This is a genomic window from Kitasatospora sp. NPDC058243, assembly GCF_042882025.1.
In the GTDB taxonomy this organism is placed as follows: domain Bacteria; phylum Actinomycetota; class Actinomycetes; order Streptomycetales; family Streptomycetaceae; genus Kitasatospora.
The window spans coordinates 121,688-179,358 of sequence record NZ_JBHVWW010000005.1; the positions used below are offsets into that span (position 1 = coordinate 121,688).

42 protein-coding genes and 1 riboswitch (2 of these 43 running past the window's edge) are annotated in these 57,671 nt (G+C 75.6%); of the genes, 17 read left to right on the forward strand and 25 right to left on the reverse strand.

Annotated features, from left to right (window positions below; translation table 11 throughout):
* Positions 1–323 carry the 5' end (the start) of a lipase maturation factor family protein gene (locus ACFVX9_RS05875; RefSeq protein ID WP_387980702.1) on the reverse strand. 1,267 nt of this gene lie to the left of the window's left edge, so only the first 323 of its 1,590 coding nucleotides appear in the window; the start codon lies at positions 321–323; its stop codon lies beyond the left edge, outside the window.
* Positions 324–550: 227 nt separating this feature from the next.
* A complete protein-coding gene (locus ACFVX9_RS05880) occupies positions 551–1,624 on the reverse strand; it encodes a GAF domain-containing protein (protein ID WP_380336013.1) in 1,074 nt (357 codons plus the stop codon).
* 426 nt (positions 1,625–2,050) lie between these two features.
* Between ACFVX9_RS05880 and ACFVX9_RS05885 the strand changes: the two genes are divergently transcribed.
* The 5 genes from ACFVX9_RS05885 to ACFVX9_RS05905 all read left to right on the forward strand — a co-directional run bounded on the left by ACFVX9_RS05885 (position 2,051) and on the right by ACFVX9_RS05905 (position 7,391).
* Positions 2,051–3,319 (forward strand): acyl-CoA dehydrogenase family protein, encoded by a 1,269-nt coding sequence (locus ACFVX9_RS05885; RefSeq protein ID WP_380369123.1) that lies wholly within the window; start codon positions 2,051–2,053, stop codon positions 3,317–3,319.
* A 475-nt stretch (positions 3,320–3,794) separates the two neighbouring features.
* A complete protein-coding gene (locus ACFVX9_RS05890) occupies positions 3,795–5,957 on the forward strand; it encodes an ATP-binding protein (RefSeq protein ID WP_387980586.1) in 2,163 nt (720 codons plus the stop codon).
* Positions 5,954–6,385, forward strand: a complete 432-nt coding sequence (locus ACFVX9_RS05895) for a roadblock/LC7 domain-containing protein (RefSeq protein ID WP_350874986.1) — start codon at positions 5,954–5,956, stop codon at positions 6,383–6,385. Before ACFVX9_RS05890 ends, ACFVX9_RS05895 begins: the two co-directional genes overlap by 4 nt.
* Positions 6,382–6,762 carry a DUF742 domain-containing protein gene (locus ACFVX9_RS05900; protein ID WP_063349858.1) on the forward strand — a complete coding sequence of 127 codons (381 nt, stop codon included), beginning with the start codon at positions 6,382–6,384 and terminating at the stop codon, positions 6,760–6,762. Before ACFVX9_RS05895 ends, ACFVX9_RS05900 begins: the two co-directional genes overlap by 4 nt.
* Before the next feature lie 53 nt (positions 6,763–6,815).
* Positions 6,816–7,391, forward strand: a complete 576-nt coding sequence (locus ACFVX9_RS05905) for an ATP/GTP-binding protein (RefSeq protein ID WP_063349857.1) — start codon at positions 6,816–6,818, stop codon at positions 7,389–7,391.
* Positions 7,392–7,474: 83 nt separating this feature from the next.
* Here the strand turns inward: ACFVX9_RS05905 and ACFVX9_RS05910 are convergent, their stop codons facing one another.
* From ACFVX9_RS05910 to ACFVX9_RS05945, 8 genes are all read right to left on the reverse strand, one after another.
* On the reverse strand, positions 7,475–7,954 hold the full coding sequence (locus ACFVX9_RS05910; RefSeq protein WP_387980589.1) for a MarR family winged helix-turn-helix transcriptional regulator: 480 nt from the start codon (positions 7,952–7,954) through the stop codon (positions 7,475–7,477).
* Between the two features lie 100 nt (positions 7,955–8,054).
* Entirely contained in the window at positions 8,055–10,061 is a 2,007-nt protein-coding gene (locus tag ACFVX9_RS05915) for a hypothetical protein (RefSeq protein ID WP_387980591.1), read from the reverse strand.
* Positions 10,058–13,906, reverse strand: a complete 3,849-nt coding sequence (locus tag ACFVX9_RS05920; protein WP_387980593.1) for a DUF5682 family protein — start codon at positions 13,904–13,906, stop codon at positions 10,058–10,060. Before ACFVX9_RS05920 ends, ACFVX9_RS05915 begins: the two co-directional genes overlap by 4 nt.
* Positions 13,907–13,910: 4 nt before the next feature.
* Positions 13,911–15,125 carry an AAA family ATPase gene (locus ACFVX9_RS05925; RefSeq protein WP_387980595.1) on the reverse strand — a complete coding sequence of 405 codons (1,215 nt, stop codon included), beginning with the start codon at positions 15,123–15,125 and terminating at the stop codon, positions 13,911–13,913.
* Positions 15,122–20,275: a hypothetical protein gene (locus ACFVX9_RS05930; RefSeq protein WP_387980597.1), complete on the reverse strand. Its 5,154-nt coding sequence runs from the start codon at positions 20,273–20,275 to the stop codon at positions 15,122–15,124. The genes ACFVX9_RS05925 and ACFVX9_RS05930 overlap by 4 nt, the downstream gene beginning before the upstream one ends.
* A complete protein-coding gene (locus ACFVX9_RS05935) occupies positions 20,272–21,129 on the reverse strand; it encodes a DUF4132 domain-containing protein (protein WP_387980599.1) in 858 nt (285 codons plus the stop codon). The genes ACFVX9_RS05930 and ACFVX9_RS05935 overlap by 4 nt, the downstream gene beginning before the upstream one ends.
* A gap of 191 nt (positions 21,130–21,320) precedes the next feature.
* Complete coding sequence (locus ACFVX9_RS05940) at positions 21,321–22,106, reverse strand: ABC transporter ATP-binding protein (protein WP_380489714.1); 786 nt, start codon at positions 22,104–22,106, stop codon at positions 21,321–21,323.
* A 135-nt stretch (positions 22,107–22,241) separates the two neighbouring features.
* The gene (locus ACFVX9_RS05945) at positions 22,242–23,267 is read right to left on the reverse strand and encodes an ABC transporter substrate-binding protein (protein ID WP_387980601.1); all 1,026 of its coding nucleotides are present in this window, start codon (positions 23,265–23,267) and stop codon (positions 22,242–22,244) included.
* Positions 23,268–23,372: 105 nt separating this feature from the next.
* Between ACFVX9_RS05945 and fhuB the strand changes: the two genes are divergently transcribed.
* The 3 genes from fhuB (at position 23,373) to ACFVX9_RS05960 (ending at position 27,683) form a co-directional block, all read left to right on the forward strand.
* Positions 23,373–25,538, forward strand: a complete 2,166-nt coding sequence (gene fhuB / locus ACFVX9_RS05950; RefSeq protein WP_387980603.1) for a Fe(3+)-hydroxamate ABC transporter permease FhuB — start codon at positions 23,373–23,375, stop codon at positions 25,536–25,538.
* Positions 25,539–25,559: 21 nt separating this feature from the next.
* Entirely contained in the window at positions 25,560–26,675 is a 1,116-nt protein-coding gene (fes, locus tag ACFVX9_RS05955) for an enterochelin esterase (RefSeq protein ID WP_380489718.1), read from the forward strand.
* 73 nt (positions 26,676–26,748) lie between these two features.
* Positions 26,749–26,816: riboswitch (guanidine-III (ykkC-III) riboswitch) on the forward strand.
* 12 nt (positions 26,817–26,828) lie between these two features.
* Complete coding sequence (locus tag ACFVX9_RS05960; protein ID WP_387980606.1) at positions 26,829–27,683, forward strand: MBL fold metallo-hydrolase; 855 nt, start codon at positions 26,829–26,831, stop codon at positions 27,681–27,683.
* 24 nt (positions 27,684–27,707) lie between these two features.
* Here the strand turns inward: ACFVX9_RS05960 and ACFVX9_RS05965 are convergent, their stop codons facing one another.
* Genes ACFVX9_RS05965 through ACFVX9_RS05980 form a run of 4 tightly spaced genes read right to left on the reverse strand, consistent with a single transcriptional unit; the run spans position 27,708 to position 37,225 of the window.
* Positions 27,708–28,259, reverse strand: a complete 552-nt coding sequence (locus tag ACFVX9_RS05965) for a Uma2 family endonuclease (protein ID WP_380335984.1) — start codon at positions 28,257–28,259, stop codon at positions 27,708–27,710.
* A gap of 47 nt (positions 28,260–28,306) precedes the next feature.
* The gene (locus ACFVX9_RS05970) at positions 28,307–29,695 is read right to left on the reverse strand and encodes a DHA2 family efflux MFS transporter permease subunit (RefSeq protein ID WP_387980609.1); all 1,389 of its coding nucleotides are present in this window, start codon (positions 29,693–29,695) and stop codon (positions 28,307–28,309) included.
* Positions 29,692–29,877 (reverse strand): MbtH family protein, encoded by a 186-nt coding sequence (locus ACFVX9_RS05975; RefSeq protein ID WP_063349847.1) that lies wholly within the window; start codon positions 29,875–29,877, stop codon positions 29,692–29,694. The genes ACFVX9_RS05970 and ACFVX9_RS05975 overlap by 4 nt, the downstream gene beginning before the upstream one ends.
* A complete protein-coding gene (locus tag ACFVX9_RS05980) occupies positions 29,870–37,225 on the reverse strand; it encodes an amino acid adenylation domain-containing protein (protein ID WP_387980611.1) in 7,356 nt (2,451 codons plus the stop codon). Before ACFVX9_RS05980 ends, ACFVX9_RS05975 begins: the two co-directional genes overlap by 8 nt.
* A gap of 124 nt (positions 37,226–37,349) precedes the next feature.
* Between ACFVX9_RS05980 and ACFVX9_RS05985 the strand changes: the two genes are divergently transcribed.
* Positions 37,350–38,474 (forward strand): amidohydrolase, encoded by a 1,125-nt coding sequence (locus ACFVX9_RS05985; RefSeq protein ID WP_387980613.1) that lies wholly within the window; start codon positions 37,350–37,352, stop codon positions 38,472–38,474.
* A gap of 168 nt (positions 38,475–38,642) precedes the next feature.
* Here the strand turns inward: ACFVX9_RS05985 and ACFVX9_RS05990 are convergent, their stop codons facing one another.
* The 7 genes from ACFVX9_RS05990 to ACFVX9_RS06020 all read right to left on the reverse strand — a co-directional run bounded on the left by ACFVX9_RS05990 (position 38,643) and on the right by ACFVX9_RS06020 (position 45,703).
* A complete protein-coding gene (locus ACFVX9_RS05990) occupies positions 38,643–39,404 on the reverse strand; it encodes an AMP-binding protein (RefSeq protein WP_387980615.1) in 762 nt (253 codons plus the stop codon).
* Complete coding sequence (locus tag ACFVX9_RS05995; RefSeq protein ID WP_063349844.1) at positions 39,404–39,628, reverse strand: phosphopantetheine-binding protein; 225 nt, start codon at positions 39,626–39,628, stop codon at positions 39,404–39,406. Before ACFVX9_RS05995 ends, ACFVX9_RS05990 begins: the two co-directional genes overlap by 1 nt.
* A gap of 5 nt (positions 39,629–39,633) precedes the next feature.
* Entirely contained in the window at positions 39,634–40,275 is a 642-nt protein-coding gene (locus tag ACFVX9_RS06000; RefSeq protein WP_363366835.1) for an isochorismatase family protein, read from the reverse strand.
* 13 nt (positions 40,276–40,288) lie between these two features.
* Positions 40,289–41,980 (reverse strand): (2,3-dihydroxybenzoyl)adenylate synthase, encoded by a 1,692-nt coding sequence (locus ACFVX9_RS06005; RefSeq protein ID WP_387980617.1) that lies wholly within the window; start codon positions 41,978–41,980, stop codon positions 40,289–40,291.
* Positions 41,981–42,000: 20 nt separating this feature from the next.
* A complete protein-coding gene (gene dhbC / locus ACFVX9_RS06010; protein WP_380369120.1) occupies positions 42,001–43,152 on the reverse strand; it encodes an isochorismate synthase DhbC in 1,152 nt (383 codons plus the stop codon).
* A 300-nt stretch (positions 43,153–43,452) separates the two neighbouring features.
* Positions 43,453–44,238, reverse strand: a complete 786-nt coding sequence (locus ACFVX9_RS06015) for a 2,3-dihydro-2,3-dihydroxybenzoate dehydrogenase (RefSeq protein ID WP_063349841.1) — start codon at positions 44,236–44,238, stop codon at positions 43,453–43,455.
* A 286-nt stretch (positions 44,239–44,524) separates the two neighbouring features.
* On the reverse strand, positions 44,525–45,703 hold the full coding sequence (locus ACFVX9_RS06020; protein ID WP_380335966.1) for a CapA family protein: 1,179 nt from the start codon (positions 45,701–45,703) through the stop codon (positions 44,525–44,527).
* Between the two features lie 299 nt (positions 45,704–46,002).
* Between ACFVX9_RS06020 and ACFVX9_RS06025 the strand changes: the two genes are divergently transcribed.
* From ACFVX9_RS06025 to ACFVX9_RS06035, 3 genes are all read left to right on the forward strand, one after another.
* Positions 46,003–47,235: a M48 family metalloprotease gene (locus tag ACFVX9_RS06025; RefSeq protein ID WP_387980620.1), complete on the forward strand. Its 1,233-nt coding sequence runs from the start codon at positions 46,003–46,005 to the stop codon at positions 47,233–47,235.
* A 31-nt stretch (positions 47,236–47,266) separates the two neighbouring features.
* Entirely contained in the window at positions 47,267–47,689 is a 423-nt protein-coding gene (locus tag ACFVX9_RS06030) for a MarR family winged helix-turn-helix transcriptional regulator (protein ID WP_063349838.1), read from the forward strand.
* A gap of 139 nt (positions 47,690–47,828) precedes the next feature.
* The gene (locus ACFVX9_RS06035; RefSeq protein ID WP_387980623.1) at positions 47,829–49,019 is read left to right on the forward strand and encodes a PP2C family protein-serine/threonine phosphatase; all 1,191 of its coding nucleotides are present in this window, start codon (positions 47,829–47,831) and stop codon (positions 49,017–49,019) included.
* Between the two features lie 14 nt (positions 49,020–49,033).
* On the opposite strand, the gene ACFVX9_RS06040 is transcribed toward ACFVX9_RS06035, so the two are convergent.
* On the reverse strand, positions 49,034–49,894 hold the full coding sequence (locus ACFVX9_RS06040; RefSeq protein WP_387980625.1) for a GNAT family N-acetyltransferase: 861 nt from the start codon (positions 49,892–49,894) through the stop codon (positions 49,034–49,036).
* Between the two features lie 96 nt (positions 49,895–49,990).
* Positions 49,991–50,410 (reverse strand): MerR family transcriptional regulator, encoded by a 420-nt coding sequence (locus tag ACFVX9_RS06045; protein ID WP_387980627.1) that lies wholly within the window; start codon positions 50,408–50,410, stop codon positions 49,991–49,993.
* Positions 50,411–50,542: 132 nt separating this feature from the next.
* Here ACFVX9_RS06045 and ACFVX9_RS06050 point away from each other — a divergent pair, with 132 nt between their 5' ends.
* Positions 50,543–51,496, forward strand: a complete 954-nt coding sequence (locus ACFVX9_RS06050) for an NAD(P)-binding domain-containing protein (protein ID WP_387980629.1) — start codon at positions 50,543–50,545, stop codon at positions 51,494–51,496.
* A gap of 3 nt (positions 51,497–51,499) precedes the next feature.
* Here the strand turns inward: ACFVX9_RS06050 and ACFVX9_RS06055 are convergent, their stop codons facing one another.
* Both ACFVX9_RS06055 and ACFVX9_RS06060 read right to left on the reverse strand, forming a co-directional pair.
* Positions 51,500–52,288, reverse strand: a complete 789-nt coding sequence (locus ACFVX9_RS06055) for an SDR family NAD(P)-dependent oxidoreductase (RefSeq protein WP_387980631.1) — start codon at positions 52,286–52,288, stop codon at positions 51,500–51,502.
* Between the two features lie 115 nt (positions 52,289–52,403).
* The gene (locus ACFVX9_RS06060) at positions 52,404–53,333 is read right to left on the reverse strand and encodes an NADP-dependent oxidoreductase (protein ID WP_380478358.1); all 930 of its coding nucleotides are present in this window, start codon (positions 53,331–53,333) and stop codon (positions 52,404–52,406) included.
* Positions 53,334–53,499: 166 nt separating this feature from the next.
* Between ACFVX9_RS06060 and ACFVX9_RS06065 the strand changes: the two genes are divergently transcribed.
* The 4 genes from ACFVX9_RS06065 to ACFVX9_RS06080 form a co-directional block, all read left to right on the forward strand.
* Positions 53,500–54,930, forward strand: a complete 1,431-nt coding sequence (locus ACFVX9_RS06065) for a LuxR C-terminal-related transcriptional regulator (protein ID WP_387980634.1) — start codon at positions 53,500–53,502, stop codon at positions 54,928–54,930.
* 13 nt (positions 54,931–54,943) lie between these two features.
* Positions 54,944–55,417, forward strand: coding sequence for a protein-tyrosine phosphatase family protein (locus tag ACFVX9_RS06070; RefSeq protein WP_387980636.1), 474 nt, complete (start codon positions 54,944–54,946; stop codon positions 55,415–55,417).
* Positions 55,418–55,669: 252 nt separating this feature from the next.
* A complete protein-coding gene (locus ACFVX9_RS06075) occupies positions 55,670–56,425 on the forward strand; it encodes a (5-formylfuran-3-yl)methyl phosphate synthase (protein ID WP_063349831.1) in 756 nt (251 codons plus the stop codon).
* Between the two features lie 8 nt (positions 56,426–56,433).
* Positions 56,434–57,671: the 5' portion of an aldehyde dehydrogenase family protein gene (locus ACFVX9_RS06080; RefSeq protein WP_387980638.1), read on the forward strand. Its footprint extends 166 nt past the window's final position; the window shows 1,238 of its 1,404 coding nt (coding positions 1–1,238); its start codon is at positions 56,434–56,436; its stop codon lies beyond the right edge, outside the window.

Genomic DNA, 57,671 nt, shown 5'->3' on the forward strand with positions numbered 1-57,671 from the left:
CCCCAGAGCACCGCCCACAGCAGGACGGACGCCCAGAGCGGGACGGCGTCACCGAGTCCGGCGGTCACGGCGGCGGCGAGCGCGGCGCCGCTCCAGGCGACGGCGGCGAAGAAGCGGTCGCTGTAGTGGAGGTGGAACAGTCCGGGCGAGTGGCGGAACGGGACCCGGGCGGTGAAGCGGGGCACCGGCAGCATGCCGTCGCTGCCGATGAGGGCGCGGAACTGTGCGGCGGCGGCGAGGAATCCGATCAGGTAGAGGCCTGCGAGCAGGCGTTGGACGAGCAGTCGGCTCAACCAGTAGTCGGGGGCGGCGAACCAGTCCATGCGGCCCATGCCTACCATCGGCGGCCGCCGGGCGGGACGCGGCCGGGGCGCGGGCGGGGACGGTTCACCCGCTCGGGCCCGCCCCCGGACGGCACCGTGGCGGGGAGCCTCTCCTCGGGGGTGAGAGGCGCCCCGCCACGGTGGTGGGTGGTGCGCGGTGGTACGGATCGACGAGCAGTGGTGCGGAGGGGGACGGCGACGCCGCACGCGGACGGCGGGTCGGCGGCTCAGCTCGGCAGGACGAGACCGGACTCCCCGGCGATGCCCGGGCGGCCGACGGGGGTGGCACCGTTCTGTTGGAGCCGGTCGACCAGCAGGGCGGCCAGCGTGCCGAGTTCCTCCTCCGTGCGGGACTGCGCGGTGACGTCCATGCCGACGGTGAGGACACCGTTGACCTGGCCGGTGCGTGCGGCCCGCAGCGGGGTGCAGGTGAAACTGAAGATCTGCTGGCCGCGCTGGACGTCGGGGCGGCCTGACTGGATCCGGACGTCGTTGAGGACGGTGCTGCGCCCGGTGTGGTAGGCCTCGACGATGACCTGCTGGAGGCCGGCGGCGCCGAGCTGCGGGTAGGCCAGGCCGATCGCGCCGTACGCCACCGGGGCGCCGAAGGTGTCGGCGTGCTGGGCGTTGGCGTAGCGGATCTCCTGACCGGGGCCGTCGGTCAGCATGATGGGGAACGGGGAGCCGTCGAAGGCGGCGAACATCTCCTGCTGCTGGGCGAGCAGGTTGTCGCGCAGCCGGATCTCGGAGAGCAGTGCCTCGGCGAGGTGCTGGATGTCGCGCAGCCGCTCGCGCCCCCACTGCCGGGGTTCCCGGTCGAGGACGCAGACGGTGCCGATGACGGTGTTGGTGTCGTCGACGAGCGGGGCGCCGAGGTAGGCGCGCACGCCCAGTTCGTCGACGACCGGGTTTCCGGAGAACCGGGGGTAGGCGAGGATGTCGTCGAGCGCGAGGGGGGACCGCTGGGCGACGACATGCGGGCAGAAGCCGTGACTCAGCGGCATCTGACGGGTGGGAAGGTCGAAGGCGATGCCCCGATCGGCCCAGGAAGCGCCTTCATCGACCGCGACGTCGTTCGAGTTTGGCGGAATGTAGAGCCCCCGGAACATCTGGCGCTCGTCGTTGATGAAGTTGACCATCGCGATGGGAGCGCGGGTGATGCTGGCGGCCAGGTGGGCGAAGCGGTCGAAGGCCTCGTCCGCGGACGGTTCGTTGAGACCAAGGCTGCGCAGCCTGCGGGTCCGCTCGGACTCCCCGGCGGCACCCGGGAACTGGCCTTGAGTGCTCATCACATCAGTCATGGCGCACATGTAATCAGACATCCGGGCGGTTCGGTGCTCCCGGTCCGGCTCATCACCGTTGCTGATGGACAGTCAAAGCCGCATGTGAGCGGCCGCTCAGCAGGTTGCCACGGCGGGGCAAGATCACTTCCCACTCAGAGCCATGGCAAAACTCCTCAGCGTAAGGACGGGCCGATTTCCGCCAATCCAAGATCGACTCTGGGTCAGCACAGGAGGCCCATACGACAATGAGCCCTGCCGAAGACACGGGCGGCGTTCCCAACCCCGGGGAGGACGCCCCGAGTTCCGCATGCACCGATTGCAAAGGGGCAGTCGGCCGCCACCACCTCGAACCCCCACTCATTCCCGGGGAGCGGCTGGAGCGACTTCGACAGCACGGACGGAGGCACGGCACATCCACTGACAAGAGAGGACCCCAGCATGGCGATGGACTACTTCACCGACGAGCGCCACGAGAGTCTCCGAGCGGAGGTCCGGGAGTTCGCGGAGAAGGAGGTACGCCCGCACGTGGCCCGAATGGAGGCCGAACGGACCGTCGAGTTCGAACTGTCGCGGGAGATCGCCCGGCGGGGCTGGATCGGGGTGACCATTCCGCGCGAATTCGGCGGACTGGGACTGGGGCACCTCGCCAAGACCATCATCGTGGAGGAACTCGCCCGGATCAGCGGCGCCATGGGTGCGATGGCGCAGGCCTCACAGCTCGGAGTCGCCAAGGTCATCCACTTCGGCTCGGACGCCCAACGGCGCAAGTGGCTGCCGAGGTTCGCCTCCGGCGAGTCGCTGCCGACCATCGCCGTCACGGAACCGGAGTGCGGCGGCCACGTGCTCGGCATGTCCGGCACCGCCCGCCGCGAGGGCGACCAGTACGTGCTCAACGGCCGCAAGTGGTTCGTCGGCAACTCCCACATCGGCGACGTGCACGGCGTGGTCTTCCGCACCGGCGAGGGCAGCAGGGGCCTGTCCGCGTTCCTGGTCGAGAGCGAGCGCCCCGGCTTCCGCGTCGGCGAACTCGGCTCGCAGAGCGGCCTGCACGGCTTCAGCTTCGGCGAGATCGTCTTCGAGGACTGCCGCATCCCCGTCGGCAACCGGCTGGGCCTGGAGGGCCAGGGCCTGGACGTCGCCTACTCCTCCTCCACCCTCTACGGCCGGCTCAACCTCGCCGCCGTCGCGCTCGGGATCCACACCGCGATCGTCCAGGACACCGCGCGCTTCGCCGAGGAGCGGGTGCTCTACGGCAAGCCGATCAACCGACTGCCCAACATCGCGCTGAAGCTCGGCGAGATGCAGTCCAGGCTGATGACGGCCAAGTTGGCCGCCTACCACGCCTCGCACCTGCTCGACCACGGCAAGGCCTGCGACGCCGAGCTGATGAACGCCAAACTCATCAACACCGAGTACGCGCTGGACTCCGCGCGCAACGCCATGGAGATCCACGCCGCCCGGGGCCTGCAAGCCGAGTTCAGCATCGAGCGCTACCTGCGCGACGCCACCCACGTCTACCCGCCGGCCGGGACCTCGGACGTCCAGCGGCTGCGGCTCGGGCAGGTCGCCTCCGGCACCTACGGCAAGCAGTGGTCGGCGGAGCTGTCCGACCTGGCGAGCTGGGCGTGGAGCGAACTGTCCCAGCGGGAGGCCGCGGTGGAGCTGCAGGCCATCGGGGGCGGGCAGGTGGTACCGATACCGCTGGCGGGCTGAATCGGTACTGCGCGCCCTCGGGGCCGGACGCCCTCGGAGCCGGGCACCCTCGGGGCCGGGCACCCTCGGGGCCGGGCACCCGAACCGAGAGGGCGGACGTTCGGCACGGTGGCGACTTGACCTGTTCCTGACGACTCTCCGGGAGGTTCTCCCGGCCCCCGGAGAGCCGTCCACGCGCCGTCCGCGCGCCGTCCACGTGCCACCCGCGACCGACGTGAGCTGCGACTTTCCGCCGGCGGACACTCCCCCCGGACTCCTCCACCATCGTCACCACCCGTCCACAGATCGTCAGTTGATGTTGCGATGAGGGCACCTGGGACTGATAGCGTTCCTGCCGTCGGCGGCCGTGCTGCACCCCCGCCCGGACGATGACACCGCGTCACCCCGTCCGGCCACCCCGGCCGTGGCGCCCTGAAGCCCCGGCCGGACCGCGTACAGGCCGGCCCAGCGACTCGGCCCTGCAACAAGGAATCAGATGCCAGGCATATCGGCCCCCCGCACGGCCCACCGCGCCGGCCGGTCCGGCTCGCTCCGCAGCTCGCTCCTCGCCCTCGTACTGGTGCCCAGCCTGGGCCTCGCCGCCGCCTGGGGCTACGCCGCCTACCTGCTGCGCGGCACCGAACACCGCACCGCCCTGATCGCCGGAAGCGCCGTCGTCGCCCTGGTCCTGCTGATCAGCCTGGCCCACGGCATCCGGACCGCGCGGGCCCTGTCCGCCCGCCTCGGCGCACTGCGCACCGACACCCTCTCGCTCGCCCAGGACGAGATCCCCGAGGTCGTCGGACGGCTGCGCGCCGGGGAGCCCGTGCCCACACCGCCCGCCTGGTCACCGTCCCGCCGGACCGGCGACGAGGTCCAGCAGACCTCCGACGGCCTCGCCGCCGTCCGCCAGGCCGCCGTCGCCGCCATCATCCACCAGGCCCAGGGCCGCGAGGGGACGAAGAAGGTCTTCCTCAACATCGCCCGCCGCACCCAGATCCTGATCCACCGACAGATCAGCATGCTCGACGCCCTGGAGCGCGAGCACGAGGAACCCGAGCTGCTGCGCGAACTGTTCGCGGTCGACCACCTCGCCACCCGGATGCGGCGCAACGCCGAGAACCTCGTCATCCTCGGTGGTGCCCTGCCCGCCCGGCGCTGGCGCAACGCCGTGCCCATGGTCAACGTGCTGCGCAGCGCCGTCTCCGAGACCGAGAACTACGCCCGCGTCGTCGTCCAGGGCGTGCCGCGCGCCTCACTCAGCGGACAGGCCGTCGCCGACGTCATCCACCTGATCGCCGAACTCATCGAGAACGGCACCACCTTCTCCCCGCCGTACACCCAGGTGCAGGTCTCCGCGCAGGAAGTCCCCAAGGGCCTGGCGGTCGAGGTCGAGGACCGCGGCCTCGGCATGGGCGAGGACGAGTACGAGCGGCTCAACGACTACCTGGCCAACCCACCCGAGCTGGACGTCTCCGCCCTCGGCGACGACCTGCGCCTCGGCCTGTTCGTCGTCGCACGGCTGGCCGCCCGGCACGACATCCAGGTCACCCTGCGGCCCTCGCCCTACGGCGGCACCCGGGCCGTGGTGCTGGTGCCGTCGGTGCTGCTGGAGCAGGCCGAACAGCCGGCCGCCATGGCCGGACTGCCGTCCGGCGCGCGGGTCACCCGGACCCCTGTCCCCGAGCCCGTGCGGGCGGCGGGCGGCAACGACCCCGGCGGTCCGGACGGGGGGCCGACCGGCGCGCTCGCCGGAATGCTCGGCGGGCTGATCGGCACCGGGCCGGGCGCTCCGGCGCCCGGGGCCGAACCGGGTGCGCCCGGCGGGCCCGGGGTTGGTGGTGTGGCCAGTGGCCTGGTGGTGCCTGGTGGTCCCGGGGTGCCCGGTGTTCCTGGTGCGGGTGGCAGCGGTGTGATCATCGGCGAACTGCTCGCCCAGTACCCCCTGGACGGCGGCCCGGCCGAGGGAACCGCCCCCGGCCCGGCCAACGGCGGTCTGCCGGTCGGCGCCGAGATACCCGGTCTGCCCGGGGCCGTGGTCGTCCCCCGGCCCGTCTTCCCGCGCCCGTACGAGGTCCCGTCCGACATCCCGCCCGGTGGGCCGACGGCCGACGGCCGTGCTGCGGACGTGCCGGCCGGAACCACGGCCGGGCCCACGACCGGGCCCTTCGACGGTGCCACCGCCGAGCCTCCTGCGCCCGCGCACGGACCCGCCCAGGAGGAGCACTCGGACCACGGCCCGCACGGCGAACTGCGCACCCCGCGGGTCCTGCCGCAGCGGGTCCGCAACGCCAGCCTCGCCGAGCAGCTCCGCGAGGCCCACGCTCCCGGCGCCATGCTGCCCCCCGTGGTCGGCCCGCCGCCCCCGGCCGGGCCCTGGCACGGAGCCACCGGAGCCACCGGACAAACCGGGGCCGCCGGACAAACCGGGGCCACCGGAGGAACCCGGGCCGCCAGGGCCGACGACCCGTCGCCACAGCGCTCCCGCACCACCATGGCCGCCATCCAGCGCGGCACCCGGACCGCCCGCGCGGCCGACCCCGACGCGCCGACCACCCCCACCGCCCCCCAGGCGCCCGCCGCGCCCCACCTCCCGGCCGCACCTTCCGCCGCCTGGGAGGCCTCCGCCGTTCAGGAAGCCAAGGAACAGCAGCGATGACGCAGCACACCGACACCCAGCGCGACCTCAACTGGCTGCTGGACCAGCTGGTGGCGCGGGTACCCGAGACCCGGCACGCCATCGTCCTCTCCGAGGACGGCCTGCTGGTCGGCACGTCCCAGGGCCTCGACCGGGCCGACGCCGAACACCTCTCCGCCGTCGCCTCCGGTCTGCAGAGCCTCGCCCGCGGCGCCGGCCACCGCTTCAACGGCGGCCGGGTCCGGCAGACCGTGGTCGAGATGGACCAGCTGTTCCTGTTCGTCACCACCGCCGGGCAGGGCGCCCGGCTCGCCGTCCTCACCAGCGAGCAGGTGGACGCCGGGCTGATGGCCTACGAGATCAACATGCTGGTCAAGCAGGTCGGCCAGTACCTCACCGCGGCACCGCGCAGCGACGCAGGCCAGGCCGGCGCGGGTGGCGGTGCGTGACCGCCGACGCCGAGGAGGCCTGGTTCTACGACAAGGACGCAGGCCATCTGGTCCGCCCCTACGCGATCACCAACGGGCGCACCGGCCCGGTCCGTGACGGATTCGCGCTGATCACCCTGGTGGTCACCTCCGACCCGCGTACCGACACCAGCCGGCTCACGCCCGAACCGGCCGCGATCCTCGACCTGTGCCGCGAACGCCCGCTGGCCGTGGCCGAGATCGCGGCCACCCTCGACCTGCCCGTCAGCGTCGTCAAGGTGCTGCTCGACGACCTCGCCGAGGCCCGGCTGATCCTCACCCGCGCCCCGGTCCAGCTCGCCGAGGCGCCGGACATCTCGCTGATCCAGGCCGTGATCGAGGGCGTCCGCCGGCTCTGACCCGGCGGACCCGACCGCCCCGCACCTCTCAGTCCCACTCCAGGAGACCCGAATTGACGACCCAGAGCCTGGTGCCGGGCGCGGTCAAGATCCTCGTCGCCGGCGGCTTCGGCGTCGGCAAGACCACCATGGTCGGCTCGGTCAGCGAGATCGAACCGCTGCAGACCGAGGAGCGGATGACCCGCGCCAGCATCGGGGTCGACAGCCTCGACGGCGTCCAGGGCAAGTCCACCACCACCGTGGCGATGGACTTCGGGCGGATCACCGTCCGCGAGGACCTGGTGCTCTACCTGTTCGGCACACCCGGCCAGTTCCGGTTCTGGTTCATGTGGGACGACCTCGCGCTCGGCGCCCTCGGGGCGATCGTCCTCGCCGACACCCGGCGGCTCGAATCCAGCTTCGCCGCCGTGGACTTCTTCGAGCAGCGCGGCATCCCGTTCGCGATCGGCGTCAACTGCTTCCACGGCCGCCGCGACGCCAGCCCCGAGGACGTCCGGCGCGCCCTCGACCTCGGCCCCGAGGTCCCGATCGTGCTCTGCGACGTGCGGGAGCGGGCGTCCAGCAAGGAACTGCTGCTCGCCCTGCTCGACCAGGTGCACCGCAACGCCCTGTCCGCCGGGCGGCGTTGAGCGTCCGGGCCGTGCGGGGTCGCCGGGGGTGGCGCCGGACTTGATGTCGGGGTCGGGGTCGGGGCCGGGGTCGGGGTCGGGGTTCAGGCGTTGGTCGGGGTGCGGCCGGTGAGCCCGGCCGGGTCGTCGAGTCCGGAGAGGGCGTGGACCAGCGGCGCCAGCTCCGGCACCTCGGCGGCCTGCGCCAGGGTCGCCTCCAGGGTGGCGTCGTGCACCGGGCGGGCGGCCGTCAGCAGGGTGCGGCCCTCCGGCGTCAGCTCGGTGTAGATCCCGCGCCGGTCGTCGGCGCAGAGGTAGCGGCTGAGCAGCCCACGGTCCTCCAGCCTGGTCACCAGGCGGGTCGTCGCGCTGCTGCTCAGCGCCGCGGCGCGGGCCAGCTGCTGCATCCGCATGTGCCACCCGTCCTGCCGCGACAGGGCGTCCAGCACCGTGTACTCGACCACCGAGAGCCGGTGCTCCGCCTGCAACGCCTTCTCCAGCGCCGCGTCGATCAGCCCGTGCAGCGCGGCGAGAGTCCGCCAGCCACGGGCCCGGACCTCGGCCGCGTCGTCGCGGATACCCATCGCTCGCCTTCCCTTCCACTTCCCTGCACGTCTCGTGACGTCTTCCCTGGGACAAGTATGCCAGCCGGCGCGGATTAGCTGTCTGTGCAAATAGTTTTCCTTATACCTCCCCTCGATGCCGGTCCATGGCGAGCTCCCCGGCCCAGGCGGCGGCGCAGAGCGCGGCGGCCAGTTCCTCCGTGTAGGAGGCGGCCGCCAGCCAGGACCCGGCGAAGGCGTCGTGGTCGTCCGGGACAACCCGGCCGAACACGTCGCGGCGCCGGTCGGCCGCGGCAGCCCGCAGGGCGTCCAGGAGCTCGGCGGCCGTCACCAGCCCGGCGGCGCGCAGCAGGCTCCCGTCGGCGGCCGCCGTGGCCGCGCTCGGGGCCAGGGCATGGCGCCCGGTGGTGACCGCCTGCTCGACCCGGCGGCCGAGCACGTGGACGGGCGGACCGTACGGGGCCTCGCTCGGGAGACCGACCGGAAAACCGGGCACGGCATCGGTGGGGGCGGCGGTCCGGAGGTTGGTGGTCTGAAGGTCGGCAGCCTGGAGGTCGGCGGTCTGGAGGCGTTCGAGGCCGAGATTGACCCGGTCGGCCCGGTCCGCGGGGACGGCGAGCGAGGGAAGGCCGGGGTCCTCGGGGGCCGTCGAGGGCTCCGGGGGTGTGCCGATCGCGAGCAGGCGAAGCTCCGGACGGTCCGATCGCTCCAGACGGCCGATCACCCGCAGCCGCAGGCCGGGCGCGGTGGCGAGCAGTGCGAGGTTCGCCCGGAAGGCCAGCCCCGGGTGCTCGTGCCCCGTGCACAGACCGACCACCAAGCCGCCGTCGACACCATCGGCACCGCCCTCGCAGCGCGCCAGCAGCCTCGGCACCCCGCCCGGGCCGACCGGAGCCGGGCCCAGCAGAGTCACGTCCAGGAACAGCAGGTCGCTCCCGGCCGGGCGGCCCTCGTACGGCAGCGACTCCGCCGCGAGCGCCCGCGCCACCTGGGCGGCCGCCGGTTCGGCCCAGAGCGCGGCCACCGGCTCCGCCGTCCACGCCGCGCCCGCCGCCCGGACCGCCCGGACGGAAGCACCCGCGCCCAGCCGCCCGGCGGCGGACCGGGTGGCGCCCTGGACGGCCAGCCCGGCACGGCTGAACTCCCGGTGGCTGAGCGGGGCCTCCCCCAGCCGGACCGTCCGGTTGCCCGCCCCGACCGCCTGCGGGGCGGCGGCCGCCGCGTCACCGTGCGGCATCACCTCGGCCACCGTGCTGAGCCGGCCCCCGGCGTCCACCGCCCAACTCACCACCCCCGCATGCGTGGCCGTCAGCACCGGCTCGGTGAACAGCCCGTACAGCCGCAAGCCGCCCTCCTCGCCGTACGCCTGGCGGGCGGTGCCGCGCAGCTCGGCGACCGGGCCGGAGCCGGTGCTCAGGGCGGTGGTGAGGTCCAGCAGCTCGCGCAGACCGGCCACCAGGTCCGCCAGCCGGTGCTCCGGCGCCCCGGACCGGGCCGCGCGCACCCTCGTCACCACCACGACCGCCGCAGCCGCCGGGCGGTACAACCCCGCCAGCCGCGCCCGGTGGGCCGCCCGCAGCAACTCGGCCTGCGCGACCGCCCCCGCGCCGCTCACCCCGGCGGCCAGCACGGCACACCCGGCCCGGTGGAGGTGGCGGGCCGCCGCCACCTCCACCGGGGTGGGCCCGGCCTCGGGCTGCGCCTCCTGTGACTTCTGTGACTCCCGTGGCTCCCGTCGCTCCTGCGGCTCCTCCGAGGGCGCTGGGGCCGCCTCGGTCGGCGCGACCTCCTCGGGCTCCTCGGGCTCCTCCGCCAGATCGGCCAGCTCGGCCAACGGGCAGAGCATGACCGCAGCGGCCCGGTGCACGCAGGCCGGGGCCAGCAGGCAGCCGCAGCGGACGCCGGCCGCATCCGCGACCACCGCGCCCGGGGCGTGCAGCACGAGCGCCGTCTCCTCGTCCACCTCCACCCGCCACTCGTCACCGCAACGGGTCACCGGCCGCTCCGCCAGCTTCGCCGCCGCGCCGTCCAGCCGCTTCTGCAACCGGGCGCTCAACCCGGCCACCACCTCCGCGACCACCTCCGGCCGGACCGCCGGCCAGCCGCTCGTCCGCTCCGCCACGCTCATCGCACCTTCTCCCCCACCCAGCGGGCCAGTTCCAGCGGACTCAACGCCGCCACGGGCATACCGGCCGCGACCAACTGGCCCGCGACCGCCTTCGAATAGCGGGCCGTCCCCGTGTCGTCCAGCGCGGCGCAGCCGAGCAGGTGCACACCGGAATCCACCAGTGCCCGGGTCTGGGCCAGCAACCCGCCCACCGGGCCGCCCTCCTCGAAGTCGCTGACCACCACGACCAGCGTCCGGGACGGCACCGTCACCAGCTTCCGCGCATACCGCAGCCCGCCCGCGATGCTGGTGCCACCACCGATCCGCACCTCCAGCAGCACACTCAGCGGATCCTCCACCCGCTCGGTCAGGTCGACGATCTCGGTGGAGAACGCCACGAAGTGGGTGCTCAGCGAAGGCACCCCGGCCAGGATCGACGCCGTCAGCGCCGCCCAGACCGTCGACGCCTCCATCGACCCGGAGACGTCCACGACCAGGATCAGCCGCCAGTCGGCCGCCTGCCGGGCCCTGGTCCGGAACACCGGACGCTCGGGCACGATGAGTGTGCCGCCGTCCCCCGACGGGCGGGCCGTGGCGAGATTGGCGCGAATGGTCCGGTCCAGGTCCAGTCCGCCACCCGGCCGACGCGTCGGCCGCGGCACGCTGATCCCGGTCAGCGCCGGACGCAGCCTGGTCGCCAACGCGCGCGTCAACTCGTCCACCAGACGCCGCACCAGCGGACGCAGCCGCGCCACCCTCGCCTCCGGCAGGCCGCCCGCATGCTCCAACACCGTGCGCAGCAAGTCGACCGACGGGCGGACGGCACCCGGCTCGATCGCCTCCAGGACGTCCGTCCGGCCCTGCGCCACGGCGGCCGCCAGCACCTCCTCCCGGACGCCCGGCCCGAACAGCGCCGACAGTTCCTCGGCCCACTCCCGCACCCCCGGGAAGGGCGCCTCGCGGCCGCCCCGCCCGGACCGCCCGTCCAGGCCCGGGCCGGAGCCCTCGCCTCGCCCGCTGCCGTACAACTCGTCCAGGGCGGTGGCGAGTCGGGCGCACCGCCCGCTCAGGCCACCGCTGCCGGGGCGGCCGAGGAGCAGCCGCCAGCGCTCGGCCGGGGCGAGGGCGTGCCGCGTGGCGACGGGCACGGAAGGGAGCGGCTCGACGCGGTGCGGTGGCTCGGGCGCCGGATCGCCCCCGGGCGCCGACAGCAGGCCACGCCGGGCCAGCGCCGCGCGGGCGGCCAGATCCGCGCGGACCCAGCCGGCCACCACCGCCGGCGGGACCTCCTCGGGCAGGCCCGCGAGCCGGGTGCCCAGGCGTTCCTCGACCAGGACCAGCAACCGGTCCCGGGCGGCCGGGCTGAGCGTGTCGAAGCCCCCGCGCAACGCCGGCAGCCGGTCCAGGAAGGCGGCGTCGGGCAGCGAGGTGATCCGCTCCAGCACGGGCTCCAGCGCCTCCGGCGCGGTGGCGAACAGGCCCTCCGCCGCCGTCAGCAGGCCGACCAGCCCCCGCCCGAGCGCGTGCCGGGCCTCCGGGCCGGTCGCCCCGTCCACCCACGAAGCCGCCCGCCCGCCCAGCGCCTCCGCCCGCTCCCGCCCCAGCAGCACCCGCACCGCTCCGGCTGCGCCTCGCACCAACGGACTCCCCCGGTCCGCGAGTTCGGCCAGCACGTGCCCCAGCCGCAACCCGCCGTCCAGATCCGCCCGCCGCGCCAGCTCCACCAGCGCCCGCGCATCCGCCGGATCGTCCGACCCGCCCAACCCCTCCAACTGCCGCACGGCCGCCGCGGTCAACACCTCGCCCACCGCCCCCAACCGCCCCGTCGGCCCGGCCGACGCCCCGCCCGCACCGGGCAACGGCGCGGAGCCGTCGGGGAACGCGGCGAGGTGCGCCGGCTCCTGCCGGCCGGGCTCGGCGGACCCGCCGGGGGCGGCGCCCAGGTCGGGCGACGGCGCGGGAGCCCCGGGGGCGCCGGGGGTGTCGGGGGTGTCAGGGGTGTCGGGGGTGTCGCGGGTGTCGGGTGGGGGGTAGCCCGGGAGGTGGCCGGCGGTGAGGCGGTCGAGGAGGGCCAGGGCGTCGAGGAGTTCGGGGAGGGTGCCGGAGGACGGGAGGACGGTGGCGAGTTGGGTGAGGCGGGTGTCCGCGAGGGCCGGGAGGCCGCAGGCGGCCGCGTCGGTGAGGCCTTGGAGGACCTCGCGGGCGGTGGGGCCGTCGGCCTGCTGTTCACGGCGGAGGCGTTCGCGCAGGGTGCCTTCGGCGGCCTGCGCGGGGGTCACGCCTCGGGCGCCCGCGACGGTGAGCATGGCGGCAGTGGCCGGGGTCCAGTGGAGGCGCCAGCGCGTGCCGATGGCTTCGGTGCCGCCCGCGCCGGTGGTGGTGACGGGGTCGGCGTAGGGGACCCCGCAGGCGGTGAGGCGGTGGAGGAGGATCTCGCGGCGGCGGTCGAGGGGGGTGCGCAGCGGATCGAGGCGGAGTTCGCGGGGCTCGGGGTCGGCGGGGCCGGGGAGGCCGAGGTCGGCGAGGAGGGTTTCGACGGCGGGGGCGAGCCCGCTGCGCGGGGCCGCGGGGGTGGCGCGGCCGGTTCGGGTGCCGACCAGGACGCGTTCGAGGGCGCGGGCGACGGCCCGGCCGCGGCCGAGGGGTTCGCCTTGGGCGAGGACGGTCTGGACGGCTTCGACGAGTTCGCCGCGGCCGGGGGCGGCGTGGCCGCGCAGGCGGGCGAGGTCTCCGGCGAGGCGGACGATCTCGCGGGCGTCGGCCGGGCCGGAGGGGTGGTCCTGGCTGCGCAGTGCTTCGCAGATCCGGACGGCGGTGGTGGTGAGGGCCCGGGTGAGGCGGTCGGGGTCGCCGCCGGCGTCGAGGACGGTGTGCTGCCACTCGGGATCGCGGATGCCCGCCGGATAGCCGGAGCGGGCGTCGAGCAGCGGGTAGGTGTAGGGGATCAGGGAGAGGGCGTGCCCGAGGTGGTCCGGGTGCGGCGGTTCCTCGGTGGCGGCGGGCCCGTCGAGCAGGGCGGGCGCGTGGAAGGCGCCGACGACGGCGGCGACCCGGCGCCCGTCGGCCGCCGCGGCCCGGATCCGGGCACGCATCCAGGCTTCGCGCCGCAGGTCGTACGGGTCGACGCCGGGGCCGGTCTCGGCGTCGCGGCGCAGCGCCCAGCCGACCAGCAGGGCGGCGCGCCGGACGGCGTCGGGGGTGGAGCCGGGGGCTGCGGTCTCGACGAGGCGGTCCCACAGGTCGTCGTCGGAATCGCGCCCGGTGAGGCGGTGGCGCAGCGCGTCGGCGACACCGGGGGCGCTGGGGGCGGGCTGTTGTTCCTCGTGGGGCGTGGTGCGGTGGGCGAGCGGGAGGTCGCAGGCGAGTGTCTCGACGCCGTTGCGCCGGGCCCAGCGCAGGGCGACCAGCTCCGGGGAGAAGTCGGCGAACGGGTAGAAGGCGAGTCGACCTGGGCCGGAGTCGGCGGCGGGGCCCCGGCCGCCCTCGCGGCCGGCCGGGGCGGCCGCGAGGGCGACGGGGGCCTGGGTGTCCTCGTCCGCCAGCCAGCCGAGCCAGGGCTGGAACTCGGCGGGGAGTTCGACCAGCACCACCTCGGGCTTGACGGCGTCGAGCAGCGCGGGGAGGACCGCGCTGAGCGACGGCGCGTGGTGCCGCACGCCGATCAGGTAGGGCCCGGACCGGCCGGTGCCGGAGGCGGCCAGCCGCTCGGCCGCGGCCCGGACGGCCGGGCGCGGGTCGTCCAGGCCGTCCAGGTGGTCGGGGCCGAGCGGACGGTCGGGGCCGGCCTGGTGGTCGGGGCCGGCCGGGTGATCGGGGCCGGCCGGGTGATCGGGGCCGGCCGGGGCGGGCGTCACCGTGCTGGTCATTGCCTCATGCCTCCAGGGCCGAGCGGAGGTCCCACAGGGTGCGCCAGGTGCCGGCGCCCTGTTCGGCGCGCCGGCGGACCGGCCCGTCCCAGTAGCCGAGCAGCCGGGCGGCGTCGGCCGGGTCGTCCTTGCGGACGACGCCGATGAGTTGGCCGGGGAGGCGGCCGAGCAGGTCGCCGCCGTCGGGCAGGTAGGCGGCGGTGACACCGAGCGCGGTGGCGACCGAGACGGCTTCTGCGGTGCTCATCACGGTGGACGGGCGCTCGACGTCCCAGCCTTCGGTGGAGCGGCCGGTTCGCAGGTCGCGGAAGGCGGTGACGAGGGCCTCCAGGACGGCGTCGTCCACCGCGTAGGGGGCTCCGGCGCGGGCGACGGCGACGGTCGACTGCCGGCGGACGAGTTCGACCTCGGCGGCGAGGCTGGCGATCGGGCCGACCGTCTCGAAGTTGAACCGCCGCTTGAGCGCCGCGGACATCTCGCTGACACCCTTGTCCCTCAGGTTGGCGGTGGCGATCAGGGTGAAGCCGGCGGCGGCGTGCAGCTGTCCGTCCGGGGTGCCGGCCAACTCGGGTACGGAGAGCCGCCGTTCGGAGAGCAGGGAGACCAGCGCGTCCTGCACCTCGGGCAGGCAGCGGGTCACCTCCTCGACGCGGGCCACCGCCCCGGTGGTCATCGCGGTGAGCACCGGGGACGGCACCAGGGCGTCCCGGCTGGGCCCCTTGGCGAGCAGGAGAGCGTAGTTCCAGCCGTACTTGAGCTGGTCCTCGGTGGTACCGGCGGTGCCCTGGACGGTGAGCGCGCTGGTGCCGCAGACGGCGGCGGCGAGCAGTTCGGAGAGCATGGACTTGGCGGTGCCGGGCTCGCCGACGAGCAGCAGGCCGCGCTCCCCGGCGAGGGTGACGACGCAGCGTTCGACGAGGGCGCGCTCGCCGACGAACTTCTGCTCGATGGCGAGGCTGCGGCGGCCGGCCTTGAGCTTCTCGCCGTCGCTGCCCATGACGAAGGTGACGACGGCGCGCGGGGTGAGCCGCCAGCCGGGCGGGCGCGGGCCGCTGTCGTACGCGGCCAGGAACTCCAGTTCGGCGGCGTGCTTCTCCTCGGGCGGGATGATCTGCCGGCTCGCGGGGGCGGTGTCGGCGCTCGCCTTCGGGTTGCCTGTCGGTGTGCTGCCCGTCGGTGTGCTGTTCGTCGGCGTGGCGCTCATCGGCGTGGTGCTCATCGGCGGGCCTTCCTGCGCTTGCTGGTCTGGAGCTCTTCGTAGCCGGGGGCGTCGCCGTCGAGGGTCCGCTGCCAGGCCCGGGCGAACAGCTCCGGGACGGGCAGGTGGGGCAGCGGGACGCGGTGGGTGGGCAGTTCGTAGAGGGCGGCCTTCCAGGTCTCGGCGGGCAGCGCGGGGGCCTTGGCCTCCTGCCAGCCGCCGGGCAGGAAGAGGGTGCGGCCGGCCCGGGCCCGCTTGGCCTCCAGCACCAGGTCGGTGGCGGCGAGTTCGACGCGGGCGCGCTTGAGCCTGGCCGGCTTCCAGCCCGTCCAGCGGGCGACGTTGCGGTCGGTGGGGTCGGGCAGGGCCAGCAGTTGGAGGTAGAGCACCGCGGCGTCCTCGCCGAGGCCGTGGGCCCGGGCCGCCTCGGCGACCAGGTCGGGGACGGTGAGCTGCGGGTGCTGTAGCCAGGTCTGGCCGTCGGCGGCCACCACCGCCTCGGTGGTGGCGGCTGCCAGGCGCTCCACTTCGCCGCGCAGGACGGCCTCGATGGCGCCCCGCTCAGTTTCCAGCCAGTAGCTGGCCCCCAGCCCGCCGAGCAGTTCGAGCACCGGGTCGTCGGGGCCGGTGAGCCCGGCCGGGCGCAGCCAGACCCGCTCGTACTCGTCGTGGTAGGGCGTCAGGACGAGGGCCGGGCCGCAGTCGACCAGTCCGTTCGGGTCGGCTCCGCCCGCGGCCGGCAGGCCGAAGTGGGTGCGCAGGACGGCCGACATCGAGGCGCCCTTGGTGGTGTGGACGAGGTGGAAGTCGAGCAGCAGGTCGGGGTCGGCGAGGCGGCTTCGCAGCGCGGCGGCGGCCGCGGGCAGCAGCGGGCGCAGCGGGCTGTCGGCGGGCAGGTGGTAGGCGAGCCAGCGCAGGGCGTCGACGGCGCGGCCGAGGTCGCCGGAGGCGGGTGCGGCGCTCTGGTCCTCTGCGAGCAGCTGGGGGGTGGACCCGCCGCCGTCGCTGAGCCGGAAGGCCGTGGTGCCGGTCAGCCAGGGGGTCTGTGCGGGGTTGAGCACCGCCTCGATGTGTTCGATCTGCGCGCCCTTGACGGTGGCCTGGGCGGCCTCGGGGAGGGTGACGAGCCGGCCGAAGTGCCGGATCCAGGCGGCGGCGCCGGCGTCGAGGTCGGGGCCCTCCGTCCAGAGGGTCTTCGGGTCGGCGGGCAGCAGGGCGCCCCAGACGTCGGCGAGGGCGTCCCGGTCGCGGCCGCGCAGCCAGTCCCGGGCGGCCTTGGCCTCGGTGGACTTGAGGCCGTACTCGGCGAGCCGGTCGGCGGGCAGCACGGCGCTGTGCCACTGGAAGAGCCCGGGCGGCGGGCTGAGCAGCAGGGCGGCGCGGGCGGCGCCGATCCCGGTGAGCCCGCCGAAGGCGGTGGCGCGGTCGAGCTGCCAGGGGGCGCCTCCGTGCAGCGCGGCCGCCTGCCGGAACGCGGCGATCCAGGCGGCGCCGACCCGCTCCTCGGTGCCGCGTTCCTTGACGGTGGTGAAGTGGGCGACGGGCCCGAACGCGCCGCTCGGGTCGTGGTCGACGGCGTACCACTGCTCGGTGCCCTCGTGGTGCCGGCGGTGGCCGAGGATGACGACGGTGCGGTCGCCGTGGCGCAGCACCTGCCCCTCGCGGGGGACGGCGGGCTGGTGGCGGTTGGCGCGGTCGGCGGGTTCGCCGAGGACGATCTCGCGCAGGGTGGCGCCGCGGTCGGCGAGCACTCCCTCGGTCAGTTCGCCGAGGAGCAGCACGAGGCTGGAGCGGTGGGCCGGTTCGGTGAGCGGGGCGGCCACCGCGTAGGCGAGGGTGTCGAGACGGCCGAGCAGGTGCAGCCAGCCGTGGTGGGTGCCGCCGTATTGCAGGGTGACGGTGGCCGGGGTGCTCCAGCCCTCGCCGGTGGCGGCCGGCGGGTCTGCCAGGACGGCGGTGACGGCGCGCAGGTTGTTGAGCACCCGCCACCGGTCTCCGCCGCCCCAGTTGGGGCCGAAGCAGGCGACGTCGGGCAGGAGGGTGGTGACGGCCTCGCGCAGTTCGTGGTCGCGGCCGTGCTCGGGCCGGTACTCGGCGGCCTCGGCCTTGGACGGCTTCTCGGCCTCCGGCTGCGGGACGAACCGGGCGATCCGGTCGAGCAGGTCGGCGGCGGTGCGGGCGAGCCCGGCGACCCCGGCGAGCAGCAGCGGGTGGCTGATGCCGGGCAGGACGGTGCCGACCGCCTGAACGGGCAGGGCGCGGCGGGCGCCACCGGACTGGGCCAGCGGGCGTCGGACGCCCTGGGCGGTGATCCAGCGCTGCTCGTCCTCGGGCACGGGCCGGCTGTCGGTCGGCCAGGCGGCGTCGATCAGGCGGGCCGCCTGCTCGGTGTCGACGGCCCGCAGGACGCGTGAGCCCGCCTCGTCGCGGGGCCGCAGGGCGTGCCAGTGGTCGAGCGGGGGGACGAGCGCGGTGCCGGCGGCGGCGAAGTCCCCCGGGCGGCAGGGGCGCAGGTCGATGGTGCGGTCGGTCTCGGCGGCCAGGTCGGGCAGGGTGAGGGCGAGGCCGTCGCGCTGCGCCTCGGTGACGACCGGTTGGGCCCGGCCGGGGAGGGTGAGGCGGCCGACCGGGACGTGGTCCGGGTGGCCGTCGGTGATCGGCAGGACGATGGCCTGCCCGTCGGCGGTGGTGGTGGTGACGGCGCGGTCGAGGTCGACCCGGACCCAGCTGCCGAGCACGGTGCCGTCGGTGCCGAGCGGCGTCTGCTCCAGGCCGGGCTGGAGCGGCAGCAGTCGGGTGCGAGTGAGGGTCAGTCGGCCGGCGGCCGCGGTGGCGGCGATCACCGGTGGTTCGGCGGCGCGGCCGAGGGCGCCGGTGTGCGGGTCGAGTTCGCGCAGGACGGCGCCGTCCTGGCCGTAGCGCACTGTCCAGTGGCCGGTGCCGTCGCCGAGGACGCGGTGTTCGGCGGGCATCCGGGTGTCGCCGGGGTGCAGCGGGCGTTCGCCGGTGGTGCGGCCGCCGCCGGGCAGCGGGAGGGAGGGGGGCTCGGGATCCCGGTCGCCGTAGTGGTAGCCGGCGATGGTCTCGCCGGTGAGTTCGACGACCTCGCCGGGCCGGCTGGACCAGTAGGCGTGCTGCTTTCCGTCCTGGTACCAGGCGACGAGGAGTTCGCCGTCGACGAGGCGCAGCCGGGGCTGGTTCCAGCGCTCCTTCGCCGGGGGCAGGCGCAGGGTGTGCTCCAGTAGGACGCCCTGCGGGCCGACCACGACGGCCTGGTCGTGGCGGGCGAGGATCAGGTACGGCCAGGCGTCCTCGACGATCAGGCCGGTGAGGCGCCCGCCGTTGAGGCCGGGGGTGTCCTGCGGCTCGGAGTCCGGGCCGGCGGAGTCGGCGCCGGCAAGGTCCGCAGGGTCCACGGGCTTGGCGGGGTCGGCCGGGTCGGCGAGCTTGGCCAGGGCCTCTTCCAGGGCCGGCCAGCCGAGTTCGTCGAGGATGCCGGCGCCGAGCGCCCCGGCGAGCAGGGCGGTGACGTCGAGGGCGGCGATCCGCTCGGCGGCGGCCGGGGCGACGGCCCGCACGGCGGTGCGGTACGGGCTCAGCGAGCTCACCAGGTCGGCGGCGCCGGCCAGGCCGCGAGCGGCGGTCAGCTCGTCGGTCCGGAGTTCGGCCCACTCCTCGAACAGGCGGCGCAGCAGCGGCAGTGCGGGCACCTGCCGCTTGACGGCGGTCTCCCAGGCGGGCGGGGTCGCGGCGCGCAGGACGGGCCGGAACCGCGGGTCGGCGGCGACGGCCGCGAGGCCGGCGCTGTCGGGGCCGCACTGGTCGACCCAGTCCTTGAGGTCGAACCGGAGGGTGGCCGACGGGTCGGCGACGGGCACGCCGTCGGCGAGCAGCCGGTCCAGCAGGTCGAGTTGGGTCTGGCTGCGGCGGACGTCGGTGTACAGGTCCACCGGGACACCGTCGGCCCGCAGCCGCTCGGCCATCCGGCCGGCCAGGGCGACGGTGGCGGCGCAGCTGGGCCGGGAGCGCCAGCCGCGCCCGAGGTGGTGGCACCAGCGCTGGAGCCACGCGGCGGCGGGCTCGGCGCCCTCGGCGCGCGGGCCGGTGAGCAGTTGCTCGGCCCCGGTCTCGGCGAGCAGGACGAGCCAGGCGGTGTCGTTCACGGCGGCGTCGGTGCCGGCCGGGTCGGGCATCAGCTCCAGCAGGCGGGCCCGGACCGCCTGGTCGCGCCGGCCGAGTTCGGTCAGGGGGCCGTGCCAGGACTTCCAGAACGCCCCGGGCGCCCGGTTGGCGCCCGGGCCGGCCAGCAGTTCGGCGAGCAGCGCCTGTTCGTGCTCGGCGCGGTCCAGCCCGGCGGCCTTGATCAGTGCGCGGGCGTCCTCGGCGACCCCGGCGTAGGGGGCCATGCCGGCGGCGGAGCGCTCGGTGCAGAGCTGGCGGAAGCGCTGCCAGGCGGTCAGCGCGTCGAGCCGTTCGGCGAGCTCCTTGACGTACTGGCGCAGGGACTTGACGGTGAGCGCGCCGGCCAGGGCGAACTCCAGGAAGACGGCGCGCAGCCGCTCCTCGTCGACCGTCAGGCGGTAGGTGCGCTCGGCCTCGCGGGCCTTGCCGAAGTAGCCGGCGGCGTAGGTCTGGTTGCCGTGGGCGAGGAAGATCCGGCCGACCTCCTCGCAGAAGGTGGGCAGGAAGTGCGGCACGGCGCGGCCGAGGCGGGCGGCGAGCGCCTCGAACCCGTCCTTGGCGGTGCCGGGCTTGGACCGGGCCTGGCGGGAGAGCCGTTCCATCTCCTTGACCAGGGCGAGCGCGTGGTGCCCGTTGGCCGGGTCGTGGACCAGCGCCCAGGCGGGGAAGCCGAGCGCCTCCTGGCGGACCTGGCCGACCTCGGCGGGCGTGCCGTCGGGGACGAGCCCGAGGAAGTCGACGGCGAGGTCCTCGGCCGGTCCGAGCGCGCCGGGGACCAGCCGGACGATCCGGCGCCCGTCGAGCGCGGGGTGGGTGTAGGCGCGGGCGGTGAGCACGTCGGCGGCGCTGTCGGGGCGGCCGACGCCGGGCAGGGTGCCGGGCGGGAGCACGGCCCCCGCGTCGAGCAGCCGCTCGTGCGGCCCGGCGTCCTGGGCGGCCGTCCGGTCGGCGTCCTGAACGGCCCTCTGGTCGAGTCCGGTGGCGGTCATGCGGCGTCCTCCCCTTCGATGGTGCGGCCTGCGTACAGTGCGGCGGCCATCCGCATGCCCTCGGACCAGGCGATCGGGCCGACCTCGGCGAGCGGCAGCACCCGGCCGTCCGGGCCCGCCCAGCTGAGCGCGCCCGTCTCGCAGGCGTCGTACTCGTAGTAGTCGCCCACCCAGACGCGGGCCTCGACGGTGCGCCCCGCCTCCACCACGGGCTGGACGGCGGAGCCGCCGCGCACCCGGTGGCCGAGCCGGGCGCAGCGCCCGAGCAGTTCGCGCAGTTCCCGGTAGCGGCCGCCGGCGTAGGTGGTGACCTCGGTGCCGGCCGGCCGTTCGTCCGGCCGGTGCCAGACCTCCCGGTAGAGCTGCGGCACGCGCTGGGAGACGCCGAGCTCGACGGCGAACTCGCGCAGGTCGTCGAGGTCCGGGAGCAGCACGGGGTGGGGTATCAGGATCTCGCCGTCGGTGAGCCGGACGGTGTCGCCGTCCAGGTCCACCAGGCCGAGCCCGCGCTCGGCGTCCGCACCGCGCAGGAAGCCGGCGACGGCGCCGTCCGGGCCGGTGACCACCAGGTCGCGCAGGACGGCCTGCCAGGCCTCGTCCGCCCAGACCGCGGTCAGCACGGCGGCGGGCACCGGCAGCGAGCGCACCATCCACCGCTCGACGTCCTCCTGGCAGCGCCGCTCGTGCGCGGCCAGCCACTCGGCGAGCTGCCTGAGCTGGGCGACCACCGGATCGTCACCGAGCTTCGACGGCAGGGACTTCAGCTCGCGGCCCGCCGCGTTGCGGCAGACCACCTTGCCCTCCCCGTCGAGCGCGACGCGGTACCCTCCCGCGCCTGTTTCCACCCATGCCACGGACGTCTCCTCCCACCTGCCGGTCAGCGATGCGAGGAACGTAGCGAGGCCCACTGACAAAGCGGCGGCCGGGGAGGCCGTTCCGCGGCTTCCGGGGCGCAAACCCGTCGAACGAGTGAACGGGGCAGGCGACACGCCGCCTGCCCCGCCACCCGCCTCCCGTCGCCCGCCAGGTCACACCTGACGCATCGTCAACGTACTGACGCCGCCCGGGGGACGATCACCGGAGCGCCGTCGCCGGGGGCGGCGAGCACGTCGCTGTCGATGTCGTACAGCGCGCGCACCAGCGGTGCGTCGACCACCTCGCGGGGCGGGCCGCAGGCCACCACCGAGCCGTCGCGCAGGGCGACGACCAGGTCGGCGTAACGGGCCGCCGCCGCGAGGTCGTGCAGCACCATGACGACCGTCCGCCCGCCGGCGGCGACCTCGCGGACCAGTTCCAGCACCTCGACGGCGTGCCCGAGGTCGAGCGCGCTGGTGGGTTCGTCGAGCAGCACGACGGGCGCGTCCTGGGCGAGCACCATGGCGAGCCAGCAGCGCTGCCGCTGGCCGCCGGAGAGCCGGTCCAGCCGGCGGTCGGCGAGTTCCTCGACGCCGGTGGCGCGCAGCGCCCGCGCGGTGAGCCGCTCGTCGTCGGACGACCACTGGCGGAAGAGCCCCTGGTGCGGGTGGCGGCCGTAGCGGACGAGTCCGGCGACGGTGACCGCCTCGGGGGCCTGCGGGCTCTGCGGGAGCAGCGCGACCCGGTGCGCGGCCTGGCGCGGCCGCAGCCGCCAGACGTCCTCGCCGCCGACCAGCACCCGCCCGCCGTCCGGCCGGTGCAGCCGGGCGACGGCCCGCAGCAGGGTGGACTTGCCGCAGCCGTTCGGGCCGACGACGGCCACCACCCGGCCGGCCGGGACGGTGAGGTCGACGCCGGCGAGCACCGGGCGGCCGGGGCCGTAGCCGGCGGTGAGGCCCTGGATCGTCAACTCCATCGAGGGTTCCTTCGGTTGGAGGGGGCTGCGGGCCGGCCGGGCGAGGTGCCGGCCGGCCGGGCACGGGCGCGGGCCCGGCCGGGTACGAGCCCGAGCGCGGACGCGGGCCCGGAACGGGGCCCGAACGCGGGCCGGTCAGGAGGCGGCGAGCGCCTTGCCGATGTCGCCGATGACCACGTCGGCCGCGAGCGGCCCGCCGCGGGTGGACCAGACCGACCCGTCCACGGTGACGGCGTGCTTGTTCTTCACCGCGCCCAGCTCCTGGTAGGCGGGCTTGGACTGGACGTCCTTGAGCGCGGTCTTGCCGTCGTCGGTGAGGGTGGACAGGAACAGCCAGTCGCCGTCGATCTCGGCGAGCTTCTCCAGGCTGAGCGCCGGGCTGTGCGCGTTGCCGTCCTTGTCCTGCGCGGCCGGGCGGGTGAGGCCCATGTCGAGGGCGACGCCGCTGGCGAACTGCTTCTTCTCCATCCAGCTCGGCCCGGTGGGGTTCCAGCGGACGATGGAGACGGCCGCGCCCTTGTTCTTGCCGAGGTCGCCTCCGGCCTTGGCGGCCTTGGCCTCGTAGTCGGCGATCACCTTGTTGCTCTGGTCGAGCTTGTTGACGGCGTTTCCGATGCCGCGGAAGGCGAGCTTCCAGTCGTCGGTGGGTGCCATGGTGACGAGGGTGGCGGGGGTGATCTCGCGCAGCTGCTTGAGCATCTGCTCGTCCTGCATGTCGCCGGCCAGGATGAGGTCGGGCTTGGCGGCGATGACCTTGTCCATGACGGGCTGCAGCAGGTTGCCGACCACCGGGACGCCCTGGACCTTGTCCTTGAGGTAGGCGGGCGGCTCGTTGAGCCCCTGGCCGTTGGTGATGCCGACGGGCTTGACGCCGAGGGCGAGCACCGCGTCGAGGTCCTCCTGGGTGAGGGTGACGATCCGCTGGGGCGCGGCGGGGATCTCGACGGCCTTGCCGGTCGCGTCCTTGACGGTGCGCTTGCCGCCGGCCACGTCCGCCGCCGGGCTGCCGGCGGCGGAGGAGCCGCCCGCGGAGCCCGAGGATCCGGAGGAGGACCCGGAGGAGCCGCACCCGGCGAGCAGGAGGGCGGCCGCCCCGGTGACGGCCAGCGCCCGGGCCGCGCGGCGGCGGACGGGGTGGAGCGGGCTCTGGGCGAACGGCATGGGTGCCTCCGGGCAGCGGTGGTACGGGGGTTGGGCGGCGTCCGGGTGACCCGGCACGGTGGCGGTGCCCACAGGACGATGCGCTCATTAGGTTAGCCTTACCTTATGACATTGTCGCAAGTGGGCGCCCCCGGGGAGTCCCGCACCGAGCCGGACGCCCCGCCGCCACCGCCACCACCGCGCGGGGACGGCCGCCGCGCCGCCTGGCCGATCACCCTCGGCGCGGTCGCGGTCCTGCTCGCCCTCGCCGCGCTCTCACTGTCCGTCGGCGCCGGGGAGGTCGGCCCCGGGCGGGTGCTGGACTACCTGCTGAACCGCCACGGCGCCCGCGCGGACAGCCGGCTCGCCCTCGTCGTCGGCGACCTGCGCCTGCCCCGCACGGCCACCGCCCTGCTGGTCGGCGCCGCACTCGGGGTCGCCGGGGCGCAACTGCAGTCCGTCACCCGCAACCCGCTCGCCGAGACCGGACTGCTCGGCGTCAACGCCGGCGCCTCCCTGGGGGTCGTGCTCGGCATCGCCGTACTCGGCATCCAGACCTCGTACGGGTACCTGGCCTTCGCCTTCGGCGGCGCCGTGCTCGCCAGCACGCTGGTGCTGCTCATCGCGGGCGCCCGGGGCGGGTCGCCGATGCGGCTGGTGCTCGGCGGCTCGGCGGTCGGCGCCACCTTCGGCGGGCTCACCGGCGTGCTGATCGTCAACTCGCCCGAGGCGTACGACCGGTACCGGGTGTGGGTGCTGGGCTCGCTGGCCGGGGTGGAGGGCTGGACGACGCTGCGCCAGCTCGCCCCGGTGCTCGGCGTGGGCTTCCTGCTCGCCCTGCTCGCCACCCGGCCGCTCACCGCGCTCGCGCTCGGCGACGACCTCGCCCGCGGCCTCGGCCACCGCCCCGGCGCCACCCGGGCCGCGGTCGCCTTCGCCGTCACCCTGCTGACCGCCTCGGCCGTCGCGCTGGCCGGCCCGATCTCCTTCCTCGGCCTGCTCGCCGGGTTCCTGGGGCGGGCCGTCGCCGGCCCCAGGGTCGGGCAACTCACCGTGCTCGCAGGGCTGTTCGGCGCCGCCGTGCTCACCGGGGCCGATGTGCTGGCCCGGGTGGTGGCCCGCCCGTTCGAGGCGCCGGTGTCGGTGATCGTCTCCCTGGTCGGCGCCCCCGCGCTGATCGCGATCGTCCGCTCCCGCCGGACCGCCGCGCTCGGCATGGCCGATCCGGCCGAGCCCGCCCCCGTCCGGCGGTCCGAGCCGCCCGCGCCCAAACCCGACCTGGTGCTGCGGCGCGGCGCCTGGTCGCTGCTGCTCCCCCGCCGGGCGCTGCTCGCCTCGCTCGCCCTGGCCGCGGCGCTGCTCGCCGTCGTCGTCGTGTCCGCCCACGCCGGGCAGAGCGAACTCGGCCTCGGCCGCACCCTCCAGGCCGTGTTCGGCTACGGCGACCGGCTGGACGTGCTGCTGGTGCAGAAGTTCCGGCTCGGCCGGATCGTCGCCGGGCTCGCCGCCGGCGCCGCCCTCGGCCTGGCCGGCTGCCTCACCCAGACCCTCGCCCGCAACCGCCTCGCCACCCCCGAACTGCTCGGCGTCAACGACGGCGCCACCGCCGCCGTCCTGATCTCCGCCACCGTCTCCGGCACCTTCGGCGCCTGGTGGGCCGGCCCGCTCGGCGCGCTGGCCGCCGTCCTGGTCGTCACCCTGGTCTCCGGCGGGCTCGGCGCGCAGGGCTACCGGGTGCTGGTCGTCGGCCTCGCGATGTCCGCGCTCGCCTCGGCCGTCATCCAGGTCGCGCTCGCCCGCCGCTCGCTCAACTCGGCCGGCTCGCTGTACGTCTGGACCTCCGGCAGCCTCAACGGGCGGGACTACGCCGTCGCCACCCCGGTCCTGATCGGGCTGGCCGTGCTCGTGCCGCTCGCGCTGGCGGCGGCCCGGCGGCTGGCGGTGCTGCGCTTCGACGACAACGTGGCCGCCTCGCTGGGCGTCGACCCGGGCCGGGTCCGGCTCGGCTGCCTGCTGCTGGCCGTCGCGCTGGCCGGACTGGCCGTCGGCGTGTGCGGGCCGGTCGGCTTCGTCGCGCTGGCCGCGCCCGTGATCGCCGGGCGGCTGGCCGGGCCGGCGCGCGTACCGGTCCTCGGCTCGGCACTGACCGGCGCCGTCCTCGTCGTGCTCGCCGACACCGTGGGGCGGGTGCTGATCGGCGGGGTGGAGATCCCCGTCGGCATCGTCACCACCGTCCTCGGCGGCCCCTTCCTGCTCTGGGTGCTGCTCGGCCGCAAGGGCACCCCCGCCTAACCTCCCCGAGGAGTCCCGCAGATGGAAACCCTTCCCCTCGTCGCGCCCGATCCGGCCGACCCCGCCTACCGCCTGGTCACCTTCGTGCACGAGGACGCGTCGTGCGACGGCGTGCTCGCCCTCCTGCACACCGTCACCGACAAGGACCGGCACGCCGGCGACCTCGCCCCGCACCTGATGACCCGCCGCGACGACGGCCGCTGGTCGATCACCTACCGGCTGCGCGCCGACCACCGGGCGTCCTACCAGCTGTACCCGTTCCGGGGGGACGCCCCCGGCACCACCCGGGCGGACTGGCTGCGCGTCCTCGACCACGCCCGCCCCGACCCGCACGACGCCGCCCCCCGGCTGCCCGCCCGCGACGGGCGCCACCCGTCGTCCGTGCTCAGCCTGCCCGACGCCCCCGCCCAGCCGTACGCCCGGCGGCGCGACGGCGTGCCGCGCGGGCGGACGGTGGCCCACGAGGTGGCCGGGCGGCGGGTGGACGTCCACCTCCCCGCCGGTGGCGGAGCGTCCGCCGGTGGCGGGCCGTTCGCGGTGGCCGTGCTGCTGGACGGCGAGATGTGGGGCGAGGTGCTGTCGGTCGGCGACACCCTCGACAACCTCGCGGCGGACGGCGCCATCCCGCCCACCGTCGCCCTGCTCGTCCACACCATGGGCCCCTGCCGCCCCGACGACCTCAGCTGCAACCCGGCCTTCGTCGACCTCCTCGCCGACCGCCTCCTCCCCTGGGCGGCAGCCGAGTTCGGCACCACCACCGACCCGGCCGGCACCGTCATCGCCGGCCAGAGCGCGGGCGGCCTCACCGCCGCCTTCGCCGCGTTCCGACGCCCCGACCGCTTCGGCGGCGCGCTCTGCCAGTCCGGTTCCTTCTGGTGGCCGGACGAGACGGAGTTCGACGAGGGCAGTGAGTGGCTGACCCGCCAATTCGCCCGCGAGCAAAGGCGGGAGGCCCGGTTCTACGTCGAGGTCGGCCTCCAGGAGTGGATGCTGCTCCCGCAGAACCGCCACCTGCGCGACGTCCTCACCGCCCGCGGCTACGACCTCGCGTACCGCGAGTTCAACGGCGGCCACGACTACGCCTGTTGGCGCGGCGGGCTGGCGGACGGGCTGGCGCACCTGCTGGGGCGTGCCTGACGGTTCCCGGCAAATCGGCGAATCGACGAATCGGCGGACCGGCGCGCGGCGACGGGGGCGTGCTAGCGTCCCGGTGGCGGCGCGCCGGCGACCGCCCCGGACGAGATGTGCGCCGTACCCGGCCCGCCAAGACGACGCACCCAGGGAGACGTCATGGCCGCCGGTGCCCCGATCGCCCGTCCGCTCGATGTGCGGTGGATCCACGGATCCCCGTCCGCGAAGCACAACACGGACCCGGACATCCAGGTCCACGCGTACGACGAGCACACCGTCATCCTGCGGCAGAACAAGGCGGTCAACTACGAGGCGCCGTTCCTGTTCCTGCTGTTCGGGGGCGAGCGGGCCGTCCTGATCGACACCGGGGCCACCGCCTCCGCCGCGCACTTCCCGCTGCGCACCGTGGTCGACGGGCTCATCGACCGGTGGCTCGCCGACAACCCCCGCGACGGCTACGGGCTGCTCGTCCTGCACACCCACCCGCACGGCGACCACGTCGCGGGCGACGGGCAGTTCGCCGACCGGCACGCGACGACCCTGGTCGGCGCCGACCCGACCACGGCCTGGCCGTACTTCGGCTTCGACCAGGACCCGGACGCCGTCGCGCAGGTGGACCTCGGCGGCGGCCGGGTGCTCGAATGCCTGGCCACCCCGGGCCACCACCCGGCGGCCGTCACCTACTACGACCCGTGGACGGGCCTGCTGCTCACCGGCGACACCGTCTACCCGGGCCGCCTCTACATCGACGACTGGCCGGCCTTCACCCGCACCGTCGACCGGCTGATCGACTTCGCCGAACGCCGCCCCGTGACGCATCTGCTCGGCTGCCACATCGAGATGACCCGCACCCCCGGCGTCGACTACCCCATCCGCACGACCCACCAGCCCGACGAGCCGCCCCTGGAACTGACCGTCGGACACCTCCGGGCCATCCGCACCGCACTCGCCGACCTCGGCGACCGGCCGCGCCGGCACGCCCTGCCCGACCTGATCCTCTGGCCGAGCGCCTGAGCCCATCGGTCAGGCGCTCGGCGATCAGTCCTTGTACGGGACGAGCCGCGCGAGGTCCAGTTCGAAGCCGAACGGATCGGGAACGCTGATCGTCCCGCCGAACTCCCGCTCGGTCCTCGTGTGGTACCGGTCGTGGTTCGGCTCGGAGAACAGCGTGGCCGTCCGCTGCCGCGGGTCCACGATCAGATAGAGCGGGAAGCCCATGCGCGGGTAGTCGCGGACCTTCCCCGTCCAGTCGTTCTCGGGATTGGACGGGGAGACGATCTCGACCGCGATCAGGGCCAGCTCGGCGGGGATGTCGTGGCCGGCCAGGTCGATGACGTCCTCGGGCAGGTACGTGAGGTCGGGATTGCGCACGGAGCCGACCTCGGGTGAGGAGAGATCACTGTTCCCGGTGGGGAAGTAGCCGGGAGGGCAGTGCGCCTCGAACTGGCGTTGGACCAGCGCGAGGTTCAGCTGGTGGACCGACGACGGTGACGCCTGCATGACGATGATGTCGCCGGACAACTCCACCTTGTAGCCGTCCGGGAGACTGCGCCGGGCCTCTTCGAGAAGACGGTAGCGCTCGGGGTTCATGGACTCTCCTCCAGTGCTCCGGCCACCGTACGGCAGCCGGAGCCGATTCAGGGTGCCGGCGCCTCCCGGGGGAGGCGGGTGGCGAGGAGGGTGCCGGCGGCGACCAGGGCGGCGGTGAGCAGGAGGGCGAGGCGGTAGGGGCCGGGTGAGCCGCCGTCGGTGTCCAGGGCGCCGATGAGGGCGGCGGTGGCGGCGATGCCGAGGGCGCCGCCGAGGGTGCGGACGATGGTGAACAGGCCCATGGCCCGGCCCATCGCGGGCCCGGGGACGTCGGCGAAGCCGGCGATCTGGACGGTGAGCACGGCGGTGCCCAGGACGAGCCCGACCGCGAACATCAACGCCCGTACGGCCCAGGGGTTCTCGGCGAAGCCGAGGGCGGCCAGGACGAGGGCGGCGAGCAGCAGCGCGGGCAGCGCGAGGCGGCGGGGGCCGAACCGGGGCAGCAGGCGGTCGACCACCTGGGAGGCGGCCATCAGGCCGATCGCCTCGGGGAAGACGCTCAGCCCCGCGTCGAGGGCCGAGGCCCCGAGGGCGGCCTGGTAGAGCAGCGGGAGGACGAACAGGGCGCCCATCAGGCCGGCCGAGGTGAGCAGCGCCAGCCAGGTGGCGGTGCCGAAGGTGCGGTCGGCGAGCTGCCGCAGGTCCACCAGTGGTTCGGCGGCGCGGAGTTGGTGTCGGACGGCGATGACGAGCAGGAGGAGACCGGCCACGCCGCTGAGCGCCACTCCGGGCGAGGACCAGCCGTGCGCCGGGCCGAAGCCGAGCGCGTAGGTGAGCAGTCCGAGGCCGGGGGTGGCGAGCAGGAAGCCGGTGGTGTCGAAGCGGCCGGCCGGGGGCTCGTCCGCCGCGCGCAGGCCGATGAGCCCGGTCACGACGGCCGCGACCCCGATCGGCACGTTGACCAGGAACAGCCAGTGCCAGGAGAGGTGTTCGGTCAGGAGGCCGCCGAGCGGCGGGCCGAGGGCGGGCATCAGGGCGGTCGGGACGATCAGGATCCGGCCCAGGCCGGCCCGCTCGTGCGGAGCGAAGGCCCGGAACAGCAGGGTCATCCCGACGGGGGTGAGCAGCCCGCCGGCCACGCCCTGGACGGCCCGCGCGGCGGCGAGCGAGCCGAGGCCGGGCGCGGCGGCGCACAGGGCGGAGGCGAGGGTGAACGCGGCCAGGGAGCCGAGGAAGACCCGTTTCACGCCGAACCGGTCGCCGAGCCAGCCCGCCACCGGCAGGCCGACGGCGAGGCCGACCAGGAAGGCCGTCTCGACGGCGTTGGCGGCCGAGACGGGCCGCCCGAAGTCCTCGGCGATGGTGAACAGCGCGGGGTTGACGATGGTCGAGTCCAGGCCGTTCATGCACATCGCGGCGGTGTAGACCACGACCACCGCGGCGCGCCCCGCGAGCAAGGGGCGCGCCGGGGCGGCCTCGACGGCCGGAGGGGTCACAGGTCGGTCCAGTGGGCGGTGATCCACTGCACGGCGTCGGCGCGCTCGCACGGGCCGTGGGAGACGTTCCAGCCGGCCGGGACGGCGGCGAAGGCCGGCCAGAGCGAGTGCTGGCCCTGGTCGTTGACGAGGGCGAGGAACTCGCCGTCACCGTCGAAGGGGTTGGCGGGGGCGTCACTCATCGGAGGACTTCTCCAGGTGGTCGGTGATCACGCGGGCGATGTGCGCGATCGGGGCGGGCAGGGTCATGTCCTTGTGCGAGCAGGCGACGTCGGTGTTGTCGATGCGGCCGGACACGTACGGGATCCAGAGTTCGGGCACCAGGGTCTCGTCGATGGTGTCGACGGTGGCGCGGAAGAACAGCACGTCGCCGTCGAAGGGGCGGTGGTCGTGGCCCCGGACGAGGTGGTTGGTGTTGAGGTAGATCCGGTTGAGGGCGGCCACGGTGGCGTCGTCGAGCCCGGCGAGCGGACTGCCCTCGCGGCGCAGCAGCTCGGTGACGGCAGCGAGTTCGAGCGGCCGCCCGGCGAGGTCCTCGGGGCCGTAGCCGCCCATGGTGAGCAGCGCCTCCAGCGCCTCGGCCTGGTCGGGGACGGGCAGGTCGCGGAAGCCCTCGGCGGGGTAGGCGTCCAGGATCGCGAGCAGTTCGACGGCGTGGCCGAGGTCCTGGAGCCGGACGGCGACGGCGTGCGCGATGATCCCGCCGGTGGACCAGCCGAGCAGCCGGTACGGTCCCTCGGGCTGGGCCTCGCGCAGCCGGTCGACGTAGTGCGCGGCCAGTTCGTCCAGGGTCTGCGGCAGGGGCCGGGCCGCCGTGGCGGCGCCGACGCCCTGGGCCTGGAGGCCGTAGATCGGCTGGTCGGCGGGCAGGTGGCGGATCAGGCCGGTGTAGCACCAGCTGAGGCCGCCGGCGGGGTGGACGGCGAACAGCGGGGTACGGCGTCCGGGCGCGGCGGGGCGCAGCGGGAGCAGGACGTCCAGCGCGTCGGCGCTCTGCGAGCCGGCCGCCAGGGCCGTGTCGAGGGCGGCGACGGTGGGCGACTGGAACAGGGTGCCGATGCCGACGTCCAGGCCGAGCAGTTCGCGGATCCGCCCGGCGAGGCGGACGACCAGCAGCGAGTGGCCGCCGAGGGCGAAGAAGTCGTCGTCGACGCCGACCGCCGCGACGCCCAGCACCTCGGCGAAGAGTTCGCACAGCTGCTGTTCGCGCGGGGTGCGCGGCGGGCGTCCGGCGCCGGTGGCGGGTGCGTCGGGGGCGGGCAGGGCGCGGCGGTCGAGCTTGCCGTTGGCGGTGAGCGGCAGCCGGTCGAGCAGGACGACGGCGGAGGGCACCATGTGGGCGGGCAGTTCGGCGGCGGCGTGGGCGCGCAGGTTCTCGGGGGTGACGGCCGCGACGGCGGCGACGGCGGCGACGGCGTGCGACTCCTCGGGGCTCGCCGTGGTGACCGCGTAGCCGACCAGGCGCTTGTCGCCCGGGGCGTCCTCGCGGACGACCACGGCGGCGTCGGCGACGCCCGGGTGGGCGGCCAGCACGGCCTCGATCTCGCCGAGTTCGATCCGGAAGCCGCGCAGCTTCACCTGCTGGTCGGCGCGGCCGAAGTACTCCAGGACGCCGTCGGCGCGGCGGCGGGCGAGGTCGCCGGAGCGGTACATCCGGGTGCCGCGTTCGCCGAACAGTTCGGCGTACGGGTCGGCGACGAAGCGCCCGGCGGTGAGGTCGGGGCGGCCGAGGTAGCCGCGGGCCAGGCCGGCCCCGGCGACGTACATCTCGCCGGTGACGCCGGGCGGGACGGGCTGGAGGTGCTGGTCCAGGACGTAGACCCGCAGGTCGGGGATGTTGACGCCGATGGTGCTGCTGCTCCCGGCGGCGGCGGTGGCCCGGTCGAGGGCGATGTAGGAGACGTGCACGGTGGTCTCGGTGATGCCGTACATGTTGACCAGGGTGGGCGCGTCCTCCGGGTGGCGGGCGTACCAGTCGTCGAGCCGGGCCAGTTCGAGCGCCTCGCCGCCGAACACCACGTAGCGCAGGGCGAGTTCGGCGCCGGGGCGGTCCCGGTCGGCGGCGCTGAGCTGGTAGAAGGCGGACGGGGTCTGGTTGAGCACGGTGACGCGTTCGCGGGCGAGCAGGTCGAGGAAGGCCGCCGGGTCGCGGCTGACCAGGTGCGGGACGACGACCAGGCGGCCGCCGTGCAGCAGGGCCCCCCACAGCTCCCAGACGGAGAAGTCGAAGGCGTAGGAGTGGAAGAGGGTCCAGACGTCGTCCGCGCCGAAGCCGAACCAGTGGTCGGTGGAGCTGAACAGCCGGACCACGTTGTGGTGGGTGACGGGCACGCCCTTGGGCCGGCCGGTGGAGCCGGAGGTGTAGATGACGTAGGCGGTGTCCTCGGCGCGCAGCGGGCGGGTGCGCTCGTGCTGGGCCAGCGGGGTGGCCGGGTGGGCGTCCGACTCCGGTCCGTCGACGAGCAGTTGGGGCACCTGGTGAGCGGGCAGCCGGGGTGCGGTGGCGCGGTCGGTGAGCAGGGCGGCGGGGGCGGCGTCGGCCAGCATGTAGGCGAGGCGGTCGGCCGGGTAGTCGGGGTCGAGCGGCAGGTAGGCGGCGCCGGACTTGGCCACCGCGAGGAGGGCGACGACGAGTTCGAGCGAGCGCGGCAGGGCGAGGGCGACGATGGTGCCGGGGCCGATGCCGTTGGCGGCCAGCAGCCGGGCCAGGCGGTCGGCGCGGGCGGCGAGTTCGGTGTAGTCGAGCTGCTCGTCACCGCAACTGACGGCGACGGCCTGCGGGTTGGCGGCGGCCGCGGCCTCGAACAGCTCGGCCAGGGTGGTGTCCGGGGCCGGGGTGTGCGGGGCCGAGGTGTGCGGGGCCGAGGTGTCCGAGGTGTGCGGGGCCGGGGTGTGCGGGGTGCCGTTCCACTCGACGAGGGCGCGCAGCCGCTCCTCCTCGCCGATCAGCGGGAGCCGGCCGATCGCGGTGTCGGGCGCGGTGGCGGCGGCGGTGAGCAGCCGGGCGAGGCGGGTGGCGAGCCCTTCGACGGTGGCGGCGTCGAAGAGGTCGGTGCGGTACTCCAGGAAGCCGCCGATGCCGCCGCCGGGGAGCTCGCCCGCGTTGAGGGTGAGGTCGAACTTGGCGGTGCCGCTGGGGACGGCGGCGATCCGGGCGGTGAGGCCGCCGCCCAGCGGGTGGGGCTCGTCGGGCCGGCTCTGCCAGGCGAGCATCACCTGGAACAGCGGGTGGCGGGCGAGGGAGCGCGGCGGGTTGAGCTCCTCGACCAGGCGGTCGAAGGGCAGGTCGGCGTGCTCGTGGGCGGCGAGGACGGTGCTGCGGACCTTGCCGAGCAGCTCGCGGAAGGTCGGATCGCCCGAGGTGTCGGTGCGCAGGACCACGGAGTTGACGAAGTAGCCGACCAGGTCGGCGGTTTCGGGGTCGTCGCGGCCGGCGACCGGGGTGCCGACGGGGATGTCGGTGCCGCAACCGTGCCGGGTGAGCAGGGCGGCGAGTCCGGCCTGGACGGCCATGAAGACGGTGCCGCCGGCGGTCCGGGCGAGCACGGCGAGGGCCGCGTGCGCCTCGGCGTCGAGGGTGAAGGGCACGGTGGCGCCGTGGTGGCCGGCGACGGCGGGGCGCGGGCGGTCGGTGGGCAGTTCCAGCTGGTCGGGCAGGCCGGCCAGGGCGGTGCGCCAGTACTCCGACTGCCGCGCGGCGAGCGGGCTGGGCGCCTCGGAGGTGCCGAGCAGCTGCCGCTGCCAGGCCGCGTGGTCGGCGAACTGCACTGCTGGCGCCGGGAGTTCCGGTGCGCGGCCGGCCAGCCGGGCGGTGTAGGCGGCGGACAGGTCGCGGACCAGCGGGGTGGTGGACGCGCCGTCGCTCGCGATGTGGTGGAGCAGCAGGAGCAGGGTGTGCTCGGCCGGGCCGTGGGTGAACAGGGTGGCGCGCAGCGGCGGCCGGCCGGTGAGGTCGAAGGCGTGCCGGACGGCTTCGGCGAGCTCGGTGCCGTCGTGCAGTTCGACGGGCGCGGCGGGCAGCACCCGCTGGTACGGCGTGCCGTCCGGCTCCTCGCCGTAGACCGTGCGCAGCACCTCGTGCCGGGCGGCGAGGTCGCCGAGGGCGAGGGTGAGGGCGGTCCGGTCGAGCGGGCCGGTGAGGGTCAGGGCGAGCGGGATGTTGTAGGTGGGGCTGGGGCCCTGGAGCCGGTGCAGGAACCACAGGCCGCGCTGGGCGGGTGACAGCGGCATCCGGTCGGTGCGCGGCACGGGCACCAGCGCGGGGCGGCCCTCGGGCTCGCCGCCGGGGTGCGCGTCGAGCAGCGCGGCGAGCGCGGCCGGGGTCGGGTGGCGGAAGACGTCGGCGAACCCGACGGCGGCGGCGAAGGTCTCGCGCAGCCGGGCGGCGAGGCGGCCGGCCAGCAGCGAGTGGCCGCCGAGGTCGAAGAAGGAGGCGTCCCGCCCGGGTGCCTGCGGCAGGTCGAGGACGTCGGCGAACAGCCCGCAGACCAGTTCCTCCTGCGGCGTGGCCGGGGCCGTGCCGGGCTCGGCGGCGGCGGGTTCGGGCAGGGCGCGGTGGTCGAGCTTGTCGTGGGCGGTGCGCGGCAGTTCGTCGAGGACCAGGACGGCGGCCGGGACCATGTGGCCGGGCAGCCGGGCGGCGAGCGCGGCCCGCAGCGCGGCCGGGTCGAGGGCGACGCGGGGGGTGGGGGCGGGTTCGACGGCGTCCTCCGACATGGCCTCGGCAACGGTCTCGGGGACGGCCTCGGGAGCCGCCTCGGACTCGGAAACCGCCTCGGAGGCTGTCTCGGGAGCCGCCTCGGGGACGACGTAGCCGAGCAGCCGCTTGCCCTGCGGACCGGAGCGGGCGATCACCACGGCCTGGGCGACGCCCGGCAGTTCGGCGAGGACGGCGGCGATCTCGCCGGGCTCGATCCGGAAGCCGCGGATCTTCACCTGGTCGTCGGCGCGGCCGAGGAATTCCAGGGTGCCGTCCGGTCGGCGGCGGGCGAGGTCGCCGGTGCGGTACATCCGGTCGCCGGGCGGGCCGAACGGGTCGGCGAGGAAGCGTTCGGCGGTGAGGTCGGGGCGTCCGAGGTAGCCGCGGGCCAGGCAGGCCCCGGCGACGTACAGTTCGCCGGCGACGCCGTCGGGCGCGGGGCGCAGCGAGCCGTCGAGGACGTAGGCGCGGGAGCCGCGCACCACCCGGCCGACCGGGGCGCCGTCGGGGCCGGGCGTCCAGGCGTAGGCGTCGACGGTGGTCTCGGTCGGGCCGTAGAGGTCGATCGGGTGCAGGCCGGCTGCGGCGGTGAGGCGCTGCCAGAGGGCGGGCGGGGTGGCTTCGCCGCCGACCGCGATGACCGCCGGGCGGTGCCACTCCTCGTCCAGGATGCCTTCGGAGAGCAGGACTTCGAGGTAGGAGGGGGTGACGTCGAGGTAGTCGACGCGCTCCCGGTGCAGGTGGCCGGCCAGGGCGGCCGGGTCGCGGTAGGTGGCGTCGTCGAGCAGGTGCAGCTCGTGGCCGTGGACCATCCACAGCACCGGGTCCCAGGAGGCGTCGAAGGCGAACGAGGCGCTGTGGGCGACGCGCAGGCGTTCGCGGCCGGTGCGGCGCACGGCCGGGGCGATGTGGTCCTCGCCGTGGCCCGCGTACAGGTTGGCCAGCGAGGCGTGGGTGACGACGACGCCCTTGGGGCGGCCGGTGGAGCCGGAGGTGTGCAGTACGTAGGCGGCGTGGTGGGGCCGGGGGGCCGGGGGCGCGGTGGCGGGCTCGGCGTCCGCGTCCCCGGGCAGCACGGTGGGCAGGCCGGCCGGCAGGTCCAGTTGGGCGAGGGCGTCGACGGTGCCGACCGCGCAGACCGGGCGGGCGTCGTCCAGGACGGCGGCCAGGCGTTGCCGGGGGTGGGCGAGGTCGAGGGAGACGCAGGCGCCGCCGGCCTTGAGCACGCCGAGCATCGCGACCAGGGTGTCCACGCCGCGCGGCAGGGCGAGCGCGACCGGCGCACCGGCGCGCACGCCGAGGGCGTTCAGGCGGTGGCCGAGGCGGTTGGCGGCGGCGTCCAACTCGGCGAAGGTGAGGGCGGTTTTGCCGCTGCGGACGGCGACGGCGGCCGGGGTGCGGGCGGCCTGCGCGGCGAACAGCTCGGGCAGCGTCCGGTCGAGCGGCGGCTCCGCGCGGCCGGCGGTGGCGCGGCGCAGGCCGTCCGGGTCGAGCAGGTCGATCCGGGCGATGGGCGTCTGCGGGGCGGCGAGCAGCAGGTCGGTGAGGGCGTCGAGGTAGCGCAGCAGCCCGTCGCGGTGGGCGGCGAGCGAGGCGGTGTCGTGGCGGGCGGGGTCGGCGTCCAGGACGAGGCGCAGCGCGCCGCCGGGGGCGGGCGAGACGCCGACGGCGAGGTCGTCGACCGGCCCGGCGGCGAGGTTGCGGACGACGCCGGGCAGGCCGGCCAGGTCGAGATCGCCCTCGAAGGCCTTGATGTTGACCATCGGGCCGAACAGGGCGCGCCGCTCGCCGGTCAGCCCGAGGTCGCGGCGCAGGTCCTCCAGCGGGTAGCGCTGGTGGCGGCGGACGGCGCGCAGCTCGCGGACCACCCGGCGCAGCAGCGCCTCGGCGCTGTCGGCGGGGCGGACGGCCAGGCGCAGCGGGAGGACGTTGGCGGCGGCGACGGGGGTGCGCAGGGCGGCCGGTCCGCGGCGGTTGGCGAGCGGCAGGCCGAGCACGACGTCCTCGGTGCCGGCCAGGCGGTGCAGGTAGCCGGCGGTGGCGGCGAGGAGCAGTTCGGCCCAGGTGGCGCGGGCGGTGGCGGCGGCGCGCTCCAGTCGGTCGCGGGTGCCGGCGGGCAGTTCGGCGGTGAGGCGCAGGGGGGCCTGGGCCGGGGTTGCGGACAGCGCGGGCGCCGGGCTGCCCGGCAGGGTCGCCGGGGTGTCGGCGCCGGCCAGGCGGTCGGCCCAGTAGGCGCGGTCGGCCGGGTACTCCTCGCCGTCCCGGTAGGCGGCCTCCTCGGCGGCGACCTCGGCAAGGGTGGCGAACGGGCGTGCGGCGGGCTCGGCGCCGGTGGCGTGCGCGGTGTACAGCTCGGCGAGGCGCTCGCCGAGGAGGTTCAACGCGTAGGCGTCGACGGCGAGGTGGTGGATCCGCCGGTACCACTGGTACCGGTCGTCGGCGAGGCGGATCAGCGCGTGGGTGAACAGCGGGCCCTCGGCGAGGTCGGCCGGGCGGGCGAGGTCGGCGCGCATCCAGGCCTCGGCCTCGGCGGCCGGGTCGTGCGCGGCGCGCAGGTCGAGGTGGTGCAGCGGCCAGCGGCGGCCGGGGCGCGGCTGCTGGCGGGGCGTGCCGTCCGGGCCGGTGACGACGACGGCGCTCAGCGCCTCGGCCTCGTCGACCGCCTGCCTCAGCGCGTCCTCGAACCGGCCCTCGTCGAGCGGGCCGGTGATCTCGACGGCGTCGCCGGTGTTGTAGACCGGGCTGTCGGGGTCGAGTGACTGCGCGTACCAGATGGCGGCCTGGGCGGCGAGCAGCGGGACATCGACGGCCTGGGTTTCGACGGCAGGCATGGTTCGGGGTGCTCCTCGGGGTCCGGCGAACGAAACGCCTAGTTAGGTTAGCCTAATCTAACTTCATATGATCTGGTCAACGGCCTCCCAGTACGGGGGCCCTGACATCCCGGAGGCGCCGCCCATGCCCCTGACCGCGACCAAACAGGCCGTCCGCGAACGCGTCCACGCGCACCGCGCGGAACTGCTCGCGCTCAGCCACCGCATCCACGCCCACCCCGAGACCGCGTTCGAGGAGCACCGCGCGGCCGCCTGGTGCGCCGAACTCCTGCGCGCCCACGGCTACGCCGTCACCGCGCCCGCGCACGGACTGGACACCGCGTTCACCGCGAGCCTCGGCAGCGGGCCGATCACCGTCGCACTCGTCTGCGAGTACGACGCGCTGCCCGGCCTCGGGCACGCCTGCGGGCACAACCTGATCGCCGCCGCCGGCCTCGGCGCGGCGCTCGGCCTCGCCCCGTACGCCGACCAACTCGGGCTCACCGTACGGGTGATCGGCGCGCCCGCCGAAGAGCGCGGAGCCGGAAAGGCGCTGCTGCTGGAGGCGGGCGCCTTCGACGGCGTGGACGCGGCGATGATGGTGCACCCCTGCCCGGTCGAGGTCGCCGACTTCCGCTCCTTCGCGCTCGGCACCCTCTCCGTCCGCTACACCGGCCGCGCCGCCCACCCGAGCCTCAACCCGCACCAGGGGCGCAACGCCGCCGACGCGCTCACCGTCGCCCAGGTCGCCCTCGGGCTGCTGCGCCAGCACCTGCCGCCGCAGTGGCGGGTGCACGGCATCACCACGGCCGCCGGCACCGCGCCCAACCTGATCCCCGACAGCGCGAGCGCGGAGTACGAGATCCGTGCCTCGGCGGCCGAGGACCTCGCGCAGCTGCGCGCCCGGGTCGAGGACTGCTTCCGGGCCGGGGCGCTCGCCACCGGCTGCGAGGTGACGCTCGACCGGCCCGAACCGGACTACCTGGACATGCGCTCCGACCCCGCCCTGCTCGCCCTCTGGCGGGCCAACGCGGCGGCGCTCGGCCGGCCGGAGCCGGTCGAGAGCGGGCCGTTCGCGTGCACCGACATGGGGAACGTCTCCCACGCCGTGCCCGCCATCCACCCGGTGCTGGACATCACCGGCGGCGCCTGCGCCCCGCACGAGGCCGCGTTCGCCGAGGCCGCGGTGGGGGCGGAGGCCGACCGGGCGGTGCTGGACGGCGCGGTCGCCATGGCCTGGACGGCGGCGGACCTGGCGGCGAACGCCTGACAGCCGGCGGCTGACGACCGATGGTTGCCGACCGACGGCCGACAGATAACAGGTGACAACTTTCAGATAACAGATTTCATCATCTGTTATCTGAAAGTTGTTCGCTGAATGTTGTCATCTGCTCGCCGCGCTCGCCCTCGCCCCGACGGCGCCCCCGCCCCGCCCCCGTCAGCTGCCCAGCAGCGCCGCCGGCGTCGCCCGCACCGCCGTGACACCCAGCTCCCTCACCAGCTCCCCGACCTCGCCCGGCCGCTGCGGGTCGGCCAGCACCACGGCGGCGCCGGTCCGCAGCGGCCAGAGGAACTCCCAGAGCGGCAGGCCCAGTTGCAGCACCCGGTCGCCAGGGCCGAGCGGGTGGGCCGCCTGGAGCTCGCGCACCCGGCGGTCGGCCTCGGCGTGGGTGAGCCGGACGGCGTCCGGGCGCCCGCCGGGGCCGTACCCGACACACAGCAGGTGCTGCGGCGTGAGCGCCCGGGGCGGGTCGGTGGCCAGCTCGCCGTCCACGTCCAGCCCGGCCAGCGCCTCCGGCACCCCCTCCCCCAGCACGCAGACCGGCGCGGTCTCTGCGAGCAGCCGCTCCCGGCGTCCGGGCGCGTCCGCCGGGTCCAGCGGCAGGTACGCCGCGCCGGACTTGGCCACCGCGAGCAGCGCGGTCAGCAGCTGCGCCGGGTGGCGGGCCGGCGCCAGGCCGACCACCGCCCCCGGCCGGGCGCCGCGCGCGGCCAGGGCGCGCGCCAGCCGGTTGGCCGCGGCGTTCAGGTCCCGGTACGTGACGACCGCGCCGCCCGCGAGCAGCACGGCGGGGGCGTCCGGGGTCCGGGCCGCCTGCGCCTCGACCGGCCCCACGACGGTGGTCGGCGGGTACTTCGCCGCCCGGTCCGTGCGTGGGGGCGCCTGCGGCCCGGCGGCCTCCAGCAGCACGGTCTCCATCAGGCCGCGCCGAGCAGTGCGGCCCAGGCCTCGACGGCCGGGCGCTCGGCCAGTTGCACGAACGCCACCTCGGCGCCCTCGGCCCGCCAGCGCTCGGCGAGCGCCATCAGCCGGACCGAGTCCAGGCCCCAGTCGGCCAGGTTCTCGTCCAGCGGGACGTCCGCCGGGTCCTCTCCGAGCAGGTCGGCGACCTCGGCCCGGATCCGCTCCACGGTGAAGGCCATGCCCGTCACTTCCCTTCCAGCATCGCGAGGACGGCGTCGGTGGTGGTGACCTGCCCGCAGCGGCCGGCCACCCAGGACAGCGCCGCGCGGTGCTCGTCCGGGCCGAAGTCGGCGACCGCGTCGGCCACCACGAAGGCCGGCAGGTCGCGCATCCAGGCGTCGCAGGCGGTGGCCTGCACCCCGATGTGCGCGTACACGCCGGTGATCACCAGCTGGTCCCGGCCCTGCTCGCGCAGCAGCCGGTCCAGGTCGGTGCGCACGAAGGCGCTGTACTTCCACTTGGTGAGCAGCGTGTCGCCCGGTGCGGGGGCGACGGCGTCGGCGATCGCCGTCGCGCGCGGGTCGTCCGGGATGCCCGGGCCCCAGAAGTCCTGCTGGAGGCCGCGTTCGGCCGGGCTCTGCCCGCCGGGCTGGGCCGAGTAGAGCACCGGCATGCCGTGGGCGCGCGCCGCCTCGGCCAACCGGCCGACGTTCCCGAGGAGTTCGGGCACCGGCGCGGCGGCGGCGTCGAAGGCGTCCAGGAAGTGGTTCTGCAGGTCGTGCACCAGCAGCACGGCGCGGTCCGGATCGACCGTCCACTCGACCCGGTTGGCGGGCAGTTCGGTGGCGGCGGGCAGGGGATAGGAGGGAATGCGGGGCAGGCCCACGGTGGTCTTTCCTTCAGTGAGTAGGGAGTGCGGCCGCGATGGCGGCGCGCAGGTCCTTCTTGCTGACCTTGCCGATCCCGGTGGCGGGGAAGGCGTCGACGAACTCGACCCGGTCCGGCACCTTGTACTCGGCCAGTCCGCGCTGGCGTACGAAGCGCTTCAACTCGATGCTCTTCGGCGGCTGTTCGCGGTTCTCGGCGCGCAGGACGACGTAGGCGCAGGTGCGTTCGCCGAGGTAGGGGTCGGGCATCGACACCACCGCCGCGTCGTGCACGGCGGGGTGGGCGAGCAGGTGGTTCTCGATCTCCTCGGCGGCGACCTTCTCGCCGCCCCGGTTGATCTGGTCCTTGGCCCGGCCCTCGACCACCAGGTGGCCGGTGGGGGTGCGGCGGACGAGATCGCCGGTGCGGTAGAAGCCGTCGGCCGTGAAGGAGTTGGCGTTGTGCTCGGGCGCGTTCCAGTAGCCGCGGATGGTGTACGGGCCGCGGGTGAGCAGGTGGCCGGTGACGCCGTCGGGCAGGTCCTGGTCCTGGTCGTCGACCACCCGGACCTCGTCGTCCGGGGAGATCGGCCGGCCCTGGGTGGTGGTGATCAGCTCCTCCGGGTCGTCCAGGCGGGTGTAGTTGACCAGCCCCTCGGCCATCCCGAACACCTGCTGGAGCGTGCAGCCGAGCACCGGGCCCACCCTCCGGGCGGCCTCGGCGCTGAACTTGGCGCCGCCGACCAGCAGCACCTCCAGGCTGTCCAGGCCCCCCGCACCGGGGCCGCCCGCGTCGCGCTCGGCGGCGTCCAGCCAGAGCAGGGCCAGCGGCGGCACCAGTCCGGTGATGGTCACGCCCTCGCGCTCGATCAGCGGGAAGGCCGTCTCCGGGTTGGGCCGCGGGCACAGCACCACCCGGCCGCCCGCGTACAGCGTGCCGAGCGAACCGGGCGAGCTGAGCGGGAAGTTGTGGGCGGCGGGCAGCGCGCACAGGTAGACGCTGTCCTCGTCGAGCGCGCACAGCTCGACCGAGCCGCGCAGCGAGTAGATGTAGTCGTCGTGGGTGCGCGGGATCAGCTTGGGCACACCGGTGCTGCCGCCGGAGAGCTGGAGGAAGGCGACGCTCCCGGGCTCCGGCTCCTCGGCCGGACCGGGCCCGTCGCAGGGCACGTCCGCCAGCCGGAGGTGCTCGCCCGGGTCGTCCCCGGCCACCAGGACCAGCCGCAGCGCCGGGCTCTCCGCCTTGACCCGGGAGGCCAGTTCGCGGTAGTCGAAGCCGTTGTCGACGGCCGCGACGACGTAGCCGGCCGCCCCGGTGAAGGAGCAGAAGTAGCCGATCTCGGTGGCGCGGTGGGCCGGAAGCGCGAAGACCGGCAGCGCGCCGATCCGGAACAGCGCGAAGACCACCTCGAAGAACTCGGCCACGTTGGGCAGTTGGACCACCACGCGGTCGCCGCGCCCGATCCCCCGGGCGAGCAGCCCGGCGGCCATCCGGTCGGCGCGGCGGTCGAGTTCGGCGTACGTCCAGCGCCGCCCCTCCCCCGCCGGGTCGACGATCGCGATCCGCTCGCCGTGCGCGGCGGCGCGCTCGCGCAGCATCCGCCCGAAGGTCTCGCCGCGCCAGTACCCGGCGGCCCGGTAGCGCTCGGCGAACTCGGCGGGGTACGGGGTGAAGGCGGACTCCTGAAGGGAGACCTGGTCCACACCGGCGAACTGATCCTGCATCAGAAAACTCTCCGGCGCCGTCACTGCGACACCCCCGCGGCGTCCAGGAAGGTACGGAACTTGGCACTGGTCTCGGCGAGTTCGTCCTCGGGCCGGGACCGGTCGACGACGCCCGCGCCCGCGTACACCCGCAGGGTCCGCTCGTCCGCCTCCGCGCAGCGGATGGTGACCACCCACTCGCCGTCGCCGTCCGCGTCACCCCAGCCGACCATGCCGGTGTACAGGCCTCGGTCGAAGGGCTCGACCTCGCCGATCACCCGCCGGGCGACGGCCGTCGGCGTGCCGCAGACCGCCGGGGTCGGGTGCATGGCGGTGGCCAACTCCAGGGCGGAGACCGCCGGATCGGCCAGTTCGCCGGTGATGGTGGTGGCCAGGTGCCACATCGCGGCGGTGCGCACCAGGGTCGGCCGCGCCGGCACGTCCAGGGTGCGGCAGTACGGCGCCAGCGCGGCGCGGATCGCGTCCACCACGACGGCGTGCTCGTGCAGGTCCTTGGGCGATTCCAGCAGCGCGGCGGCGCGCCGGACGTCCTCGCCGAGGTCGGCGCTGCGCGGCACCGAGCCGGCCAGCGGGTTGGCCAGGACGGCCGTTCCGCGCCGGGAGACCAGGAGTTCGGGGCTGGCGCCGATCAGCGTCCGCCCGCCGCCGGCGGGGACGGCGAAGGTGTAGCCGCCCGGGTCGCGGCGGCCCAGCCGCTGGAGGATCGCGGGCAGGTCCAGCGGGCGGTCGGCGCTCAGCTCCAGCGTGCGGGCCAGCACGACCTTGCTCAACTCGCCGCCGCGCAGCCGCTCGACGGCCGCCGCGACGCCCGCGCCGTACGCGGCCGGCTCGGGGATCGGGCGCACCTGCCAGTCGACCGGCTCGGCCGGCGGCGCGGGCAGCGCGATCAGCGGGTCGTCGCGCAGCGCCCCGGCTCTGCGGACTCTCTCGGGGACGGCGAGTTCGACCCGGCTGTCGTGGTCGAACGCCACCGCGCCGACCACCAGCGGCCGTTCGACCCCGGCGCGACGGGCCTCGGCCAGCGTCGCGGCGACCCGGACGGGCAGCGGGCGCTCGTCCTGCGGGACGCGGGCGTGCACCCCGGCGGTGAGCAGGGTGCGGGTCGGCGAGGCGAAGAACGCCTCGTCGGCCGCGGCCCGGTACTGGCCGAGCAGGCCGCTGGCCGCGCCGATGACGGCGTGGTCGGGGCCCGGGGCGGAAGCGTCGGCGGGCCCGGCGGGGGCCGGGGCGGCGGCGGGGGCGGGAGCGGCGTGCTCGGCGACACCCCCGGCGGGGGCGTGGTGCACCGTGGTCACCGTGAAGTCTCCAGTCTGGGACGGTCTGGACGGTCTGCGCGTCAGGGAAGAGGGTCGGGGAGGGAGGTCAGGGAGGGAGGTCAGGGCATGGCCGGCGCCCGGGGGTTGCCCGGGGCGCGGAGGGGAGCGGAGGGGAAGGCGGGGGGACGGCGAGGGCGGTCAGGGCGGTCAGGGCGGTCAGGCGCGCAGGGTCGCGCCGCCGTCGACGTAGAGGTCGTGCATGGTGATGTGCCGGGCCCGGTCGGAGGCCAGGAAGACCACCGCCTCGGCGATGTCGGCGGGTGCGGCGATCCGCCCGAGCGGGATGCCGACCCGCCAGGCGCCCAAGTCGCCGTCGATGACCCGCTGTTCGGCGGCCTCGGCGTCCTCGCCCCAGAGCGCGCGCTGCATCCCGGTGTCGGTCGAGCCGGGCGAGACGATGTTGCACCGCACGCCGGAGCGGGCGAGTTCCAGCCCGAGGCAGCGGGTGAACATGGTGGCCGCCGCCTTGGACGCCGCGTACGCGGCCATGCCGGCGCGCGGCACCCCGGCGGCGTTGGAGCCGACGGTGACCACGGCGCCGCGGCCGCGGTCGGCCATCCGGCGGCCGACCGCGCGGCCGGTGTGGAAGACGCCGGTGGTGTTGACCGCGAAGGTCTCCGCCCAGTCCTGGTCGGTGAGTTCGACGACGGGTGCGGTGCGCAGGATCCCGGCGACGTTCACCAGTGCGGCGATCGGCCCGAGTTGGCGCTCGATCAGGTCGACCGTGTCGTCCACCGCCCGGCCGTCGGCGACGTCCAGGACGTACGGGTGCACGGCGGGCGACTCCGCCGCGAGGGCGGCGAGCGGGCCGGGGTTGCGGTCCACCGCGGCGACGACGGCCCCCTCGGCGACGAGCGCCCGGGCCACGGCCGCACCGATGCCCTGCCCGGCCCCGGTGACCATCGCGACGGCACCGGCGAATTCGGACTTTTGCACGGACATCCCCTCCGACCAGCAATATTAGGTAAGCCTAACCTAACACATATGTTCGGCTGCGCCGATGCCCTGTGCAGTCGTCAACTCACCGCCGCTCCCTCGACTCCGGCCCGATCGCCGCCGCTTCCGGGCGCGCCGGTACGAGACGTTTCGTCTCGCCGAGATGGTGGACCGAACCTCCCACGGCCACGGTGCCGCAGCGGCTGGAGGGCGGCGAACTGCCGGACGGCGACCGGGAGCTGAGGGCGGCTCCCGGTCGCTCACGAGAGGGCCACGGGCCCCCGGAAACGACTCAGCCCGTCGCGCCGGTCGCCGGAGCCGACGGAGCCGCCGGGGCCGGGGCGAGGCCGGTGCAGCCCCGGAGGGCGTCGCGGCGCTTGCGGGCCGCCTCGGCGGTGGCGCCGGCGACCGGGACGGGGACGCCCTTGTCGTCGATGGTCGCCGGGGCGAAGGCCTCGCCGGTGACCTTGCCGTCGCGGGTGAGGGTGAGGGTGGTGACGCCGGTCTCGTTGGAGAAGGCGTAGTTGGAGGTGCCGTACCAGAGGAAGTTGCCGAAGCCGTAGCCGATGTACGTGTTGCCGAGCATGCCCGAGCCGACCATGGTGTGGGCGTGGGTGCCGACCACGGCGGTGGCGCCGGCGGTGGCGAGCTTCTTGGCGATGGCGGTCTGCGGGCCGGTGGGGCAGGCCTTGCCCTCGTCTCCCCAGTGCAGGTAGACGAGGACGACGGGTGCCTGCTGCTTGGCCGCCTCGACCGCCTTGACCAGCGCGGGGACGTCCAGCGCGGAGGCGATGCCCGGCTTGTTGGCGCCGGCCCGCCACTTCTGGTTGGTGAGGTCCTCGACCTGGCTGGCGGCGACGACGGCGACCTTCACACCGCGCACGGTGGTGACGTACGGGGCGTACGCCTCCTTGGCGTTGCGGCCGACGCCGACGACCGGGATCGGCGAGGAGTCCTTGGCGGCGAGGGTGTCGGTGAGGCCGTCGGCGCCGAAGTCGACGGCGTGGTTGTTGGCCATGGAGACGACGTCGACGCCGGAGTCCTTGAGCGCCGAGAGCGCCTTGGGCGAGGTGCGGAAGGTGTAGGTCTTCGGCTCGGGGGCGCCGCGCCCGGTGATCGCCGTCTCCAGGTTGAGGACGGACAGGTCGGCGTCGGCGAGCGTCCGGGAGAGCGGGCCGAGGGCCTGCTCGGGCGGCTGGACGGCGAGCCGGGCCTCGGTGCGGCCCTCGAAGTGGACGTCTCCGGCGAACGCGACGGTGATGCTGCCGTCGGGCCGGGGCGCGGCGTTCTTCCCGGCGGCGGTTCCGGAGGGCGTCGCGCCCGGGCTGGTGGGCGTGCCCGCCGCCCCGCCCGAGGCGGCCGCGGTCGAGCCGGGCGCGGCGGCCGGCGCCGGGGCGGGGTCGTCGGGCCCGCAGGCGGCTATGGCGGTCAGGCCGACGAACAGCGCGACGGCGGCCGCGGCACGGCGCATGAGTGGTTCCCCCCGGGTCGATCCAGAAGCGGTCAGCCTACGGCACGGCTTCCGCACCCATCCGCCTCGGTTCCGCAACATTCCGAGCACAACACCGGCTCCATTCCGAGCACGACACCGGATTCCGAGCACAGCACCGGCGGGCCGAACAGCACCGGCGGGCCGAACACCAACGGCGGGCCGAACACCAACGGCTGGAGCACCGGACGCCGAGGACTGAGCGCCGCCCCGGCGCGGTAGGAGATGCTGAACCGCCCCACCCGCCCCCGTCCGCCAGAGCCCGGAGCCGCACCCACCCCATGGACGACACCGAGACCACCGCCTCCGCCGGCCCCGCCCCCGCCGGCCGCCCACCAGTCGACTTCACCCCCGCCGAGCGCGCCCGTGGCCGCGCGCTGCGCCGCGCCCAGCTGCCCTGGGCGCTGGGCGGGCGGCTGGCGGGCCTGGCGCTCACCCTGTTGCTCGGCCTGACCCCGGCCGGCGCCGGCCTGGTCTCGGCCGTCGGCGGCTGGTTCGGCGGCTCCCGGACGGCCGGGGTGCTGGCGGGCGCGGCGGCCCTGGTGGTGCTCGGCCAGGCGTTGCAGCTGCCGTTCGGCGCCCGGCTGCGGGCGGTCCGGGCCCGGTACGGGCTGGTGACGCAGGGCTGGGCCGGCTGGGCGGTGGACGCGCTGCGCGGCCTGGGGCTGGCCCTCGTGCTGGTCCTTCCGCTCGCGCTCGGGCTGTTCGCGCTGACCGCCTGGTCGCCGCGGCACTGGTGGCTGCCGGCGGCGGGCGCGGCGGCGGTACTGACGGCAGCGCTGTCCTTCCTGCACCCGCTGCTGATCGAGCCGGTGTTCAACCGCTTCACTCCGATGCCGCCGGGCCCGCTGCGCAGCGCCCTGCTGGCGCTGGCCGAGCGGGACGGCGTACGGGTGCGGGACGTCCTGGTGGCGGACGCCTCGCGGCGGACCACCGCGCTCAACGCGTACGTGTCGGGGCTGGGCGCGACCCGCCGGATCGTCGCGTACGACACGCTGCTGTCGACGGCCACGCCGCGCGAGGTGGAACTGGTGGTGGCGCACGAGCTGGGCCACGTGAAGCACCGGGACGTGCCGTTCGGCACCTTGCTGGGCGCGGTGGGCGCGGCCGTGGCGGTGGCCGTGCTGGGGGTGCTGGGCGCCTGGCAGCCGCTGCTGTCGGCGGCGGGGGCAACAGATGCGGCCGATCCGCGGGCGCTGCCGCTGCTGGCGGCGTGCGCGGCGCTGCTGGGGGCGCTGTCGGGGCCGGCCCAGTGCGCGGTGAGCCGCCGGATCGAGGCCAGGGCGGACCGGCACGCACTCGAACTGACGTCGGACGCCGAGCAGTTCGTCGCGATGCAACGCAGACTGGCGTTGGCGAACGTCTCCGATGTCGACCCGCCGAGGGCGCTTGAGCTACTGTTCGCCACTCACCCGAGTGCGACCCGCCGGATTGCCGCCGCCCGCGCCTGGCAGGCCACTCAGGGGCAGGGAGGCCCGGAGCGGCGCGCGGACCCGGGGGATTCCGTTGTATAGTGCAACAAATATCGAGGAGGTAGGAACGCCCGTGCCCGGCCGCCAGTCGTCCATCGACGCCATCCAGCGCGAGCTGACCGCCTTCGCCCGGCGCGCCCGGCACAAGGCCTCCCAGCTGCACCCCGACCTCTCCCTGGTCACCTACAGCATCCTCGACCTGATCACCGAGCGCGGCGGCTGCCGGGCCGCCGACGTGGCCGCCCACTTCATGCTCGACAAGTCCACCGTCAGCCGCCAGGTCACCGCCCTGGAGAAGCTCGGCCTGCTGCGGCGCGAGGCCGACCCGGACGACCAGCGCGGCCAGATCCTGCGCGCCACCGAGGCCGGGCTCGCCCTGCTGCAGGACGCCAACGAGCAGCGCCGGCTGGCCTTCACCGCCCGCTTCACCGACTGGTCCGACGAGGACGTCGCCCGCTTCGCCGCCTACCTGGCCCGCTACGGCGAAGAGGGCTGAGACCCCCTGCACTGAGCCCCCCTGCACCTAGACCCCCTGCACTGAGACCCCCTGTACGGAGTGCGCCCGAGGGCCTCCGGGGTGCACCCGAGGAGCGCCCGGGGTGCGCCGCACCGCCCCGACGGTGTACAGAGGAAAGGTGCCACTCCGGCAGCGTCCCCGTGACCCGCAGCCCCGCGACCGCCGCCGCCCCCGGCGGCCCGACCGTCGCGCGCTGACGGCGCTGTCGCTCGCGCTGATCGTCGTGATCACCGTCGTCGACATCCTCTCCCCCGCACAGATCCACCTCGGCCCGCTGCTGATCGTCGCCCCCGCGCTCACCGCCTCCTACGCCGGCGCCCGGGCCACCGCCGGGGTCGCCCTGCTGGCCCTCGCCGCGCTCACCGTCATCGGCATCCTCCGGGACGGCCTCACCAGCGCCAACATCGAGACCCAGTTGGGCGCGCAGCTCGTCGTCTCCGCCCTGATCATCGGACTGCGGGCGCTGCGCGAACGGTACGAGCGCGAGCTGGCCCAGGTCCGCTCGGTGTCCGAGGCCGCCCAGCGGGTCCTGCTGCGCCCGCTGCCGGACCGGATCGGGCCGCTGCACCTGGCCTCCGTCTACCTGGCCGCCGAGGCCGAGGCGCAGGTCGGCGGCGACCTGTACGCGGCCGCCCGCACCGCCACCGGCACCCGGCTGCTGGTCGGCGACGTCCGCGGCAAGGGCCTGTCCTCGCTCGGCGACGCGGCCCTGCTGCTCGGCGCCTTCCGCGCCGCCGCCCACCTGCACGCCGACCTGCCCGGGCTCGCCGCCTACCTCGACGGCAGCGTCTGCTGGGACCTCGCCCAGCTCGGCGAACAGGCCCGCCGGCGCCGCCTGAGCGGCGAGGACCCGGACGAGGCGGCCCCGCCGGAGGACAGCGGCGAGTCCTTCATCACCGCCGTCCTGCTCGACATCCCCGACGACGGCACGGCGGTCCGGCTGATCGACTGCGGCCACCCGCCCCCGCTGCTGCTGCGCCCCGACGGCATCACCACGCTGGCCGCCCGCCGCCCGGCGCCGCCGCTGGGCCTGGGCGAGCTCGCCCCGGTCCGCTACGAGGTGGAGACCTTCCCGTTCCACCCCGGCGACCGGCTGCTGATCTACACCGACGGCGTGATCGAGGCCCGCGACGCCGAGCGCCGCTTCTACCCGCTCACCGACCGCGTCACCGCCTGGCAGGACGAACGCCCGACCGCCCTGCTCCATCACCTGCGCCGCGACCTGCTCGCCCACGTCGGCGGCCGGCTGGACGACGACGCGGCGATGGTCATCGTCGAGCGGCTCCCCCAGCTCCCCCAGCTTCCCTAGCTCCCCCAGCTTCCCTAGCTCCCCCGGCTCCCCCGGCTCCCCCGGCTCCCCTGGCTCCCCTGGCTCCCCTGGCTCCCCTGGCCGGCGTCCGAGGAGGCGGGCGGCTGGTGGACGTACGGGGTCGACGTGGTCAGGATCGCGAATCCGAGCCGTTGCAGGATGGGGCGGCTCTGGTCGCTCGCGTCGACCTGGAGGTAGCGGTACCCGAGGTCGGCGGCGATGCGGGCCCGGTGGGCGACCATGGCCCGGTAGATGCCCCGCCCCCGCCAGTCGGCGACGGTGCCGCCGCCCCACAGGCCCGCGAACTCGGTGCCCGGGTTCAGTTCCATCCGCGCCGCGCACACCGGGCGCTCGCCGGCCATCGCCACGACCAGGCTGACGGTCTCCGGGCTCCGGGCCAGCTGGTCGAGCATCCGCTGCCGCAGGCGGGCGCTGCTGGTGCCGAAGGCCTGCTCGTGGACGTCCGCCACGAGGTCCACCCCGGCCCGGTCGGTCACCGAACGCAGGTGGACGCCCTCGGGCAGGGCGGTGTCGGTGGCGAGGTCCTCGATCCGGGCCACCATCACCGCCTCCTGCGGCTCGGCCGTGAAACCGGCCGCCCGCAGCCGTTCCCCGAGGTCGCCGGGCCGGTCGTGGGCGTAGGTCTTCCATTCGAACTCGCGGCCCAGTGCGGTGAAGTACCGCACCTGCGCGGCGATCGCCCGATCCGCCGTGGCCTCGTCGAGGTCCGACCACAGGACGCCGTTCCAGTCGTGGGCGGCGCCGACCTGCCGGATGACGTCGCCGTCCCGCTCGATCCGGGTGCCGGGGCCGTCGGGCTTCGCTTCGCGCCTCAGTCGGCGGTCGAACAGGGCGAGTGTGTCCTCATGATCCATCCGCCCACTCCAGCACAGGGCGGCGTGCCGCGCGATCGGGTTTCTCCCGGCGGCACGGCCCGGGCCCGGCGGGCGCACGCCACGGGACGACAGGGCTCAGGCCCGGCGGGGAGGGCGGCGGGCGGAATCCTGGTCCGGGCGGGGTGCGCGGATGAGGTCGCTCGGCGCGTCGGCCCCCATGATCGCGTCCAACAGCCCTCGCGCGGCGGTGAGTTCGTCGATCTGGCGGGTGATGCGGGCGCGCTCGCGGGCGAGGCCGGTGAGGAGCTCGGGGCAGGTGGGGCCGGGGCGGCGCGCGCCGGGGCGGGGGAGGCCGGGGAGGATCCGGGCGATGGCGGCGCTGCCGAGACCGGCGGCGAGCAGGGCGCGGATGCCGTGGACGGTGTCGATGTCGGGTTCGCCGTACTCGCGGTAGCCGCTGGGGCGGCGGGCGGGGGCGAGCAGGCCCTGTTCCTCGTAGTAGCGCAGGGCGCGGGGGCTGACGCCGGTGCGCCGGGCGAGTTCTCCGATCCGCATGCCGTGCCGTCCTTCGTTCGTCCGACTCCGCCGTTGACTCCGCCATTGACGCCGACGTCGGCTCCGACGCCGGCTCTGACATCGACTCCGCCGTTGACTCTGACGTCGACGTGAAGGTCTAGCGTAGCCGCCATGCCGACCGAACGATCTTCCGCAACCCCTCTCTCCCCCACCGCAGTTGCCGTCCTTGGCCTGGGCCCGATGGGCCGGGCGCTGGCCCGGGCCCTGCTGGCCGCCGGGCATCCGGTGACGGTGTGGAACCGCACGCCCGGGCGGGACGCCGAACTCCGGGCGCTCGGGGCGCGGTCCGCCGCGACGGCGGCGGAGGCCGTCGCCGCCGGACCGCTCGCCCTGCTCTGCGTCCGGGACCAGGCCGCCGCCCGGGCCGTCCTGGAGTCCGCCGGGGCCGCGCTGCGCGGCCGCACGCTGGTGAACGCCACCTCCGTCACGCCGGACGACGCCCGCGCGAACGCCGCCCGGGCCGGGGCCGGCGGCTTCCGGCTGCTCAACGCCGCGATCCTCACCCCCACCCCGACCATCGGGCGGCCCGAGGGCGCCGTGCTGCTGAGCGGCGACGCCGGGGCCTTCGCCGCGCACGAGGCGGCCCTGCGCACCCTCGGCGGGGGCGTCCGGCTGCTCGACAGCGGGGATCCGGGCCGGGCGGCGGCGTTCGACGCGGCGCTGCTGGACCTGTTCTGGACCACCGTGCACGGCTACCTGCACGCGCTGGCGCTGGCCCGCGCCGAGGGCATCGGCGGCGCCGAACTCGCCCCGTACGCGCAGGGCCTGCCCCGCCTGCTGCCGACGCTGATCGACGAGTTCGCGCAACGGGCGGACCAGGGCAGCCACCCGGGTGACCGCAGCAGCGTGGCCTCGGCGGAGGCCGGTCTGGCGCACGTCGCCCACACCGCCCGGGCGCGCGGCCTGGACACCGCCGTGCTGGACGCGGCACTGGCCGTCACCCGGCGGGCGGTCGCGGCCGGTCACGGCCCGGACGGGGTGTCCGCCCTGGTCGAGACCGTCGGGACCATCGAGACCGCCGGGGCCGCCGCGACCGCCGGTGGCGTCGAGCACACCGAGGGCTGACGGCTACTGCGCGAGGTAGCCGCCGTCGACGGGCAGCACCGCGCCGGTGATGAAGGAGGCGTCGTCGGAGGCGAGGAACAGGACGGCCGCCGCGACCTCCGCCGGGGCCCCGAGGCGGCCCATGGGGTGGCGCTTCTCGATCGCGGCGAGGTACTCCGTCCCGCCGGGCTCGTCGTACAGGCGGGCGACGCGGTCGGTGGCGATGGTGCCGGGGGCGACGGCGTTGATCCGGATGCCGCGGTCGGCCCATTCGACGGCGAGGTGCCGGGTGAGGCCGGAGGCGACGAACTTGGCGGGCCCGTAGACCGCCTGGCCGCGCTGGCCGGCCTCGCCGGAGATGGAGGAGACGCAGACGATCGCCCCACCGGGCCGTTCCTGGGCGGCCATCGCCTGGATGCCGTACTTGCAGGTGAGGAACATGCCGCGGCCGTCGACGGCCATGACCTGGTCCCACTCCTCGGCGGTGGCCTCGGTGACCTCCATGAGCGGGATCACCCCGGCGTTGGCCACCAGGACGTCGAGGCGTCCGTACCGTTCGACGGCGGCGTCGACCATCCGGCGGGCGTCCTCGTCGCTGGCCACGTCGCCGACCACCGTGCTGACGGCGTGCGGGAACCGGTCGGCCAGCCGGCGCAGGCCCTCGGCGTCGATGTCGGTGCCGACCACCGACGCGCCCTCGCGCACGAAGCGTTCGGCGACGGCCCGGCCGATGCCGTTGGCCGCGCCCGTCACCACGCAGGACCGCCCGGCCAGGCGGCCCGCCGACACCCTTGATGTGTTCTCAGTCACCATGCCACCGGACTCTACCGATTCCACGTCAGGAAGCCCGGTGCATCGACCAGTTGATCAATGCACCGGGCCGGCCGCCGAACATCGACGACCTCCGGCGCCCCCGGCGCCCATGGCCTCAGACCGTGAGCACGATCTTGCCGCGCAGGTGCCCGTGCTCGCTGAGCCGGTGCGCCTCGGCCGCCTCCGCCAGCGGCAGCACCTGGTGCAGCGGCAGCCGCAGGGTGCCCGCCTCGTGCAGCGCCAGCACGGCGGCATAGGCGCGCTGGTGGTAGGACTCGACGCCCTCCGCCCCACCGCTGAAGCGGACGCCGTACTCGGCGGAGCCCGCGAAGTCGACGATCGTCACGACCCGGTCCGCGGAGCCGGTCAGCTCGATGGAGAGCGGCAGTACCCCGCCCTTGCCCGCCGCGTCCAGCGCCCGGTCCACCCCGCCCGGGGCGGCGGCCCGCACCCGCTCCGCCAGGCCGTCGCCGTAGGCCACCGGGATCGCGCCCAGCTCGCGCAGGTAGGCGTGGTTGGCCTCGCCGGCGGTGCCGACCACGGTGATCCCGCGCGCCCGGGCCAGTTGCAGCAGCAGGGTGCCGACCCCGCCGGCCGCGCCGTGCACCAGCAACGTCTCGCCGGCCCGCACGCCCAGGACGCCGAGCACCCGCTCGGCGGTCTCGGCCGCCACCGGGATCGCCGCGGCCTCCTCCCAGCTCAGCGAGGCGGGCTTGCGGGCCAGCAGGTCGGCGTCGACGAGCGCCTGCTCGGCGTACGCGCCGCCCATGACGGCGCCGAACACCTCGTCGCCGGGCGCCCACGCGGTCACGTCCGGGCCGACGGCCTCCACCGCACCGGCCAGCTCGTAGCCGCCGACGTGCGGGAAGGAGACCGGGAAGGCCGCCACCATCGAGCCGCTGCGCACCTTGTGGTCCAGCGGGTTGACGCCCACCGTGCGGACCGCGACCCGCACCTGGCCGGGGCCCGGGGCGGGCAGCTCGACGTCGGTCGGGCGCAGCACGTCCACGCCGCCGTACTCGGAGAAGGCGATCGCCTTGGTCATGGAATGTCCTTGCGGGTTCGGTGAGTTGTTTCTTCCGTCAGCTCCATCCTGGATCGTCCGGGGCGGTCGCCAGGCCCGCCTTTCGGATGGTTCCACCTGTCCGAACGGCCAGGCCGCCACCCCGGCCCCCGGGCTAGGCTGGCCGGCACGGGCGACGGCATCGGCGTTGACAGGCGTTGACAAGGGCGTGCGCAACGAGACGGGCGAGGACGTGGACGGCGGGGACGTGGACAGCAGGGACGGGAACGGCAGGGACGGGAACAGCGTGGACGAGAGGTGGCGGCAGCACTGGGGCCGCCCCGAGGAGGCGCTGGCGCACGCCGTCGAGGTGCTGCGCACGCCCCGGCCGCACCTCATGGACCGGCTCTCCGAGGTGGTCGCCACCCTCGTCCCGCACGTCGCGATCGCCCAGCTCAGCGGCATCTGCACCTACTCCCCCACGCTCGCCTTCGGCCCGCCCGAGCTGACCGCCGCCGTCAGCGGCCTGGAGCTCGCCAAGCTGGCCGAGACGACCACCTCGGCGACGGCCGACGGCCGGGCCTGGCAGGGCGAGGCGCAGCTGGCCGGGCGGGCGAGGTCCGTCGTGGTGGTCACGGCGTCGGCGTCGGACGCCACCACCGCGGTGCTGGTGCTGGTCCGGGACGGCGGCGCCGACCCGGTGGCGGCCGGGGCGCTCGCCGTCCTCCAGCAGCTGTGGGACTTGGTCACCACCCACTCGCACCACCGCGCCACCGACGCCGGCCCCACCCACGCGGCGGCCTCCCGGGCCTCTGCCAACGCCCGGGCCCGGGCGATCGCCGAGTTCACCGGCTCCCACGGCGCCGCGCTCACCGCGATCCTCGCGCCGCTGCGCTCCGCCGCACTGGACGACGCCACCGCGCGCCGCGCCGCCACCGAACTGGCCGTGACGGCGCTGCTCGACCTGCGCCGGGGCGCCGACCTGGACCGGGCGCTCAGCGAGGAGCCCGCCGACGCCGCGTTCGCCCGGCTCGACCAGCAGTTGCGCCCGCTGCTGCGGCACACCCGGGTGCGGCTGGACGTGGCACCGCCGGCGGAGGCCGGCCGGTCCGTGCCGGCGGACACCGCGCACGCCGCCCGGGACGCCGTCCGGGCGGCCGTCCTCGTGATGCTGGAGCAGGACGCCGTGACCAGGCTGCACGTGAGCTGGCGGTTCGCCGGTGACACGCTGCGGGCGGTGGTGCGGGACGACGGCCCCGGCCTGCTGGCCGCCGACGCGCTGGCCGTCCACCGCACCGCCGACCGGATCGCCGCCCTCGGCGGGCGCTGCGCCATCGAGGCCGTCCCCGGCTGGGGCACCACGGTGAGCGTCGACCTGCCGCTCGGCCTGCCCGAACGGCCGCACGCCACCGACCCGGTGGACGGCCTCCAGCCGCGCGAGTTGGAGGTGCTCGACCAGCTGGCCCAGGGCCGGCGCAACCGGGACATCGCCGTGGCGCTGCACATCAGCGAGTCGACGGTGAAGTTCCACGTCGCCAACATCCTGGCCAAGCTCGGCGTCTCCTCGCGCGGCGAGGCGGCGGCCCTGGCCCACCGGGCCGGGATGCCGGGCACCCCGGCCCTGCACGTCGCGTCCTGAGGAGAACCACGAGATGACCGAGACCCCCGAGACCCCCGAAACCCCCGCGCCGACCGGGCCGACCACGCCCTGGGACCCGGCCGCCCCCGGCGTGCTGCGCCTGCCCTCCGGCCGGCTGCTGCGCGGGCGCGGCCTCAGCCGCCCGCTGCCGCCCGGCCCGCACCCCTCCTTCGGGCTCTACCTGCTGGGCCGCTCGCCCAAGCCGCTCCCGTGGCAGGGCCGTTGGGTGCGCTGGCCCGACTTCCGGCTCCCCGCCGACCGGGCGGACGCGGCCGACGCCTTCCGCGAGGTCTGGCGGCGGTCGGCGACCGAACGCGTCGAACTCGCCTGCGTCGGCGGCCACGGCCGCACCGGCACCGCCCTCGCCTGCGTCGCGATCCTGGACGGCGTCCCGGCCGCCGAGGCCGTCGCGTACGTCCGGGAGCACTACGACCCGCACGCGGTGGAGACGCCCTGGCAGCGCCGCTTCGTGGAGCGGTGGGCCTGAGACCTGAACGGCCGTCCCGGCGGCCGGGAGCGGGAATCCCGACCCGGCGACCCGGCCGCACTCGCGTGCGACGGGTTCGAACTGGAGTGTCCGGCGCACCGATGGGTGGCCGCGCCACGGGAGTGACCCGTTCGGGCTCCGCGCGCCCTACCGGGGGTCGCGGGCCGAAGGAATGATGAGCGGATCGCACGTGATCCAGACGACCCCGCACACCGGCCCCGGCCGGTGGACCTGCGGTGGAAGGAGCCCACGTTGTTGCTGCTCATCTCCCCGGACAGTGTCGAGGAGGCCCTCGACTGTGCGAAGGCGGCGGAGCACCTCGACATCGTCGACGTCAAGAAGCCGGACGAGGGCTCGCTCGGCGCGAACTTCCCGTGGGTCATCCGGGAGATCCGCGACGCCGTCCCGGCGGACAAGCCGTTGTCCGCCACCGTGGGGGACGTCCCGTACAAGCCCGGCACGGTGGCCCAGGCCGCGCTCGGTGCGGCCGTCTCCGGCGCCACGTACATCAAGGTCGGCCTCTACGGGTGCACGACGCCCGAACAGGCCGTCGACGTCATGCGAGGAGTCGTCCGGGCCGTGAAGGACTACCGGCCGGACGCGTTCGTCGTCGCCTCGGGCTACGCCGACGCCCACCGGATCGGCTGCGTCAACCCGCTCGCGCTGCCCGACATCGCCCGCCGCTCCGGCTCCGACGCGGCCATGCTCGACACCGCGATCAAGGACGGGACCAGGCTGTTCGACCACGTTCCGCCCGAGGTCTGCGCGGAGTTCGTCCGGCTGGCCCACGAAGCCGACCTGCTCGCCGCGCTCGCGGGCAGCGTCAAGGCGGCGGACCTCGGCACGCTGACCCGCATCGGCACCGACATCGTGGGGGTGCGCGGGGCCGTCTGCGAGGGCGGCGACCGCACCGCCGGAAGGATCCGGCCGCAGCTGGTGGCCGACTTCCGGGCGGAGATGGACCGGCACGCCCGGGAGCACGCGGCCGTCGTCGCCGCCGCGAGTTGACCGCCGGCATGCCGACGAGCCGGCCCGGCCGCCCGCCCGGGCCCGACGGCGGGCGCTTCGCCGTCGTCGACCCGGCGACGGGCGAGGCCTTCGCCGAGGCCCCCGACCAGCAGCCGGACATGCTGGACGCCGTCGTCGGCCGGGCCCACGAGGCCTGGCGCGGCTGGCGGGCCGACCCCGCCGCCCGCGCCGCCGCGTTGCGTGCGGCAGCCGACGCCGTGGAGGCGGCCGGAGCCGACCTCGCCCCGCTGCTCACCCGGGAACAGGGCAAACCCCTGGCCGAGTCGGCCGCCGAGGTCGCCCGGACGGCGGCCCGCCTGCGCTACTTCGCCGACCTGGCCCCCACGCCCCAGCCGATCGCGGACGGCCGCCCGGTGCGCAGCGAGATCCGCTGGCGGCCGCTGGGGCCGGTCGCCGCGATCGTCCCGTGGAACTTCCCGCTCCAGCTCGCGGCGGCGAAGTTCGCGCCCGCGCTCGCCGCGGGCAACACGATGGTGCTCAAGCCCTCCCCGTTCACCCCCCTCGCCACCCGGCTGCTGGGGTCCGTCCTCGCCACCGCCCTCCCCGAGGGCGTCCTGACGATCGTCACCGGCCGCGAACCCCTCGGCGCCCGGCTCGCCTCCCACCCGGGGATCCGCCACGTGACCTTCACCGGCTCGGTCCCCACCGGTCGGGCCGTCGCGGCGGGCGCGGCCGCCTCGCTCGCCCGGGTCACCCTGGAGCTGGGCGGCAACGACGCCGCCGTCCTGCTGGACGACGTGGACGTGGACCGGATCGCGGACCGGCTGTTCTGGGCGGCGTTCCGCAACTGCGGGCAGGTCTGCATGGCGGTCAAGCGCGTCTACGCCCCGGCCCGGCTCCACTCCCAGGTGGTCGAGGCCCTCGCGGAGCGGGCGAAGAGCGTCGTCGTCGGCGCCGGACTCGACCCGGGCACCCGGCTGGGGCCGGTCAACAACGCCCCCCAACTGGCCAGGGTCGAGCACTACACGGCCCGGGCCCTGGCAGGCGGCGCCCGGGCCGTGGCCGGTGGCCACCGACTGGACCGGCCGGGCTACTTCTTCGCCCCGACGATCCTGGCCGACGTCCCCGCCGACAGTCCGGTGGTGACGGAGGAGCAGTTCGGCCCGGTCCTGCCGGTGCTGGCGTACCGGAGCGTCGACGAGGCCGTCGAGGCGGCCAACGACACCGGATTCGGACTGGGCGGCTCGGTGTGGGGGACGGACCTCGACCGGGCCGAGGCGGTGGC

Coding starts and splice junctions, on each gene's coding strand:
- ACFVX9_RS05880 (WP_380336013.1), bottom strand. CDS start 1,624: ATGACTGATGTGATGAGCACTCAAGGCCAGTTCCCGGGTGCCGCCGGG.
- ACFVX9_RS05885 (WP_380369123.1), top strand. CDS start 2,051: ATGGACTACTTCACCGACGAGCGCCACGAGAGTCTCCGAGCGGAGGTC.
- ACFVX9_RS05890 (WP_387980586.1), top strand. CDS start 3,795: ATGCCAGGCATATCGGCCCCCCGCACGGCCCACCGCGCCGGCCGGTCC.
- ACFVX9_RS05895 (WP_350874986.1), top strand. CDS start 5,954: ATGACGCAGCACACCGACACCCAGCGCGACCTCAACTGGCTGCTGGAC.
- ACFVX9_RS05910 (WP_387980589.1), bottom strand. CDS start 7,954: ATGGGTATCCGCGACGACGCGGCCGAGGTCCGGGCCCGTGGCTGGCGG.
- ACFVX9_RS05915 (WP_387980591.1), bottom strand. CDS start 10,061: ATGAGCGTGGCGGAGCGGACGAGCGGCTGGCCGGCGGTCCGGCCGGAG.
- ACFVX9_RS05920 (WP_387980593.1), bottom strand. CDS start 13,906: ATGACCAGCACGGTGACGCCCGCCCCGGCCGGCCCCGATCACCCGGCC.
- ACFVX9_RS05925 (WP_387980595.1), bottom strand. CDS start 15,125: ATGAGCACCACGCCGATGAGCGCCACGCCGACGAACAGCACACCGACG.
- ACFVX9_RS05930 (WP_387980597.1), bottom strand. CDS start 20,275: ATGACCGCCACCGGACTCGACCAGAGGGCCGTTCAGGACGCCGACCGG.
- ACFVX9_RS05940 (WP_380489714.1), bottom strand. CDS start 22,106: ATGGAGTTGACGATCCAGGGCCTCACCGCCGGCTACGGCCCCGGCCGC.
- ACFVX9_RS05945 (WP_387980601.1), bottom strand. CDS start 23,267: ATGCCGTTCGCCCAGAGCCCGCTCCACCCCGTCCGCCGCCGCGCGGCC.
- fhuB (WP_387980603.1), top strand. CDS start 23,373: ATGACATTGTCGCAAGTGGGCGCCCCCGGGGAGTCCCGCACCGAGCCG.
- fes (WP_380489718.1), top strand. CDS start 25,560: ATGGAAACCCTTCCCCTCGTCGCGCCCGATCCGGCCGACCCCGCCTAC.
- ACFVX9_RS05960 (WP_387980606.1), top strand. CDS start 26,829: ATGGCCGCCGGTGCCCCGATCGCCCGTCCGCTCGATGTGCGGTGGATC.
- ACFVX9_RS05965 (WP_380335984.1), bottom strand. CDS start 28,259: ATGAACCCCGAGCGCTACCGTCTTCTCGAAGAGGCCCGGCGCAGTCTC.
- ACFVX9_RS05975 (WP_063349847.1), bottom strand. CDS start 29,877: ATGAGTGACGCCCCCGCCAACCCCTTCGACGGTGACGGCGAGTTCCTC.
- ACFVX9_RS05980 (WP_387980611.1), bottom strand. CDS start 37,225: ATGCCTGCCGTCGAAACCCAGGCCGTCGATGTCCCGCTGCTCGCCGCC.
- ACFVX9_RS05985 (WP_387980613.1), top strand. CDS start 37,350: ATGCCCCTGACCGCGACCAAACAGGCCGTCCGCGAACGCGTCCACGCG.
- ACFVX9_RS05990 (WP_387980615.1), bottom strand. CDS start 39,404: ATGGAGACCGTGCTGCTGGAGGCCGCCGGGCCGCAGGCGCCCCCACGC.
- ACFVX9_RS05995 (WP_063349844.1), bottom strand. CDS start 39,628: ATGGCCTTCACCGTGGAGCGGATCCGGGCCGAGGTCGCCGACCTGCTC.
- ACFVX9_RS06005 (WP_387980617.1), bottom strand. CDS start 41,980: ATGCAGGATCAGTTCGCCGGTGTGGACCAGGTCTCCCTTCAGGAGTCC.
- ACFVX9_RS06015 (WP_063349841.1), bottom strand. CDS start 44,238: ATGTCCGTGCAAAAGTCCGAATTCGCCGGTGCCGTCGCGATGGTCACC.
- ACFVX9_RS06020 (WP_380335966.1), bottom strand. CDS start 45,703: ATGCGCCGTGCCGCGGCCGCCGTCGCGCTGTTCGTCGGCCTGACCGCC.
- ACFVX9_RS06025 (WP_387980620.1), top strand. CDS start 46,003: ATGGACGACACCGAGACCACCGCCTCCGCCGGCCCCGCCCCCGCCGGC.
- ACFVX9_RS06040 (WP_387980625.1), bottom strand. CDS start 49,894: ATGGATCATGAGGACACACTCGCCCTGTTCGACCGCCGACTGAGGCGC.
- ACFVX9_RS06045 (WP_387980627.1), bottom strand. CDS start 50,410: ATGCGGATCGGAGAACTCGCCCGGCGCACCGGCGTCAGCCCCCGCGCC.
- ACFVX9_RS06050 (WP_387980629.1), top strand. CDS start 50,543: ATGCCGACCGAACGATCTTCCGCAACCCCTCTCTCCCCCACCGCAGTT.
- ACFVX9_RS06055 (WP_387980631.1), bottom strand. CDS start 52,288: ATGGTGACTGAGAACACATCAAGGGTGTCGGCGGGCCGCCTGGCCGGG.
- ACFVX9_RS06060 (WP_380478358.1), bottom strand. CDS start 53,333: ATGACCAAGGCGATCGCCTTCTCCGAGTACGGCGGCGTGGACGTGCTG.
- ACFVX9_RS06070 (WP_387980636.1), top strand. CDS start 54,944: ATGACCGAGACCCCCGAGACCCCCGAAACCCCCGCGCCGACCGGGCCG.